The organism is Alkaliphilus peptidifermentans DSM 18978 (assembly GCF_900101495.1).
GTDB classification, from domain to species: Bacteria; Bacillota; Clostridia; order Peptostreptococcales; family Natronincolaceae; genus Alkaliphilus_C; species Alkaliphilus_C peptidifermentans.
Genome location: NZ_FMUS01000025.1, coordinates 1 through 57,671, shown reverse-complemented (window position 1 = coordinate 57,671; position 57,671 = coordinate 1). Strand labels below are relative to the sequence as shown.

At 34.5% G+C, this 57,671-nt stretch carries 42 protein-coding genes, 1 pseudogene and 1 other annotated feature (1 of these 44 running past the window's edge); of the genes and pseudogenes, 9 read left to right on the top strand and 34 right to left on the bottom strand.

The annotated features are described in order from the left end of the window. Both argS and BLP68_RS16155 read right to left on the bottom strand, forming a co-directional pair. Positions 1-1,671, bottom strand: the 5' portion of a protein-coding gene (argS, locus tag BLP68_RS16160; protein ID WP_091545777.1) for an arginine--tRNA ligase. 27 nt of this gene lie to the left of the window's left edge; 1,671 of the gene's 1,698 nt are visible here — the first part of the coding sequence; the start codon lies at positions 1,669-1,671; the stop codon falls past the left edge of the window. 133 nt (positions 1,672-1,804) lie between these two features. Continuing rightward, positions 1,805-2,011, bottom strand: a binding site (T-box leader). Positions 2,012-2,165: 154 nt separating this feature from the next. Next, the gene (locus BLP68_RS16155; protein WP_091545775.1) at positions 2,166-3,134 is read right to left on the bottom strand and encodes a DUF4097 family beta strand repeat-containing protein; all 969 of its coding nucleotides are present in this window, start codon (positions 3,132-3,134) and stop codon (positions 2,166-2,168) included. A 227-nt stretch (positions 3,135-3,361) separates the two neighbouring features. On the opposite strand from BLP68_RS16155, the gene BLP68_RS21855 reads away from it, so the two are divergent. Then, on the top strand, positions 3,362-3,535 hold the full coding sequence (locus BLP68_RS21855) for a hypothetical protein (RefSeq protein ID WP_176759077.1): 174 nt from the start codon (positions 3,362-3,364) through the stop codon (positions 3,533-3,535). A gap of 476 nt (positions 3,536-4,011) precedes the next feature. Here BLP68_RS21855 and BLP68_RS16150 read toward each other — a convergent pair whose 3' ends face one another. Beyond that, positions 4,012-5,352 carry a methyl-accepting chemotaxis protein gene (locus BLP68_RS16150; RefSeq protein ID WP_091545773.1) on the bottom strand — a complete coding sequence of 447 codons (1,341 nt, stop codon included), beginning with the start codon at positions 5,350-5,352 and terminating at the stop codon, positions 4,012-4,014. Between the two features lie 184 nt (positions 5,353-5,536). Between BLP68_RS16150 and BLP68_RS16145 the strand changes: the two genes are divergently transcribed. The 3 genes from BLP68_RS16145 to BLP68_RS16135 are packed head-to-tail and all read left to right on the top strand — an operon-like array spanning position 5,537 to position 9,287. After that, positions 5,537-7,066 carry a spore germination protein gene (locus BLP68_RS16145; protein WP_091545771.1) on the top strand — a complete coding sequence of 510 codons (1,530 nt, stop codon included), beginning with the start codon at positions 5,537-5,539 and terminating at the stop codon, positions 7,064-7,066. A 15-nt stretch (positions 7,067-7,081) separates the two neighbouring features. Further along, positions 7,082-8,188 carry a GerAB/ArcD/ProY family transporter gene (locus BLP68_RS16140; RefSeq protein WP_091545769.1) on the top strand — a complete coding sequence of 369 codons (1,107 nt, stop codon included), beginning with the start codon at positions 7,082-7,084 and terminating at the stop codon, positions 8,186-8,188. Then, on the top strand, positions 8,172-9,287 hold the full coding sequence (locus BLP68_RS16135) for a Ger(x)C family spore germination protein (RefSeq protein WP_091545768.1): 1,116 nt from the start codon (positions 8,172-8,174) through the stop codon (positions 9,285-9,287). Before BLP68_RS16140 ends, BLP68_RS16135 begins: the two co-directional genes overlap by 17 nt. Before the next feature lie 261 nt (positions 9,288-9,548). On the opposite strand, the gene BLP68_RS16130 is transcribed toward BLP68_RS16135, so the two are convergent. The 11 genes from BLP68_RS16130 to BLP68_RS16085 all read right to left on the bottom strand — a co-directional run bounded on the left by BLP68_RS16130 (position 9,549) and on the right by BLP68_RS16085 (position 21,235). Further along, positions 9,549-10,127, bottom strand: a complete 579-nt coding sequence (locus tag BLP68_RS16130) for a GerMN domain-containing protein (RefSeq protein ID WP_091545766.1) — start codon at positions 10,125-10,127, stop codon at positions 9,549-9,551. A gap of 55 nt (positions 10,128-10,182) precedes the next feature. Then, positions 10,183-10,635, bottom strand: coding sequence for a 2-thiouracil desulfurase family protein (locus BLP68_RS16125; protein ID WP_091545764.1), 453 nt, complete (start codon positions 10,633-10,635; stop codon positions 10,183-10,185). Between the two features lie 19 nt (positions 10,636-10,654). Continuing rightward, positions 10,655-13,027, bottom strand: coding sequence for an endonuclease MutS2 (locus BLP68_RS16120; RefSeq protein ID WP_091545763.1), 2,373 nt, complete (start codon positions 13,025-13,027; stop codon positions 10,655-10,657). 426 nt (positions 13,028-13,453) lie between these two features. Continuing rightward, positions 13,454-14,443, bottom strand: coding sequence for an ABC transporter permease (locus tag BLP68_RS16115; RefSeq protein WP_091545761.1), 990 nt, complete (start codon positions 14,441-14,443; stop codon positions 13,454-13,456). Positions 14,444-14,447: 4 nt separating this feature from the next. Continuing rightward, entirely contained in the window at positions 14,448-15,488 is a 1,041-nt protein-coding gene (locus BLP68_RS16110) for an ABC transporter permease (RefSeq protein ID WP_091545759.1), read from the bottom strand. Position 15,489: 1 nt separating this feature from the next. Next, positions 15,490-16,344: an ABC transporter ATP-binding protein gene (locus BLP68_RS16105; protein ID WP_091545757.1), complete on the bottom strand. Its 855-nt coding sequence runs from the start codon at positions 16,342-16,344 to the stop codon at positions 15,490-15,492. 156 nt (positions 16,345-16,500) lie between these two features. Beyond that, on the bottom strand, positions 16,501-18,309 hold the full coding sequence (typA, locus tag BLP68_RS16100) for a translational GTPase TypA (protein ID WP_091545756.1): 1,809 nt from the start codon (positions 18,307-18,309) through the stop codon (positions 16,501-16,503). A gap of 178 nt (positions 18,310-18,487) precedes the next feature. Continuing rightward, positions 18,488-19,420, bottom strand: a complete 933-nt coding sequence (locus BLP68_RS16095) for a permease (protein WP_176759076.1) — start codon at positions 19,418-19,420, stop codon at positions 18,488-18,490. 151 nt (positions 19,421-19,571) lie between these two features. Beyond that, entirely contained in the window at positions 19,572-19,733 is a 162-nt protein-coding gene (locus BLP68_RS21850) for a hypothetical protein (protein WP_176759075.1), read from the bottom strand. 31 nt (positions 19,734-19,764) lie between these two features. Then, a complete protein-coding gene (locus tag BLP68_RS16090; RefSeq protein WP_207647933.1) occupies positions 19,765-20,253 on the bottom strand; it encodes a MarR family winged helix-turn-helix transcriptional regulator in 489 nt (162 codons plus the stop codon). 112 nt (positions 20,254-20,365) lie between these two features. Beyond that, positions 20,366-21,235, bottom strand: coding sequence for a DUF1028 domain-containing protein (locus tag BLP68_RS16085; RefSeq protein ID WP_091545752.1), 870 nt, complete (start codon positions 21,233-21,235; stop codon positions 20,366-20,368). A 203-nt stretch (positions 21,236-21,438) separates the two neighbouring features. On the opposite strand from BLP68_RS16085, the gene BLP68_RS16080 reads away from it, so the two are divergent. Continuing rightward, on the top strand, positions 21,439-21,954 hold the full coding sequence (locus BLP68_RS16080; protein WP_091545750.1) for a sigma-70 family RNA polymerase sigma factor: 516 nt from the start codon (positions 21,439-21,441) through the stop codon (positions 21,952-21,954). A 4-nt stretch (positions 21,955-21,958) separates the two neighbouring features. Further along, on the top strand, positions 21,959-23,365 hold the full coding sequence (locus tag BLP68_RS16075) for a DUF4179 domain-containing protein (protein WP_091545749.1): 1,407 nt from the start codon (positions 21,959-21,961) through the stop codon (positions 23,363-23,365). Positions 23,366-23,457: 92 nt separating this feature from the next. Here the strand turns inward: BLP68_RS16075 and BLP68_RS16070 are convergent, their stop codons facing one another. Next, on the bottom strand, positions 23,458-24,693 hold the full coding sequence (locus tag BLP68_RS16070; RefSeq protein WP_091545748.1) for a hypothetical protein: 1,236 nt from the start codon (positions 24,691-24,693) through the stop codon (positions 23,458-23,460). 308 nt (positions 24,694-25,001) lie between these two features. Next, on the bottom strand, positions 25,002-25,316 hold the full coding sequence (locus BLP68_RS16065; protein ID WP_091545746.1) for a DUF4282 domain-containing protein: 315 nt from the start codon (positions 25,314-25,316) through the stop codon (positions 25,002-25,004). A gap of 197 nt (positions 25,317-25,513) precedes the next feature. Here BLP68_RS16065 and BLP68_RS16060 point away from each other — a divergent pair, with 197 nt between their 5' ends. Next, positions 25,514-25,864 carry a hypothetical protein gene (locus tag BLP68_RS16060; RefSeq protein WP_091545744.1) on the top strand — a complete coding sequence of 117 codons (351 nt, stop codon included), beginning with the start codon at positions 25,514-25,516 and terminating at the stop codon, positions 25,862-25,864. Between the two features lie 164 nt (positions 25,865-26,028). Beyond that, positions 26,029-26,853, top strand: a complete 825-nt coding sequence (locus BLP68_RS16055) for an MBL fold metallo-hydrolase (RefSeq protein WP_091545742.1) — start codon at positions 26,029-26,031, stop codon at positions 26,851-26,853. Between the two features lie 70 nt (positions 26,854-26,923). Here BLP68_RS16055 and BLP68_RS16050 read toward each other — a convergent pair whose 3' ends face one another. The 18 genes from BLP68_RS16050 to BLP68_RS15965 all read right to left on the bottom strand — a co-directional run bounded on the left by BLP68_RS16050 (position 26,924) and on the right by BLP68_RS15965 (position 57,041). After that, positions 26,924-27,577: an undecaprenyl diphosphate synthase family protein gene (locus BLP68_RS16050; RefSeq protein ID WP_456297608.1), complete on the bottom strand. Its 654-nt coding sequence runs from the start codon at positions 27,575-27,577 to the stop codon at positions 26,924-26,926. 109 nt (positions 27,578-27,686) lie between these two features. Beyond that, positions 27,687-27,956, bottom strand: coding sequence for a GIY-YIG nuclease family protein (locus tag BLP68_RS16045; RefSeq protein ID WP_091545739.1), 270 nt, complete (start codon positions 27,954-27,956; stop codon positions 27,687-27,689). 22 nt (positions 27,957-27,978) lie between these two features. Next, complete coding sequence (locus BLP68_RS16040; RefSeq protein WP_091545737.1) at positions 27,979-30,672, bottom strand: AAA family ATPase; 2,694 nt, start codon at positions 30,670-30,672, stop codon at positions 27,979-27,981. Next, positions 30,669-31,904, bottom strand: a complete 1,236-nt coding sequence (locus BLP68_RS16035) for a metallophosphoesterase family protein (protein ID WP_091545736.1) — start codon at positions 31,902-31,904, stop codon at positions 30,669-30,671. The genes BLP68_RS16040 and BLP68_RS16035 overlap by 4 nt, the downstream gene beginning before the upstream one ends. Before the next feature lie 21 nt (positions 31,905-31,925). Continuing rightward, positions 31,926-33,533 carry a gamma-glutamyltransferase gene (gene ggt / locus BLP68_RS16030; protein ID WP_091545734.1) on the bottom strand — a complete coding sequence of 536 codons (1,608 nt, stop codon included), beginning with the start codon at positions 33,531-33,533 and terminating at the stop codon, positions 31,926-31,928. Positions 33,534-33,825: 292 nt separating this feature from the next. After that, complete coding sequence (larA, locus tag BLP68_RS16025) at positions 33,826-35,103, bottom strand: nickel-dependent lactate racemase (RefSeq protein ID WP_091545733.1); 1,278 nt, start codon at positions 35,101-35,103, stop codon at positions 33,826-33,828. A 47-nt stretch (positions 35,104-35,150) separates the two neighbouring features. After that, a complete protein-coding gene (locus BLP68_RS16020) occupies positions 35,151-36,566 on the bottom strand; it encodes an FAD-binding oxidoreductase (RefSeq protein ID WP_091545731.1) in 1,416 nt (471 codons plus the stop codon). Beyond that, the gene (locus BLP68_RS16015) at positions 36,567-37,568 is read right to left on the bottom strand and encodes an electron transfer flavoprotein subunit alpha/FixB family protein (RefSeq protein WP_091545729.1); all 1,002 of its coding nucleotides are present in this window, start codon (positions 37,566-37,568) and stop codon (positions 36,567-36,569) included. It lies immediately after the preceding gene. 12 nt (positions 37,569-37,580) lie between these two features. Further along, positions 37,581-38,384 carry an electron transfer flavoprotein subunit beta/FixA family protein gene (locus tag BLP68_RS16010; RefSeq protein ID WP_242877008.1) on the bottom strand — a complete coding sequence of 268 codons (804 nt, stop codon included), beginning with the start codon at positions 38,382-38,384 and terminating at the stop codon, positions 37,581-37,583. A 247-nt stretch (positions 38,385-38,631) separates the two neighbouring features. After that, on the bottom strand, positions 38,632-40,311 hold the full coding sequence (locus BLP68_RS16005) for an L-lactate permease (protein ID WP_091545726.1): 1,680 nt from the start codon (positions 40,309-40,311) through the stop codon (positions 38,632-38,634). An 802-nt stretch (positions 40,312-41,113) separates the two neighbouring features. Continuing rightward, entirely contained in the window at positions 41,114-41,671 is a 558-nt protein-coding gene (locus tag BLP68_RS16000) for a hypothetical protein (protein WP_091545725.1), read from the bottom strand. A gap of 99 nt (positions 41,672-41,770) precedes the next feature. Then, on the bottom strand, positions 41,771-50,326 hold the full coding sequence (locus tag BLP68_RS15995) for a glycoside hydrolase family 94 protein (protein WP_143003112.1): 8,556 nt from the start codon (positions 50,324-50,326) through the stop codon (positions 41,771-41,773). A 99-nt stretch (positions 50,327-50,425) separates the two neighbouring features. Beyond that, positions 50,426-52,861, bottom strand: a complete 2,436-nt coding sequence (locus tag BLP68_RS15990) for a sugar phosphate nucleotidyltransferase (RefSeq protein ID WP_242877007.1) — start codon at positions 52,859-52,861, stop codon at positions 50,426-50,428. A 513-nt stretch (positions 52,862-53,374) separates the two neighbouring features. Further along, positions 53,375-54,058: a Crp/Fnr family transcriptional regulator gene (locus BLP68_RS15985; RefSeq protein ID WP_176759074.1), complete on the bottom strand. Its 684-nt coding sequence runs from the start codon at positions 54,056-54,058 to the stop codon at positions 53,375-53,377. 198 nt (positions 54,059-54,256) lie between these two features. Next, positions 54,257-54,670 (bottom strand): gamma-glutamylcyclotransferase family protein, encoded by a 414-nt coding sequence (locus tag BLP68_RS15980; protein WP_091545721.1) that lies wholly within the window; start codon positions 54,668-54,670, stop codon positions 54,257-54,259. 12 nt (positions 54,671-54,682) lie between these two features. Beyond that, on the bottom strand, positions 54,683-55,324 hold the full coding sequence (pcp, locus tag BLP68_RS15975) for a pyroglutamyl-peptidase I (protein WP_091545719.1): 642 nt from the start codon (positions 55,322-55,324) through the stop codon (positions 54,683-54,685). Between the two features lie 43 nt (positions 55,325-55,367). Further along, positions 55,368-56,324 carry a DUF979 domain-containing protein gene (locus BLP68_RS15970; RefSeq protein ID WP_091545718.1) on the bottom strand — a complete coding sequence of 319 codons (957 nt, stop codon included), beginning with the start codon at positions 56,322-56,324 and terminating at the stop codon, positions 55,368-55,370. A 12-nt stretch (positions 56,325-56,336) separates the two neighbouring features. Beyond that, positions 56,337-57,041, bottom strand: a complete 705-nt coding sequence (locus BLP68_RS15965) for a DUF969 domain-containing protein (protein WP_091545716.1) — start codon at positions 57,039-57,041, stop codon at positions 56,337-56,339. A 471-nt stretch (positions 57,042-57,512) separates the two neighbouring features. Between BLP68_RS15965 and BLP68_RS21475 the strand changes: the two are divergent. Further along, a pseudogene (locus tag BLP68_RS21475) lies at positions 57,513-57,671 on the top strand (IS5/IS1182 family transposase); the annotation flags it as partial.

Genomic DNA, 57,671 nt, shown 5'->3' with positions numbered 1-57,671 from the left:
TAATAGATATAAGCCTGTTTTAAGAACTTGTTTTACAGCGAATACAACTGCTAGTCTAGCCTTTTTAACCTCTTCATCTTCAACTAAGATAGGATGGTCATGATAGAATCGATTAAAAGACTGGGCTATATCTATAATATGCCTTGTAATAATTGAGGGCTCATTTTTTCTTTGAGCATCTATTATAGCCTCAGGAAACTGTTGTATAAGCTTTAATACTGCTAATGTAACATCATCGGTTAAAGCAGCTCCGTTAATTTCGGCTGTAACATCAATATCTGCCTTTCTCAAAACGCTTGAAGATCTAGCATGGGTGTACTGAACATAGGGCCCTGTTTCACCTTCAAAACTGAAGGCCGTCTCCCAAGAGAAGGAAATATCTTTTATTCGATTATTACTTAAATCATTAAAAATTACTGCACCTATTCCAATATCTTTCGCAACCTCTTCTTTATTTTCTAGATTTGGATTCTTCTCACCAATTATTTCTTTAACTCTTTCAACGGCTCCTGTCATAACCTCTTCTAGAAGAACCACATTTCCTTTTCTAGTTTGTATTCTTCTTCCCTCATGACTGACTCTTCCAAAGGGTACGTGAATTATATCCTCTGCCCATGGATACCCCATTAGATCAATAACCTTAAACCATTGGGCAAAGTGTAAGTTCTGAGAATAGTCTGTAACATAAAGACACTTGTAGAAGTTGAAGGTGTTTTTTCGATATATGGCGGCTGTAATGTCTCTAGTAGCATATAAAGTACTGCCATCCTTCTTTTGAACTAAACATGGAGGCATATTATACTCTTCTAAATCTATTAAAACAGCTCCTTCGCTATCTTTTAAAAGATTTTTACTTTTTAGCTCTTCAAGTATAGCCTCCATTTTATCGTTATAGAAGCTCTCGCCTGAATAGTAATCAAATTCAACATTTAAAAGCCTATAAATCTTTTTTAATTCCTTTATGGTCTCTGAACTAAACCATTCCCATAGTGATAAAGCTTCTTCATCTCCCTTTTCCATTTTAACAAACCAATTTCTGGCTTCATTTTCTAGCTCTGGGTTTAATTCTGCTTCATCGTGGAATTTAACATAAAGATCTAATAACGTTTTGATAGGTTCCTTTTCTATTTCCTCTTTGTTACCCCAATTTTTATAAGCCACTATTACCTTTCCAAATTGTGTGCCCCAATCTCCAAGGTGATTAATGCCAACACAATTATATCCTAAAAATTCATATATTCTATACAAAGAATTCCCTATAACAGTTGAACGAAGGTGTCCAACATGAAAGGGCTTTGCAACGTTAGGTGCAGAAAAATCTATGCATATAACATTTCCAGCACCAATTTCTTGAGATCCATATTTATCTCCTCTATTAATTATTTCTCCTATAATTTCTTGTGCAAAGTACTTTCTATTTACAAAAAAGTTCAAATACCCTCCAGCAACTTCAACTTTATCAAAGGCTTCAGTTAAAGTAATCTTTTCTGCTAGGTCCTGGGCAATCATATTAGGTGCTTTTCTATAGGCCTTAGATAATTTAAAGCAGGGGAAGGCAAAGTCACCCATGTCTGCATTTTTAGGTATTTCGATTGTAAGTAATAGCTCTTCCTTTGTGAGTTCTTGAATCTCCTTCGATAAAATATCACTTAGCATTGCTTTAAAGTCCATTTTATTACCTCCTGTTTTTTATGAATTTATTGTTAGAATATTAATAACACATGCATTAACCTGCATTAAGTAATATTCACATAGTTTAGTATTTCAACTAATTAAACAATAAAAAAACCCTCATCTCTATATAATAAGAGACGAGAGTTTAATCCCGTGTTACCACTCTTGTTGGTATTGCTACCCACTCTATTCCCTTTAACGGAGGAAAACCGTTTTACCCTACTAGTTTCAGGAAAATCCTCAAAGGTGCGCTTCAATGTATAACTACGCTGAACTTCCACCAACTTCAGCTCGCTTAAGCAGCTATTACATCTACTCTCCTCATCACTGTTTTATCAAGATTCTATTGGAAAACAATATATCATATATTTTTACTTAAATCAATATTTTTTATTCAAATAGTTTTAATAAGGATGGTAGCTTCATTTAAAAAGCTAGATTAATTATGCTATAAAAATATAGTGCTTATAATACTAATTACTCTATAGTCATTATTCATTGATTTTTATCAATCGTATGCTTCCAACATCTGTTGTTATATTGATATTGGCTTTACCATCATTGCGACTTCCCCTTAGTCTTCCTTTTTCCATCCTCATATTGTCTAAAGCTATATTATTATCAATGCTCCCTACTCCTGCTTTAGCATCTATATTGAATGAAAAATCCTCATTGATTGCCATTAATATTGATCCTGTTTTACTTGAGAAATAGTAATCTCCTAACTCATTTAATCCACCTGTCATGCTGATAGAGCCAGTTGAGGTTTCGACCCTACTGCTTCCTGAGAGCATTCCTTTTTCAATAGTAATACTTCCTGTAGATGTTTTTATTTTGCCCTTTATTAAAGAATTGTAAAAATTCATCTTTCCTACATTACCAGCTATGTCAACTGATTCTACTGTTGTATTTATGAGAAAAGTATCTCCAACATTGGTTTTAATTGTAATTTCTTCAACATCCATATCATTGAGAGTAACATCCCCTACATTATTTTCTATTCTTATTAGCTTTATATCTGCAGGTAAACTTAGATCAATATCTACAGCTCTACTGCTGAATATATTATTCAAATCCTTAGAAATAACAGCTTTAATAGTAAGAATATCTCCTTTTTCCGATATTGTGACATCTATACTATCCAGACCTCTCTCGATGTCTGACTTATTGCCAAGGCGTGTGTTTACTCTTTTTGTAATTTTCATTTCCCCATTTTCTTTATTACTACCTAAAATATTGATTTTTCCAACGTTATTATCTATTCTTATTTCTGTAATACCACTTTCAATTTCCTTTTCAAAGGAATGGCTGCCATCAAAATCCTGTCCATCTACATAATTTTCTCCTATTTCAATAAATCTATCAATCTGATCTTGTAGCTGATCTACTTCTGTTGTACAGCCTGTTAGCATTACTATTACTGCCAGCAAAAAAATAAATCCTTTAACCCTATTTATCATTATTCTTCCTCCTGCTTACTTTTTTCTATACTTTATCTACGAAAAAAGCTAATTATTGTCTGGAGTGATAATTTTTAAAAAGGGGTTGTGTCAAAATAGAAAATAAATTCTAGGGCTGAGACGCCCTTTTTTTGCAAAAAAATAAAAACACAAACTCCTAAGAATCTGGCTTTTGGGTATAATATAATCACCACAACTATTATATACCTATGAGGGGTATCAATAATATGAGAGAATATCAATTGTTTTTATCTATAAATACAGAAAATTTTATTCCTAAAGAAGATTCAGTTAGATTATTAGAAGAAATTTTGGATCAGCTAGACTACAGTGATTATATAATTCAGTTAGTTACTATTCTTGCTGATGGGGCAAGATTTCCTACGAAAATCTTTTTATAGATGGACAAAAAACAATGCTAATAAATATTCTTTTGTATGGTGGCAGTCTAATGAAAAAAATGAGGCTAAACTCCAAGAAAACCTTAAGAATTCTATTTGTGAGATTAATTAACAATATCAGGTATTTTATGAAATAGACAATAAAATTTCTTTAGATACAATTGAAGAGATAATTCATCTCCTCGAATACCATAAGAATCTAATGGGAATAGAATTTTCATATTGAAAGTGAAAAAGAAAAAATCCAATACTAAAATAAATAGAAAAGCTAATTGAGTTTAATGATAGACAGAAAGCTTAGTCAAATCAAAAAGGGCGCTACCTTTTAATGATTATTAAAATCATTTTAAAGATAGCCCCTTTTTTGTAAATTATTCTTATAATCAAATATAAAGGTTACAATTGGATTTTTTATTTTTTTACTTATATATAGACTCATATTATTCCATTACATTTATATGTTAGATGTATTATACCTAAATATTAAAAGCATCTATTGTTCTTTGTAACTCTTGTGTTAAATCATTGAGTTTTTGAGTGGAACTGTTAACTTCCTCCATTGCGGCACTTTGTTCTTGAGAACTAGCACTAATTTGTTCGGTAGCAAGTGCTGACTGTTGACTAACAGTAGAGATATTTGTAATAGAATTTACTACACTTTGTTTAATGTCATTAATATTATGTAAATCGGATGATAACTGATTCACATCATCTGCAACGGAGATAATACACTCATCTAAACTATTAAAAACTTCTTCAGTATCTTCCAATGTTACCATTGAGTCAGTAAGTAATGTAGTGTTTTCCTTGGTTTTAATACTTGTTAGTTCAATTATTTCTTTAATTTCATTAATGATTGAGTGAATATCATTAGCGGACTCTGCCGATTCTTCAGCAAGCTTTTTTATTTCCTGTGCAACTACCCCAAAGCCTTTTCCAGCTTCTCCCGCACTGGCAGCTTCTATAGCAGCATTAAGTGCTAATAAATTAGTTTGGTTGGAAATATTATTTATGCTATTTAATATATCCTCAATTAATCTAGATTTATCTGAAAGTGTATAAATATTTCTAGCCATGCTGTTGGCTTCATCAGTATATTTAACAAATGATTCTTTAAATGTATGTATTGATTTCCTTCCCAACTGATTATTTTCCTTCATTAGACCAGTTGAATCGATAGTATCCTTTAACTTCAATAATATTCTATCGATTCTTTCTGCCAAACTATAAATCTCTTTCAAACCTTTGCTTGTTTCCTGGGCCTGATTATTTGTACCTGCAGCTATTTCCTCTATTGTCTTTGAAATTTCTTCACTGGACGAACTTGTCTCATCAATGGAGTTACCTATTAGATTAGCTAAATTTTTTAACTGATGAGATACGCTTTGAATAGTTACTATTACAGCTTTAATGCTTTCAACAGTCTTATCAAAATTCTTACCCAGTAAACCAATCTCATCATTTTTTTGTGATTCAATTGCTTGATTTAAATCTCCATCTGATACCTTATTCATTACAGAAATGATGTCCTTTATAGGTTTTAAAATTAGCCTGTTAGTTATTAGTAAAACTAGGGTTGTGATTACACAAATATTGATGGCAGTAGAAATATAGACACCAAAATATTGATTAACATGAATGAATCTGTTTACTAGTGCATTAATAAACCCTGATATAGATCCACTTACCAACAAAGAAAGAATAATAAATATTATAAATTTAAACCTAATACTAGTAGTAAACTTCTGTAATACAGCTTCATTTAAAATATTGCTTCCATCAGTGTTAAGTGATTTTCCTGCTTTGCTATGTAACATTTTAATCCCCCTTCTGTTATTTGGCTACAAAATAGTTGTTAAAAGACCTTAAGTAATTACCCATTATACTTAATAGTACTCATAAAAAAGATAACTTACTTTATTATATAAAAGATACAAATGAATATTTTATTTCTTTTAATTAACAATATATATATACATATATTAGATTGGAGGATAAAACTTGGGTTTTCTAGATGGGATTAGAGCTTCTAAATCACAAAGTAATAACAAGTCGAAACCACCCAATAATCATTTTGTAGCAAAAGATATTGTTTTTAACGTAGATTACCTTGAAAAGAGATTTAGTGATTGCAGCGACATTGTTTTTAGAAAAATAAAATCAAATCACAAAACTAACAAGGATACAATAGTATTGGTATTTACAGATGGATTAGTAGAGGGTATGTCCATTAACGATGGAATTATTAAGCAAATTAACCTTTATAGCCAGATTTATAACTCTAAAAAAATCAATATCGATTTGCTACAAAACCTATTACTGGTTAATGAAATAAATAGATCAAATAATTTTGATGAAATTATTGAAAATATATTATCAGGAAATACTGCTCTATTTTTAGAAGGTAGCGATGAAGCTCTTATATTGAATACAAGGGGATGGGAATCTAGAGCAGTGGAAGAATCTTCAGTGGAATCAGTGATACGGGGTTCGAAGGATGCCTTTGTTGAAAATATTAGAACAAACACTGCACTAATAAGAAGAAAGCTTAAGGACCCCAATTTAAAGGTAAAGGACTTAAAAGTAGGAAGTAGAAGCAATACCAGTATAGCTGTAGTGTACATAGGAGATATTACAAATCAACAGCTCCTCAATTATGTTGTTAATAAATTAGAAGAGATAGAAATTGATGGTATATTTGATAGCGGATATATTGAGCAATTATTGGAGGAGAATACCTATTCACTATTTCCTCAAATGCAAGTAACAGAAAGACCAGATAAAGTATGTGCCAATCTTTTGGAGGGTAGAATGGCCATTCTAGTTGATGGTTCACCAGATGCTTTAATATTACCAATTGGCTTTATTCAATTGTTTCAATCACCGGGTGATTACTATGAGAGGTTAGTTTTTGCTAACTTTGTTAGACTTATTAGATTTTTTGGTTTTATAATAGCCACCACCTTTCCTGCAATATATGTTGCAATAACAACCTTTCACCAGGAAATATTACCCACAGATTTTGTGTTGGATATTGCAAAATCAAGAGTGGAGGTTCCCTTTCCCCCCATTATAGAGGTTTTACTGATGGAGGGAACAATTGAGCTTTTAAGGGAGGCCAGTGATCGTCTTCCAATAAAAATTGGACAAACCATTGGAATAGTTGGGGCAATAGTTATAGGAGATGCAGCAGTAAGGGCAAACATAGTAAGTCCAACAATGGTTGTTGTAATTGCAATTACTGTAATTGGATCATACATCTTTCCCCATTTTAGTACATCATATACCATGAGGTTTATAAGAATACCCATGATTTTAATGGCAGCCACCTTTGGTGCCTTTGGTATTATAATTACTTGGACCTGGTTAATATACCATCTATGTAGTTTGAACTCCTTTGGCTTTGCGTATTTGTCACCCTTTGCTCCCTCTAACCTTGTAGATATGAAGGATGCTGCCATTAGAGCACCCCTCTTTGGACTAAAAACCAGACCAATACCAACTCCTAAAGGAAAGAAAAGCAGAAAATAGAATGGAGGACAGGCAATGATTAGCAAGTTTAAGGATGGAGAGATTACATCTTTTCAAAGCTATATTATGATAATTAGTATTATGGTGGGAACTGGTGTATTGGGTCTTGCTAGATCAGTTGCTGAAATTGCCAAACAAGATGCATGGATATCTGTACTTGTTAATGGGATAGGTATTAGTATTATAATAGCTTTTACTATTTTTGTAATAAGTAAATTCCCCCAATTAACATTCATTCAATACATGTCATTATTACTTACCAAGCCATTGGCATATTTAGTAGTTTTTGCATATGGTATATATGCTATTTTTACGACTTCTTTAATAATAAGATTCCTATGTGAAATGGTGGGTACATGGTTTTTACCTAGAACACCATTAACAGTAATATCCTTTATAATTGTTGCAACACTTGTATATATAACAAAGGACGGTTTAACATTTGTGGGCAGATTTAATGAAATAATTGTTCTTGCTATTATTCCATTTATTTTTTTAATTTTCCCATCCTTGTCTGAGGCTTCTTTGATAAACCTAAAGCCCATAGGAGACTCTGGAATCCATAGCATAATAAAAGGAATACCGCCTTCCTTTTATGCCTTTGGCGGATATGAGGTTATTTTAATAATATATCCCTTTATATCAAATAAAAATAAAATGAATATTAGATATTCAATGTTAGCGATTTTGTTTGTAACTGTTTTATATACCAGCATTGTAGCCAGTCAAATTGCTTTATTTGGGTATCAAGAAATTACAGAAATTCTGTACTCTTTTATAAATTATTTAGATGTAATAGATTTTCCCATCATAGAAAGGATTGAAATTTTCTTTACCTTCTTCTGGACATTTGCTGTTATAGGTACCTTGAGCATACAATTCATAGCTGGATGTATAGCCTTTCAATCTGTTTTTAAAACAAAAAAAACCAATACCTTTGTTTATCTTTTTACACCTATAATATATATACTCTCATTATTACCAGAAAACTCTGTTAAAGTAGCTGAATACAGTGAAATAGTAGGAAAGGCAAATGTTTGCTTTGGCATATTTCTACCTATTATTTTGTTTATTATGTACTTAATATGGGGAAGGAAGAAAGCTTATGATAAAACCATTTAAATTAATTGCAATAGCTGTTATAGTCATGCTACTAACCTCCTGCTGGGATGCAAAGCAGCTGGATGATTTATACCTGGTGTATGGTATTGGCATTGATACCAGTCAGGAAAAACAGCAACATTTTCTTGTTACAATTGTGGCACCTACAATAGACCCAGAGGCTCCAGAGCCAAAAGTGGAAATACACAGTGAAGGAGAATCATTAAGAAATGCGCAAGATAACATACAAAATAAAGCGGCTAGACGTATCACCTTTGCCAATACAAAAGTTTTGTTCATAGGAGAGGACGTAGCTAATAAAGGCATAGGAATACATATTGATTCGATGCTGAGGGACCCAGAGGGTAGGGGTACTATTAAACTGCTGGTGGTGGAAGGTAGAGCAGTAAATCTAATGAATGTAGAACCTCAAACTACAGCATTAGTAAGCTTATATATTTTTGACTTATTAAAACAAAGTCAAGAAACCTCAACAGTTCCAAGGGTTACCCTAAGAAGCTTTAACAATGACCTAAAAACAGACGGAATAGAACCTGTAATTCCCTTCATAAAATACGGAAATAAACCCAGTGAATTTCAGATAAATAGTGTTGGATTATTTAATAAGGATAAAATGGTGGGTATAGTCGAAGGTATAGATAGTATGCTTCTAACCCTATTAAGAAGTGAAGTACAGGATGGATTTATTACATTACCCTATCCGTTGGGAGAAGTTGAAGAAAGTTCAATATTAACTTTAAGAGTAATGAGGGGGAAGAGTAAAATAGAAACCAGCCTAATAAATAATGAATTGACGATAATTCAAGAGGTACGTTTAAATGCCCATATTTCTGAATATACTTCGTCAGCTCCAGTTTTTGATGATAAAACTATCAAAAGCATGGAGCAGGCAGCCAATAGTCAAATAAAAATAATATGTGAGGAACTTCTGAAGAAATTAAGAAACGAGTTTGGCGTTGATAGTATTGGATATGGTAAGTATGTAAAGGTTAATCATCCTGTTTTTTTTGATGCAGAAGAGTGGAATGAGCAGTTCTCTAGAGCCAATATTATTATTAAACCGAATGTTAAAATACAAATGGTTGGCTCAAGGCAATAAACTGTTAAGTTAAAGTGTTGTTGATGAAAATTCTAACATCTTATTAATACAATCAGAAATAATGGCTAAGTCTATTAATATAAATGAACTTAGATGGCGTTTTTTGCTATGCAAAAAAATACCTTTAACGCTACGCGTGATTATTAAACTTTATAATTATGAGTAGTTTTTTTGTAGTCAAATCAAAAACGGCGCTGTCTTTTAATAATTATAGAAAAAATCATTTTAAGACAGCCCCTTTTTCATTTCTCTTTATTGATTTTACTTATCTAGATGAAAATCACTAATAAACTCATAGGTTTTACTGATATTAACACCCTTCAAATTCGTAATTTTTTCTCCCTCAACAAGAATTTCTACAGAATCATTACCGGGTAATGTTGTAAGGGAATTGACAATCACAGCTATTGTAGCTTCTATATCTGTCTTTGTCCCCTCCATGTTGTCTTTAAACTCTTTAGATAGGTCTACAATAACAGTTCGTCCTACTTTTTCAGCTGACAATACCCTTGTTCCACTGGGAATAGGGTTAATTAAGTCATCAATATCTGCTTGAGCAATTAACTCTTCCATTACGAAAAACTCAAAGGTTTTATTTTCTAGTCTACGGTCATTCTCCTTTATACTAAAGCTATCGGCGAAAATAAAAGGATTACTATTATGTTTAAGATATAAAACATAATATAATTCATCTACATCATCTGATGGATCTTCTCCCGTTTCACCTACAACCGGTACCTCTGGCTGCTGATTTTCATCTGCGTTAACCTTTTTTGAGCAAGCAGATATTCCTATTACCATAAAAAGTACTACAAGCAATATTATAATTCTATTCTTCATAGTATCCCCTCCTTACATATTAGACTGCATTTCCTTACAAAATGTTCCTATTTTTTTATATATACCCAGAATCCTCTGTAAAAACAGCTATTCCTTTTTTCTTTAATAAAGCTGTAGTTACACCACACCCTTTTTTTAGTTTTCCAGAAAAGGAGCCATCGTAAATATTTTCTAATCCACAGGAAGGGCTTCTGGCTTTTAAAATGGCTGTTTGTATATTATACATTTCAGCTATTTTCAAAGTTTCCTCCGCACCTTTTATAAAGGCCTCAGTAACATCCTGTCCATCTATATTAATGACTTTACTGTTACCCTCTAAAACATCAAAGCCATCTCCCAACTGTATTTCAGCCGGAGGCCTTGGAGTTGTTAAACCACCAAGCTGTTCTGGACATATGGGAATTAATATATAATCATTCAGCTTTTCAGAAATATTCTCTTGAATGTTATTGCCTCCAGAATATTTACAATTAACTCCAAGTAAGCAAGCACTGATAAGCAGCTTCATATTTTCACCTTCCACCTATTTATTTTAATTGAATAACTGTTACTCCTGCACCGCCTTCTCCATACTGTCCGGCTCTGTAGTCTTTTATATGCCTATTTTTCTTCAACATTTGTTTAATTCCAGAGCTCAGTATTCCGGTTCCTACCCCGTGTATAATAGTAATAGGTGATAAACCAGCTATGTAACAATCGTCAATAAACTTATCCACCTCAAGCATAGCTTCCTCTAAATTTTGTCCCCGAACATCCAGTTCATTTCTAATGTTTTCAGCTTTACTCTTTACTATTTTACCTACACCTGTTTGTTTTGGATTTTTCTGCTCCTTAACCCGCTCTAGATTTGAGATATGCATGGTAACCTTAATTATCCCCACCTGTACTAATACATCACCATTATCATCTGCTGGAGTTATCACATGCCCCTGCTGATTTAACGATAATATGTTTACGGTTTCTCCTGGCTTCAGATTTTTAGGTGATTTTCTATTTGTCTTCTTTTGGAACACATCTTCAAGATTTTCTCCCATTAGATCCATTTTTTCTGTTAGCTTCTTCTTAGAGGCTTCAATTTGACGGTTAATTTCCTTCTCTTCCATTTCCACCTTAATATCCCTTAGGGATTTAATTATTTCTTCTGCCTCGGCCTTAGCTTCCTTCAATAGTTTATGGGCTTCCTTCTTTGCTTCCTTTATTACTTTATCTCGTTGTTCCTCCAGCTGTCGTCTCTTATCCTCGTATTGATCAAATAATTTTTCGGATTCTAGCTTCAGTCGTTTAGCCTCATCTCGGTCTGCCTCTGTTGCCCTTCTATTACTTTCGATATTTTGCAATAGATCTTCAAAATGTATGGCTTCTGTTGAAATAAACTCCTTTGCTGCATCAATTATTTCATCCATTAACCCTAGCTTTCTTGATATTTCGAAGGCATTTGATTTTCCTGGCACCCCAATAAGAAGCTTATAGGTTGGCCTTAAGGTTTCAACATCAAACTCAACCGAAGCATTTTCAATGTCATCATTAGTTAATGCATATTGCTTCAACTCACTATAGTGGGTGGTTGCTATAACACTGGCATTAATAACCTTAAGATGATTTAATATTGCCATAGCTAAGGCGGCTCCCTCTACTGGATCTGTCCCTGCCCCCAACTCATCAAACAAAACTAAAGAATTCTCAGTTACCTCCTGCAGTATGGTTACGATATTTGTCATATGGGAGGAGAAGGTACTTAAGCTTTGCTCAATGCTTTGTTCATCACCAATATCAGCAAATATCTGTTCAAATATAGCAACCTCTGTTCCATAGTCTGCAGGGATATGTAATCCACTTTGAGCCATTAATGTCAGTAGACCTACTGTTTTTAATGTAACGGTTTTTCCTCCAGTATTTGGTCCTGTTATAATAAGAGTTTTAAAGCCATCTCCTGACCATATATTGATGGGGACTACCTCATTATGCTTTAATAAAGGATGTCTTCCTTGCTTTATGTTAATCTTTCCAAGATTATTCAATCCAGGTTCAATACCCTTCATATCTAATGATAGCTTGCCTTTTGCAAACACAAAGTCCAGGTATTGAAGAAGCTTTTGGTTGCTTATGATTTCCTGACCTCTTTCAGCAATAATTGCTGCAATTTCCATTAGTATTCGTTCGATTTCCCTTTTTTCCTTTAGCCGTAATTCTTTTAGCTCGTTATTTAATTCTACAACCACCATTGGTTCAATAAACAAAGTTGCTCCACTGGAAGATTGATCATGAATTAGACCTGGAATATTTCCACGATGCTCTTGTTTAACGGGAACAACGTAGCGGTCTCCCCTCATGGTGATAATTGCATCCTGTAGATATTTTTGATTAGTTGATGAAGAAATAATGCTATTAAGCTTATTTCTTATGGCATCATTTTTAGAAGATATAGAACGACGGATTTGTTTAAGCTCTGAGCTTGCATTATCTGAAATCTCCGTTTCACTTAAAATTGAGTTTCCTATCTTATCTTCAATATCTTTAAAGGCATGTAGGCTATTGATAGTACCTTCTATAAGAGGAAATTTTGCTTCCTCTTTATCTTTTTTAATGAATGCTTTCATTTTTCTTGCAACACCCATTGTATCTTTTACAATTAGCAGCTGTCCTGGATCTAAATATGAGCCTATTTCTGTTCTTCTAATCATATGGGCAATATCATGTATGCCATCAATAGGTACATTACCCCGTTGAACTAGAATTGCCTGCGCTTCACTTGTTTCCTGTTGAAATCCTTTTATTTCACTAAGTATTACACTAGGCTTTAGCTGGCTTGCTAACTCCTTTCCTAAAGAAGATCTGCATTTTTCAACAAGTCTTTCCATAATCTTTTGAAATTCCAATACCCTTAAGCTTCTCTCATTCATTTTTGTCACCTCATATAATTACTACAGTTTTTGATTATTATAATTCATTATCGTTATAGAGTCCCCTAACAGTGTAGATAGGTGCTTCCTGTTATTTTTAAATTGTATCAAACTTCTTAATTAAAGTCTATCTTCCTTAAAAAAGCTAATGAATATCTTAAGAGTTAAGAGTTAAGAGTGAAGGAAAAAAATTATAAGCAAGTGGAAATTTATAGGAAATATTAGACTATAAAAAAAGAGATGATTTTTTATCATCCCTCCTATTATTTGAATTATTCTTTTATTTCATTTAATTTTCTACTCATCTAATTCTTTGTTTTTATTCTTTTCAAGCATCTTCTTCAGCACTTTAATTTTTATTGGTATTACTATAATAGCAACTACTATAAGGATCCATCCCCACGTTGGCATCACATGACCTCCCTTCTATCTTAATCTAAATTTTCTTTTCATAAGAGGAAAGAAAATTAATAAAAGCCCAAAATTCAAAGCAAATGTCATTATAAGATTTATCTTAAAGGAATCATAGCTTCTGAAAATCACATCACTTACCAGTTGGAATGTCCAGTAATTGGGAAGTGGATAATACAACCACTGCCACTTATCAGGTGTGAAGAATGAAGCAATAATTGTAAAGACGATTGGTACCATTGTCACCTTCATAATGGCTATACCACTTACTTGATTATTGGCAAGGAAGCCGAGAAAGAAGCCTACTAGAATTCCTAGCAGGGAGGAAACCAATATAACAACAATTAGCATCAACCAATCAAGATTAAAGCCCATAATAATTATAGATGTCAATAGACCCAGTATTAACGAGAATATTATTCCTATTAGCCCTCTGCCAATAACATAATCCATCATTTTAACAGGAGAAACTGAAATTGCATGTATTGCTCTCGTTTCCTTTTCATCGATTATATTAAAGCCCATTATGACACCTGCTAATAATATACTGGTTAGTATCATTATTATGGCACTATATTCTCGAATACTTGATTCTTGTATCATCATACTGTCAATTTTAATGTTAATTAGTGACTCTCCATGGGCAACTCTATCTACAACCATACCAACTAGTTGAATTAATTCTTCACTTTCATTTCCCTCCAGCAGGATACGATAGCTTGAATCAAAGGTAATACCTGGAACATCATCAGGTAACAATACTCTTTTCTCAAGGTCATTGATGGATGAAAATCTTTCAACTTTACCATATTGCTGTAGTTCAACTGCAAAATCCTCAGATACGGTATTGTCTATAGCAAAGGTTAAACCAGTTCCATCCATTACAGGCATAACCATAATTAATATAAAGGAAAGAATAATAGGAGCAATCATTATATATGTTATTAAATTATCTCTAAAGGCAGACTTCACATCTTTTCTAAATAAAAACATTATTCTTTTCACGACATCACTTCCTATTCTTTAATAATTTTCTATCAACAACCTTATAGCAGAGAATTGAAGCTATGGTGATTTGAATTAATAGAATTATGGAATATTCTAAAATTCCACTCTTCCCAGTTGTAAATAGTATTTCTCTTATTGTAAACATAACAGGATATGATGGTATAAAGCGAAAAAATGGTACCGATAGAGAGGGATACAAGTAAGCAGCTATCGGAAATGACAATACTACAAATATGATCATGGCTACATAGATAAACTCTGAAATATCCTTAAAAAACAAGCTGATTAGCAACCCAAGTATTGATATAAATAGTGCTACTAAAAAAATAATTATTGTATAGTGTAAATAATTAAAGGTGAAGCCCAAAGTAAATACTGCTAAAATCCAACCGAACAACACTGATAATAACGTATTTAGTAATATTTTCGATAGCATGTAGGTAAAGGTACCTCCAGGGCTTACCCTATAGGCTGCAATACTCCCCTCCTTCTTTTCTTGAAACATCATAACTGCCACAAAGAAGAAACCAAGCATGGCTACATCAGTTGCTAAGAAAACAGGAATTAGATATTTATTTAAGGGTATTATTTCGGTTCGATTTCTGAGGAACTCATATTCATAGTAGACAGGTCTCTCGGCTAATCCTATTTCCTTCATTACTTCATCAATTGATGCCACTAATAGATTTATGTTTTCATTATTTTCATATCCCTGCCGAATAACTGTAACCTGATGATCTTCAAATACAATTCCAAGAGAACGACCATTTCCTTCTAGTTGCTCCATTAGCTCTTCCCTAGTGGCTACAAATCTACCTTCCATTTTTTCAACTTCATCTATATCACTAAAGTACTCTACTACTTGATATCCAGTAGTATTATCTAAAATGTATTCTACTGGTGTAAGCTTTAACTCTTCTGGTATCACAAATCGAACCAGTATAACATAGAATAGAGACATTCCCAATACAACCCACAAAAAACCATTCCGCAGCATAATTTTAGCATCTAGCTTTAACATATTTAAAATTTTATTAAGCATCTTAGCTTAACCCCCTGCCAGTTAATTTAATAAATATTTGCTCGAGGGTAGCCTCCTGGGAATGCATGGTGATAATCTCTTTATTATTAATTACTTGCTGTAATTTTTTATTGTCCTCTTCCTTTTCAATAAAGAAGATTTCAGTTTTTACTTGGTTTTCGACTCTATATTCAACTTTGATAGAATGGCTACCGTATTGAAGCTTCAAATTTTTAGGAGTATCAATAGCAATTAGCCTACCTTCATTTATAAATGCTACATTGTCACATATTTCTTCAGCTAAAAACATGTTGTGGGTTGTTAAAAAAATGGTGTTTCCTTCATCCCTTTTAGCTTCTATTATTTCCTTAATCCTTTTCCCTGTAGTTGGGTCTAATCCTGATAATGGTTCATCAAGAAACATAATTTCTGGCTTTGTTACTATTGATCTTGCAAATACAAGCCTATTTTTCATACCCTTTGAATAAGATCCTGCTCTTTTGTGGGCTGCCTCTGCTAAACCAACCATGTCAAGTACCTTTAGAGGGTCCTCTGTTTCCCTTTCATAAAGACCTGCGTAATATTTTAAATTCTCAAAGCCTGTTAGCTTCTCATATAGATTAGGTAGCTCGAAGGATACCCCTAACCTATTATAGAAATTTTTATCTAGATTCTTAATACTTGTTCCTTCATATAGTATTTGACCCTTTTGAAGAGGTAATAAGCCTGTCATTATGTTTTGCACGGTACTCTTACCTGCTCCACTGGGTCCTAAAAAGCCCATAATTTCTCCCTTATTAATTTCAAAGGAAATATCATTAACGGCATATGCTTCCTTGTTAGGATATTTGTGATATAAATTCTTTACTTGTATCATAATATAAACCTCCTTGCGAATTTATGACTCTTTAGTCACTTGGTGGCTAAATTTTTTTTGAAACTCATGTGACTCTATAGTCACATTATATTCCTTCTACCATCATATGTCAACAGTAATTTTCCCATAAAAAAAGATGGCATTATGCCATCTTTTCTACTTCCTTTGAGCCCTCTCACGAGTTGTTTTATCTAAAATTTTCTTTCTAATTCTTATATTTTTAGGTGTAATCTCCACCAGTTCATCATCTGCAATAAACTCTAATGACTGCTCTAGCGAAAATATTGTTGGTGTTATTAATCTAAGTGAATCATCATTTCCTGACGAACGAATATTGGTTAATTGTTTCTTCTTACACACATTTACAGCAATATCCTCTAGCCTAGAGCTTTCTCCAACTACCATTCCTTCATATATCTCAGTACCAGGAGTAATGAACATCTGCCCTCTCTCCTGAGCATTATAGATACCATAAGCTACAGCAGTACCTGTCTCAAATGCAACTAAAGAACCTCTTGTTCTGACTTTTATGTCACCTCTATAAGAATCATAGCCATCAAATAAATGATGGAAGGTTCCATATCCCTTTGTATCTGTTAAAAATTCTGAACGATAGCCAATCAACCCTCTAGCTGGAATTCTAAATTGAAGCTTTACTATACCTGTTCCTGTAGGTGCCATGTCCAGCATTTCACCTTTACGCTGTCCTAATTTATCAATAACAGCACTGGCATTTTCTTCAGGCACTTCAACAAACAAGTGCTCAAAGGGCTCTAAGGTTCCAGCTTCACTTTTTTTCAGTATAACCATTGGTCGAGAAACAGCAAACTCATAGCCTTCTCTACGCATAGTTTCAATTAGGATTGAAAGATGCAGTTCTCCTCTTCCTAATATCTTAAAACAGTCAGCACTAATTTCTTCCATTTTCATGGCAACATTAGAAAGCATTTCTCTTTCAAGTCTATCCTTTAAATGTCTACTAGTAACATAGCTTCCTTCTTTACCTGCAAAAGGACTATCGTTAACCATAAAATGCATAGAGATTGTAGGTTCGTCTATCTTAACAAAAGGAACCGGCTCTACATTGTCAACAGAGCATAGAGTATCTCCTATATTAATATCCGGAATCCCTGAAATAGCTACTATTTCTCCAACCGTAGCACTTTCAATATCTACTCTGCTTAGGCCTTGAAAATTGTATAAGTTACTTACCTTTACATTTGCTACTGTACCTTTAGTTTGAGCCAATACAGCATTTTGATTCTTGTTGATGGTACCTCTAACAATTTTTCCTATCCCTATTCTACCAATATACTTATCATAATCTATATTGGAGATTAATAGTTGTAGGCCCATATCTGAGTCTCCCTTTGGACAAGGGATTTTATCAAGTATAGCTTCAAACAAGGGTCGAAGATTTTCACCCTCTCCCTCAATAGTTACCTTAGCTAGACCATCCTTCGCTGATGCATAAACGGTAGAAAACTCCAACTGCTCATCATCTGCCTCAAGGGTAATAAAAAGATCTAATACTTCATCTTCCACTTCAACTGGCCTTCCATCGGGTCTATCGATTTTATTGATTACAACAATTGGAGTTAAGCCTTCCTTTAATGCCTTTTTTAGTACAAATCTGGTTTGGGGCATCGGCCCTTCTTTGGCATCTACCAAAAGCAACACACCATCTACCATCTTCATAATACGTTCTACTTCTCCACCAAAGTCGGCATGGCCAGGTGTATCAATTATATTAATCTTCACACCCTCATAGCTTACTGATGTATTTTTAGATAGAATAGTAATTCCCCGTTCACGCTCTAAAGCATTTGAATCCATTACTCTTTCCTCTACAAACTCATTGCTTCTAAATGTCCCACTTTGTCTAAGCATTTGATCAACTAGAGTTGTCTTTCCATGATCTACGTGGGCAATAATTGCAATATTACGAATATCTTTTCTTTCCATTATGTTCCACTACTTTCTTTACTTAATTTATTTTTATATTTATTGTTATTTATTTTCTGCCATAAGAGCAATTTTATCACAAAAATCTTATTATCGTCAACGAAGATTTAATATTGTTAGAAAAAAAGAAAAAATGCATCAGACTGACGCATTAGTAATAAAGGTTTTTTCTATTGATTTAAAATAATCTATATATATATCCAGCAACTATTGCGCCCACCATACTGAAGGTTATATAAAGAAGGAAGATTTTCTTTTTTACTATAGAAAATACTGCCACCATAGCAGGTATAGAGGTTGCAGCTCCTCCAATCATAAAGGAAAGAGCTGTTCCTTTATCCATTCCTAAATCCATTAGCCCTCTAATTATTGGTATGGATGAAATACTGTTGGAATATGCAGGTACTCCTATAATTGCAGCCGTTATTGGTCCAAATGGATTATTGCCACCTAAAAGGCCACCAATCCAGTCCATAGGTACATATCTTATAATTATAGCCTCCAATATAAAGGCTACTAAAATATATTTTCCAACAAAGAAGGTCATATCCTTAAAGTTTAGTAAAAACTGAAAGAACCTTACTATTATTATTTGTCTTTTGTCTAAGTTAATTTCTTCAGTTTCCCTTACAGCTGCCACCTGCTGTCTATCCTTACCAAACTCCTTAAGAATCTGATTATCTAAAATTCCTTTGGTGGAAAGATATAGTGTGATATAACCTGCAATTAACCCAATAGATATAGTTGCTGTTAGTCTTGCTATCGCCATTTCCTTTCCAAAAACCCCATATGTTAAAACAAAGGATTCAGGGTCCATCAATGGTGATGTTATCCAGAAGGCCATTATTGGTGACAGCGGAACTCCTGAGGCAAGCAAGGCTGCAATTGCAGGTATTACACCACATGAGCATAGGGGACTAAAGGCGCCTGTAGCAGTTGCTATTGGTATAGCCGCTGCCTTTTTACCTTCAAATGCTTTATTTAAATAAAGGTCTAGTCTCAATGTTTTAATTAATGATGCCAACGAGATCCCTATAACAAAAAATAATGCCAGCCCTTTAGATGCATTTAAAACAAACTCTAGTATGAAAAATAATTCTTCTTTTATCACTATTATACCTCCAATAAATTAAAGTAAGGAAATGCATAATTTCTTTTAATTGATTCATTTTAGTGAGAGGGTTGCTTTAAATAAACCAATAGGATATTAAATTGTATTAATCAATATTTGTATTATACAAGTATTTTGAACAGTAAAATGTTTATTTACAGCAGCTTTGTTTATCTATATCTTTATTGCAGCAATCATTTGTGCTTTCCTTTGGCCTACAACAATCATCTTTAGCTTCTGAGGTTGTACAGCAGCTTTTTTTCCCTCCAGCAATTCTAAATAAATCTCTTAACGATACTTTTTCATTTTTCATAAAAATCCTCCTTTTATTATATACTTCATAGTCAACAGCAATTTGGATTAGCTTTATCAAAGGCTTCGATGAGCAATGATACCGATTTTAACACTTCATCTATTTGACCAGCGGGTAGATTTGCAACTATTTTTCCATAATATTCTATAATAGATGACTCCAACTGGTTAGCAGCTGCTACTCCATTACTTGTTAAACCTACAACAACCACTCTTCTATCTTCTTTGTCTCTTGTGCGTTCGATTAATCCATCCCTTACAAGGTTATTTATTATTCTAGTCATTGTACTGGTGGTAAGGTTCATCTTTTCACTGAGCTCGTTCATTGTAAGGTTATTTTTTTTAAGCTCTACCAATACATAACACTGAGAAGTAGTAAATCCATAGGGCTTGATCTGATCTCTTTCAAAGAGATGTATTATTCTAACCAACCGCTGCACCATAGTGCCAACCTCTTCTACACAGCAATTTTCTGATTGCTGGCAACACTCGTTAGGTATATCTTTACCTCTATTAGTCATTAGCTTCCCCTCCCATCTTTTATTGTATTATACAATTATTGCATAGTCAATATATTCAACAAAAAAGTTTTTGCTTCTAACCAGCAAAAACTTTTTTTAATAGTGTTGAAATCTACTCCTCCGACTTCTCGATTAGAATATTTAAAACATTTTTATCAATATAACTACCTTCACATAATCTTTCTTCAAAATTTTCTACACCACAAAAAGCAAAGTAGGCATTTTGAGTTAATTGGTCAAACAAACCATTTATATCCCCATTATAATATTCTAATCTCTTTAATGCATCTTGAATTCTCTTACCTACTTCAACTGTCACTTCAATAATATCTTCCTTTGTAGGCTTATTAAAATATAATTCATGTAAATATAATAGATGTCTTAATTTTTTAATGGGCTCTGGGTCGTCATCCACCCGTAAATCTATGTATTTATCATTATAGCCACCATAGCTACCATTCTCTTTAACAATGAGTAAGCCTGCCGATTGCCTGCCTCTTTTATCTCCACCTGCTTCTTGAGCTTTATCAAGGGCTTCAACCAACCTGGTTGCTAAGTTTCCCTTTGTATTATTAAAGGCTTCTGCCATAGCCTTAACTGTAGCTTCACTAACCAGAATGTTTCCTTGACAACTGAAATTATCTCCTGTTATATGTCCTGCCCAATCGAAGCAGCTGCCACCTGTATAAGCAACAGAATTTCCATCTGCATCAACAATACCCACCTGTCTATCCTCTCTACCATCATCTAAAGATAAAAGTGCATCTAAGGTCTGTTGAGCTGTATATCCCTTTTCCAATAGCTTAAGACCTAACTCTCCATAATCTAGATTGGCCATTGCCTGAGTAGCTATGGCTCCAGCTCCAGCCTTTGCCCATGATACAACTGCAGCTGCTGCCAAAAACTTTGATTGAACCGCAACACCTAGTTCGCCAGTATGTGGGTCCCTTGCAACAATAGAAAATGTAGAAATGTTTTTCATCATTAATCATTCCTTATCTTTTTGTTTATAATTATATTACAATTAACCATATTATCCAATTGTTTGTATGTTAGCTTATTTATATATTACATCATCAATGTATGATAACCTATAATTGATATCTTGATGACTGACTTTATTTTTTTAAAATACAAAACTATTTTATATACCTTTGCATCTAATACATGAAGGGAGGCGACAGAATGGAGGAAGGACTAATCATAAAAGCACAAAAGGGTGATAAGGACAGCTTTTCAAAGGCCGTATTATCCTTAAAGGATGAGGCCTACAGAATTGCATATTGCTATTTACATAATAAAGAGGATAGCATGGATGCAGTGGCTGATGCAGTGGAAAAGGCTCTTTTAAATATAAGCAAATTAAAGAATGATAAATATTTCAAAACATGGTTTATACGTATTGTCATTAATGAATGCAAAATTCAATTACGTCAAAAACAAAAAATAATTTCAATGGCTGATGATTTATATAAGTATGATGATTTATCAAAAACTAACAGAGAAGAAAAAATAGATTTAGAGAGATCATTAACTATTCTTGACCCGTCAGATAGGATTTTAATTTATATGAAATATTATATGGGCTATACTTTAGAGGAAGTTGCAGAAACCATGAACTTACCTACAGGAACTGTTAAAACAAGAATATATGGAAATTTAAAATTATTGAGAAACAAATTGGAAGTAAGGGAGGGATGAATATATGTACAATAAAGAATTAGAAGAAGAAAAGCTGGATGAATATGTTGAAGGTTTAATAAAGACTGATATAGAGATACCCCCAGAATTAGAAGATAGAATTATTCAGCGGATAAAAACAACCCCAGTAAGAAATAAAAACACAATTAAAATCAGTGTAAATAAAATGCTGGCAGCCGCTGTTATATTGGTAATGCTATTTACTGCGTCCGTAAAATGGATACCTAGCTTTGGAGTGTATGCCTCCAATATACCAGTATTAAAAATTGCTGTAGAATGGATACGGGGAGATAGTGGTACCGAGTATGCACGAAGACATGGGTATGAATCCATAGAAGGTATTGTTGTTGAGAAGGATGGTTATATATTAACCTTTGACGATATAATCTTTGATGAAGATCGCCTCGTTTTTTCAGTAATAGCTGGAGGTGATAAAATAGAAGAACTGCTTGAAGACCTTGTTGATGAAGATGAACGAAAGAAAAATGATTCCCTGCCTACTATATCTATTGAATTTCTTGATTTCGAAGAAGGTGGATCTTCTCAAATAGATTTTAATAGAAAGGAAATTCGGGTTAAAGCAGAAAAAACCTTTAAAGCAGGAGAGGCTGCAGCTTTTTTAGAAAGAAATCCTCAGTACATTCAACTAAGTGGAGAAATTTTTGTTAGATTTCCTTTTGAACATAATATACTAATAGAAGAATTTAAGGATATAAAGATACCTTTTGATAAAGAAAAGGTTTTATTATCAAAAAAATATATGCTAATGGAAGAAATTGAAGTCCCCTATGGAATAGTAAAGATGAAGGAGCTAACCATTAGTCCAACAAGAATGAAGCTGGATGTAGGGTTTGATTTGGAGGATGATTATTTATTTTCTGGATTTGAAAGCCTTTATCTAATGGATAGTAAGGGCAATGCATATCAATCTGAGGGGCTAATTAGTATGATGCATCATGGTGATGAGAACTTCAGCTTTTTCTTTGTACCCTCCATCTATTTTGAGGATAAGCATGAAGAGCTGTATGTAGCATTCGATGGTATATGGATTGGATCAATAAAGGACAATAGTATTACTGTAAATCTGACAGATACCTATCCTAAAACTATAAATTATATGGGTGAGGATATAATTATTGAGGGTGCTAACCATAGTAACACAAATGGAAAAGGAACATTGACTGTTGACCTATTAATGCCTCAAAATATAAAAGTCAGTGGATTAAAAGTTGAAGGTCATGAGGGTTCCTTTTATAGGTTATTTAGAGATACAAATTACCTAAATGGTAAACCCTATGATAATCAATATGGTTTAAATGCTCTTGATTATAGTGAGGAATATAATGTTATCCTTATCAATGCCGGAAGGCTACATAATATAAGCAAGCAATTAAAGTTACTATTAAAATAAACTTAGTAGAGTTATGCCCCCATTAAGAAATGAACTAAATCAAATCTTAATAGGGGCGTTATATTTTTCTATGGGGGAGTTATATTGTCTTTCTAGTTATTAGCTATGCTACGACGACGATAGATTAAGATTACTGCAGCAAAAGCCAATACAATAATAAGAATATGTGGCAGATAACTATTGATTCCTCTATTTTCCATAGCTTTAGCGGTGGTGACCTCACTATATGGGGTGCTACTACGTAGCATCATAGTGTCACTACTATCCATGGTTGTAAATATTCCGTCTTCAAATATCATCGACACCGAAGACAATTCAGCAAGTTCATTAATTTCTTCTACTGTCAGGTCAGCAGCAACAGAGCTTCCGTTATCTTGATAAATAATGCCTTTATTATCAAGGGCTTCCTTTATGCTAATAATTGATGGTGTAATGGCCTGTAGGTGAATCTGTTCTAATTCCTTCCACATTTCATTGTATTCCTGCCAATATTCTTCATCTGGGAATACTGGTAAAATCTCAACATCTGATTTCTCAAGATTAGCTGGTAAATCAACAGCTCTAGTAGCTCCATAGCTTACGGATGCATTTCCTCCTGAAACCCCACTTCCTGTATCAGGAACTGCATATCCAAAGCCATAGAAGAAAATATCAGTAAACTCCATCCCTATGGTATGTTCAGGATACTTTTCCTTCAATGCTTGAAACTGGGCTTTTAACTCATCATTTTCTAAAGCTGCAGGTTGAATCCATACACTAACTTTTTCTGTTGGGGTGAATTTCATTAGCCTAAGGTAAAGTTGACCATCAAGCTTTCCTGCCTCTTTCCTTAATCGTTGCCATTCTATATCAGCTAGTTTCCATTCAGCCGAGAAATATACATCCATTTGGTCTGCCTGCAAAATCTCACCAGTCTTTGTGTGTATATAGATACCTCCGTATATGTGCCCTTCATCCATTGGTGCAATAGGATGAATTTCATCTCTATCAGATGCTGGCATATCAGGTGCAGGTAATGGCATAGCATAAGGCTCACTTCCATTGGCTGGTAAAGTTCTTGGCCCTTCTACATTTTTTTCTCCGGTAGAGAAGTCCAATGCCGATTCCCCATCAGGTAGTATAATGTAACTGGCGTTCCAAAATGACTCAGCAGTATACTCCAGTTCAATAATGCCACCATCATATAGCTGAATTCTTTCTTCCGAAACATCATATTTCTCTATTAAGTAATTCCATGCAGTTTCCCTGTAGCTGGTGCCAAATACAGGTGAAGCCATACTTGTTATCAGTAAAGAAATGAGTAAAAGAGAAACTATTATTTTTCGCATTTTTATAACCTCCATTTTATATGTTATGTATACTAAGACGATGATTTGCGAAAATAGTTCCCTCTCTTTGATTCACTGAGGGCTGTTTTATACCTCCACAATAGGTACACTATAGGCCCTTCGATTTATAAAACGCTTTAATACTTGCTATGGAAATTTACGTAATAAATATAGCATTATCAAACACAAAAAAGACCATGAAGTTACTTAGCATCATAGTGCTAATCTTCATGATCTTGATCTTTTTTGCAATAACCGATAACAGTCTCCTATCGCACTGTCTCACAACACATAGCACTGGAGTTTGCTTATTGCTTATTTCTTATTTCTAATAACGATTCGTGTATCTTAAAAATAACAATCATTAATTCACAATACACTCTAATTAATATAGGTGATATGATTAGTATTATAATTCCCATTAATACTAGTAAGCCCCCACCAAAGTAAGCATTCATTCCACGTATTATAAAAGAAAAACCTATAAATACCGAAAAACCTATACCTAAAAAAAATAAAATCCTAATTAGTGTGGGCGTAATCATTTTATCAAAGCACAATAAATTTTTTACAAGTCCTCCATCTTCATTTAACTTACTTAAATCCTTCTTAAAATCTTCCACTATTTTACCCCCTTCCATTTTATTTTATAACCTATTAACCAATTCTATAAGAATAACTTTTTACCTTCCTATAATAACATTTTTTTACAACTACTTTATATAATGGAAAATATAGTTAAAGTATAAGAAAAAAATTACGATATTATATATAGGGTTAATAACTTAATTAATCAATTAAAATAAAAGGGGTGTCTTGTATGAAAATTGCTGGAATATCTAATTTCTATCTTCCTACAATGAACAATCGCTTAAATTTAAGTGATGTTAAGCGGGCAGAAATAGAAGTAAGGGATATACCCAAACCACTTCAAAAAAATGTTTATACCTATGTAGGCGGATTTGGAACATACTCTAATAAATCAATGAAAGAAAATATTGAAAACTTTCTCTCAATAGTTAGAAATATTGAAGTAAAGGAAGCTGAGTGGCAGTGTGACACAATAGAACTACCTACAGGTGAAGTAACTCAACTTAAGCAATTTAAGTATGATAATTCGGCAAATTTACGCAAGGTTAATGTAGTTAATTTAATAAATATCCAAGAATAATAGATGTCATAGCAAGAAGACAAAGAGACGCTCCATCCCTTTGTCTTCCTTCATTTAGTTCCTAACTTAAATGATTGAAGGATATAATCACATTTTATAGAATATCTACAATATAAAACTGTTTAATAGTGCATGAAAATAAAGCTTATTGGAGGATTTGTATCATGATTCTATATAAAAATAAAAATATAACCATATTTCAGAGTCCAATATATCAAACAAATACATCGATCATCGAGACAGAGGATATGGTACTTGTCATCGACCCCACAACATTACCCCATGAGATAATAGAAATTAGAAATTATGTATCAAGCATTCGTAAAAATCGTCCTACTTATGTTCTTTTTACCCATTCAGATTGGGACCATATTCTAGGATATAATAGTATTGGAGATGTAATGTACATCGGCAGCGAAAAAATAACGACTCGAGATGATAAAAAAAGAATTAGTGAGCAAATAAAATCCTTTGATGATCAGTATTATTTGATAAGAGACTATGAAGTGGGCTATCCCCATATAGACTATTTAGTCAATAAAGATGGTCAACAATTGAAGATTGGAAATACAATCATTACTTTTTATACCTCACCAGGACATACAGAGGATAGTGTATTTACAATTATTGAACCTATTGGTATATTTTTATCAGGAGATTATCTATCTGATATCGAATTTCCCTATATCTATTCCAGTAGTTATGCCTATGAAAATACAATGACCAAAGTTGACAATATTCTTCAGCATCACTCGATTCATTTACTGATACCAGGCCATGGAAACCCCACAGAGGATTGTCAAGAAATCCTTAAGAGGAAGACAGCTTCTTTATATTATATCCATGAGCTTAGAAGTGCTTTAGAAAATGAAGATGATAAAAGAGCAGATAAGCTTTTAGAAGAGTGGCAATTTCCAAAAATAATGGGAGAATACCATAAGGGAAACAAAGACCTTATTAAGAAAGAATTACAAACCACTAAATATTAAAAGCTGGGAAGATGTCAAAGGGACGGTACAGGACCAGTGAAAAACTGGTCCTGTACCGTCCCTTATATTATTACCCTCCAAGGGTGATATCCTGATGTTGATACCAATCCAGGGCATCATAAAAATGCTGGGGCTTAAAATCTGGCCAGTATTCATCTATAACATAGAAGTCTGCATATACAGCTTGGGCAGGCAAAAGTCCACTTAGTCTTCTTCTTCCACCCCATCGTATTACCAAATCGATTCTTGAAATATCACTGGATTTTAATCCTCCATAGTAATTACTTTTAAGGGATTCTTTACTTTCAATTAAATGTCCTAGATCCCAGTGCCATCCGTAATTTACTAGAAAATTTACTTTTATTGTGCCTTTTCCAAACTGTTTTCTTGTTGTATAGGGTAATAGCTCTTTTGGAAACATTGCTGAATCTGTATTACCAAGAACAAGTAGCGCTGCATCCTCTGCTGTAAGCATATTAACTGCATTTATACAAGCCTCTATAAAGGCTTTTGTCTGATTTGCTGGCCTTTTTGTATTATCCATAGTAAAGCCATAATAGGTTATCTCCTCTACACCCTTCTCTTTACAAAGACGATAGAGCTCTAGACCTGGATCCAACCCCTTATCATAGCCCTGTTCCTTTAGGAGTCCTTTATTTTGTGCCCATCTTCTATTTCCATCTGGTATAATTCCTATATGCTTTGGTACTTTCAAATTGCTCACCCCTACTTTTTCTATATAGTAGGAGTGTTGACAATATAATTTTGTGTCATACTCTAATTTTCATCTGGGTTTGATAGTAGTAATAAAATTTCTTTTTACTGGCTTCATATTATTTCTCCTCAAAATCAGTATGCTTTTTAAAAGCAGCAACAAGCTCTTCTTTTTTCCTTCTTGTTAAAGCCTTTAAAGCTGCTTCTCTTTTTTGCGCCTCAATTCTTGTACTAAATTCCTCCCAATATACAAAGTGTACTGGCAGCCTGGCTCTGGTGTACTTAGACGCTTTACCGCTATTATGGGCCTCTAACCGATTTTCGAGGTCAACTGTCCAGCCTCCATAGTAGCTTCCATCCTTACACTGCAAAAGATATGCAAAGGGCATATTAATCACCTCAATTTCTGTTTTAACTAAGACTTATTCTGCTGGTTTTAAAGGTAGCTTCAATTTTACTAGCAAGCCAATCATGGCAGGTAAAGAAAAATATTTGTCTCTCCCTGCTAATTTCTGTTAGTAGCTTAAGATTATTCTCCAGTCTCTCTTCATCCCAGTTTATAAAAAGCTCATCAAAGCATACAGGTAGCTTTTCAGAGTCTTTATCTAGGTGATCCATCAAAGACAGACGTAATGATAAATAAAGCTGATTAAGGGTACCTTTGCTGAAGGACTCCGTTACAGCCTGTGGAGCCAATGAGTCCACTTCTCTAACCATTATAGAGTCTCCTGTATCTGTTTCTTCTAAATATATATTTGCGTATTTCCCGTTGGTAATAAGCTTAAAATACTGACTGGCATTTTTCAATACATTCGGTTGATTTTCTTCACGAAATTCTTCGTCTGCCAGCTTAATTATTTCAGCCAGCAGAATAAGCCGATCTCTTTTGATACAGACTTCTTCATGCTCTAATTCCAGCATTATAAGCTGGCTTTCTATTTCATCAATAGTTATGGTTTTTGATAGCTGCTCCATTGAAAGCTCTATATCCTTTTTCTCATCCCTAAAACTTTGTAATTCTACCTCTATTTCCTCAATTTTTATTTCTGCTTCCTCCAGCTTAGCTTCTAAAAAAATCCATGGATCTTCAGATTCTAATGCTTCTAACTCTGCTTTTAATTCTTCAATATTACTCCATTCCATTAGCTTTTCATCTATCAGTTTAATTCTATCCTCTAGTTTTTGATTATCTTTGAATATTTTTAAGCCTAAAATTATCTCTCCATTACCTAACTGCCGAAGCTTCTCATCAATATCTTTTAATTCCTTAGTGTTTTCCTCAAGCTTTGAAAGGAGAATACTCCTCTCCTTGCGTAACCCCTGCAATTCCTCATTCAATCCATTATTAACTATTACTCTTTTTTCCAAGTCATCAAGCTGATCCTTTATTTGGTTTAATTTGCTTTCTTCATTTCCTTCAATATTTAATGTCCTTAAAAATCTTTGTAGTTCATCTAATTCTATATTTAACAATTTTTCCTTTTCATCTGCATATTTACTCTTTTCTCTTAATTGGTATAGGTCGTCCTTCATTTTGATTATACCCGAAAGCAGTATTTCATCCATATTAAGTATAACTATTTCTGGCAAAGGGATTCCTTTGTATATATTTATCAGGTCATTTTTTTTCTCCGCTAATGCCTGTTGAAGCTGAGTAATCTTCTTTTGAAGTGATCTTTTTTCCTCTTGGCTTACTGCTTGTCTATCCAGTTGTTTCTTTAGCATAAGACTGGTGATATAGCTCCCTCCACCAAAAACAGCCAACAATATACCTGCCAAAGGCAGAAAATTTATATTTAATCCATATCCTGCTAAAGTCATAATTATTCCTGCTACAGCAAAAACCAAGTAAATGACTGGCACTTTAATATTTAAGGATTTGTTACTCATGTACTGGTAATCCTTATTAGCCTCATCCAGCTCTGCTTTTATTTTACGATGGCCTTCAAGTAATAAACGGGCTTCTGATATGTTTAAATCCTTAATATTTTCTAATACTTCTCCCTGTAAGTCTTCATTTAGTAGCTTTCTACTTTCGTAATTAACCCTATCCTTTAGCTGATATATTTCTTCTCTGTACTTTACAACCACATCCTTCAAATATTGAATACTTCCAGTATTTTTTACATGCTTATTAATACTAGCCTTATTTTCTAGAATTCTCTGCTCTTCTTCTGTAAGTCTATAAATCTTATTTTCCTTTAATTCGATCATGCTATTATTATCTTCAATTGAAGTATTCAACTGATTAACTTTTTCCTGAAGTTCATCTCTTTTTTGTGGTGTATTTATGGGTAATTTTTCGTATAATCCTTTGTTAATGAAGCTCTGGTTAGTATTCTTCAAATCATTAATTAACGCTTTAAAAGGAGTTAGCTTTTTAGCTTTACCAACCAGCTGCTTTAGTCTTACCCTTTCAGAATTTTTTTCACCAATAAGTTGATTAATACAAAGTAGCCTCTCTTGTTGCTCTCTTATTTCCTTTTGCCTATTTATTGCATCTAGCCGCTGCTTCTTCAAGGATTTCATTTCATCCTCAAGCTTTTTAATAAGGAAATTTCCTCTACCACTTTCACGATAAAGACCATTTGCCTCATCTTGAAGCTCCTTAATAACATCTCTTGTGCTTCTTATTAGCTGGCTCCCATAATTGGCCAACAGCTTATCTTGTATTTCATCCCATCCTTTACCTTGAAGCTGAACCAAATCCTCCACCCTTAGGGAATATATCTTTTCATATATTTCCGTGGAAATATGATTGACATAAGGTAACGGATTATTCTTTAATTCTAATACATTGCTATCATATATTAATTGGCCCCTTGGTGTGCTTAATAGCCTTCTATTAACCTCTGCCTCTACTCCATTGTCTAAAAGCAATTTTGCAGCAATATCAATCCGATCAATTTCCCATGGATTATAGGGATGTAAATCTCTACTTGCAGGTGAAAATCCATAAAATATACTTCTAATCAAATGAAAAATAGTTGTTTTTCCTGTCTCATTCTTGCCATAAAAGAGAACTAAATTTTTATTTAGGTCCTTCATAGGTGGTTCATCAGTAAATCTTCCGAAGGATTTTATATTTAACTCATGGATTTTCATTCTTCATCACCTACCATTCTAGTGAGAGCCTCTTCTTCCAGTCCGTCTAGTAGCGATAAAATGTATCTAACTTTTGACTCTTCTCCCTTTAGCTTCCTATTGCTAAATTTAAGATTTGTTAACTGTTGAATTAGACCATCATTAGGATGCTCAATTAATTTAAGGGCCCTTGAAAGTACATGGTTTCCTTCAATATATACTTCAGCATTTATTGAGGGCAGTAAATTATTGGTTTTGATTTCTATTGATAGGAGGCCAAAGTGTAGCTTAATATCCTCCTCCAGCTGAGCAACATCTTCGCTATTATCAAAGGCCTTCTTTAAAAAACATCTACCCTCCAGCTGTAGCCTTAAAATTAATTCTTGTGTATGATGTGGATTTGATTCAAAAAAAGCTTCTATTTTATCTATTAAGTAGCTTTTTAAATCCTGGTAGGTTGTTATTCCCTCCATGCCATTAATGGTTATGGTTTGCCAGTTTATATGAGAAAAGCTTATGAAGCTGGCTGTAATGCTGCCTATTGGATCGATGGTTACCAGGTAGCCACCCTTTGCTCCCATCTCTCTAGGATTACGTCCTTGAAGATTGCCACTATAGTAAATAGACTCATTGGCCACCTGCTGAGCCTGGTGAATATGACCTAATGCCCAATAGTCATATTTCTTTTCCTTTAAATCATCTAATGTACATGGTAGATACCGATCATGTCCTTCTATCCCTGATGCAGATGTCACCATTGCATGGACAAGGCCAACAACTGGTATATTCACATCCTTTACTGGAAATTCCTTAATTAAGTTTCTTGCTTCTTTTTTACATTTATGACCTACAGAAACAATTTTAGCAAGTACTTCATTTTCCTTTATAACTTCTATTACCCTTATTGATTCGTCATTAATTAAGTGAACATTTTCAGGCCATTTAATTGAATTGGCCCTATAGTTTATATCACCAGGATCATGATTTCCAGTGGCATAAAAAACTTGAATATCATGCTCCTTTAATTTTGAAAAGCGCTTCAACAAAAACACCTCTGTTTGAAAGGAAAGCTTATCGTTATCAAAGAGGTCTCCTGCAATTAATAGAGCCTGTACCCTTTCTTCAATACATGTATTAATAACCCTATTAAAGGAGTCCCTAAGACTATTTCTTAGCCTTTCACGCAAGTCAGTATCTCGAGAATAAAAATGCGTATCTAAATGCACATCCCCTATATGTATGAATTTAAACATCTTCAACCACCTCACATTTATCTACCAAGTTGCAACTGCTCCATCTGTTCGTCCCTCTGTACCACCGGCCAATATACCATCACTATTTCTCCAAATAATCTGACCACGACCCAATATACCAACATCCTGTGATCTTACTAAGTTATGTCCCTTCTGCTGAAGACTTTTAAAAATATCTTCACTGATCAAATTCTCCATCTCTACACTTTTCTCCTTTGTCCAGCACCATCTCGATGCATCTAATGCTGTTTGCGGATTCATGTTAAAATCTATTGTATTCATTATAATTTGTAAGTGTCCTTGGGGCTGCATGAAACCACCCATCACTCCAAAGGGGCCTACTGCATGTTGATCCTTAGTTAAGAAGCCTGGGATTATAGTATGATAGGTTCGTTTACCTGGCTCAAGGCAATTATGATCAAGTGGATTAAGTGAAAAATTATGACCTCTATTTTGTAAGCTTATTCCCGTTTCAGGTATAACCACTCCAGAACCAAAGCCCATATAGTTACTTTGTATATATGAAACCATATTTCCTTCACCATCAGCAGTTGCTAAATATACAGTACCACCTCTGGCTGGTTCTCCAGCTTCAGGTAGTGCAGCATTTTCCCCAATTAATTTTCTTCTTTCTTCGCCATAGGCATCTGAAAGTAAATCATCAACTCTTACCTTCATTTTCTTAGGGTCTGTTATATACTTTTGTCCATCTGCAAAGGCTAGCTTTATGGCCTCTATTTGCTTATGATAAGTATCTACTGATTCTTTATCTTTAAATTCAAAGCCCTTTAATATATTTAAGGCCATTAGAGCTACAATTCCTTGACCATTGGGAGGTAGCTCCCAAACGTCATACCCTCTATAATTAACCTTTACAGGGTCTACCCATTGAACCTTAAATGCTTCTAGGTCTGATTTTTCTATGTATCCTCCTGTTGACTTTGAGTAATTATGTATTCGTTGGGCTAGGTCACCAGAATAAAAATCTCTTCCGCCTGTCTCTGCAATAGCTTCTAGGGTTTTACCATGTCCATTTGATCGCCATAGCTCACCAATCTTAGGAGCCCTGCCCAAAGGTGCAAATACCTTAAACCATTCAGTAAATTCTTCTCCCTTTAGATTTTTTTCATATATTTCAAATGCCCTACACCAATATTGACCTGTTATTGGAGAAACGGGATAGCCTTCATATGCGTAAGTAATTGCAGGCGTTAATACTTCCTTTAATGGAAGCTTTCCGAAAGCCTCTGATAAAGCCCCCCAAGCTGCCGGTACTCCAGGTACTGTTACGGGAGTCCAGCCAAACTTAGGGATTTCATTAATACCTTTATTTTTTAGGATATCAATGGAAATACCCTGTGGTGCACCTCCACTGGCATTTAATCCATATAGCTTATTATTCATCCAGACTATTGCAAAGGCATCTCCTCCTATTCCATTGGAGGTGGGCTCTACAACAGTAAGGCAGGCAGCAGTGGCAATAGCAGCATCTACAGCATTTCCTCCTCTTTTTAGAATATCAAGGCCTGCCTGGGCTGCTAGAGGTTGCGAAGTAGCAACCATCCCTTTTGTACCGTAAACTACAGTTCTTTGGGATGGATATCTGTAATCAAGTGGATTGTAATTCATATTCTTCCTCCTTACTGGAAAGCTAAAGTGGCAACAATAAATTTCTATATGCTAAATAATTCAATAAATAATGATTGTTTCCTTCCTTAAATATATAGAAAAAACAATGATCAAGGAGTAATTAGTAATGAGTAATTAGTAATGACTAGTGTAAAGATAGGATTGAACAATATCCAGACTGTTCAAAATTCTTCAGATTCGAGACGCAAGAAAACCCAGCGAAGGCAGCGTATACGTAATACGTGAGGGTGCTGGGTTTTTGCAGCAACGAAGAAGATTATGTCTAATCTAGTTATTTTTTTACTATCACAGCCACTCCATCTGGAATCACAGTGATGCTTGCATCTTTCCCCTTCATTTCATATGCCATTTTTAAAGCTTCATCTAGTGTGTAGGCATGTAGCATATGCATATCCGTCACCAGCTTTGGATCACATTCATCTGTCACTAGTATAACTTTATGCTTTATTAAAATTCTAGCTAAAATTTGCGACTCCCATTGATCAGGAATTGTAGATTCCATTGGAATTCCCATGATTTTATCCATAATATCATGCGCTGTTTTATTCTCTAAGAAGGTTTGATAAAAGGCTTCTCCACCATGACCATCATTACAGGCAGCAGCTATGATAATTACAGCATCCTCTTTAGCACTTGCTTCTGCTGCGGTCATTCCCTTAACTGACTGATATATATTTTGATCCAATGGGTATCCACCGTTTGACGTTATTACTATATCTGAATAAACTGCATTTACACTGGCCAGCTCAGTAACAAAGTCGCATCCATCAGCATGGGCTTTAACTGGATGGCCTGCAAATGCATTGATGATTTTTTTATCAGCATCTATTACAACATTTAAGATAAAAGCAAGATTTGCAGCTTCAGCAGCAAAAAGCATATCCTTATGGATAGGATTTCCCTCTAAAATTCCGGTTCTTGAATTGTCATCATGAATAAATTTTGAACAGTGATTGGCTAAAACTGTTGTCTTACCAGCAACCCCTGGTAAAACACTTTTTCTTCCTCCAGAAAAGCCAGCAAAGAAATGGGGCTCAATGAAGCCTTCTGAAACCAACAGATCTGCCCCTATCGCTAGTCTATTTAACCATAGTTCTCCACCTGAGGGAAGTATTCCCACCTTCACTAGTGAGCTATCATTTCCACATACATGGTTAATTAGATTTTCATTATTTACGATTTCTTCTCCGAATTTTTTAGTCATCTCTTCATATGTCGTTGATCGATGGAAGCCAGTGGCAATTAAAATAGTGATTTCTGCATCAGGGCTTCCACATCTTATCTCCTCCAGTAGAATAGGCAACGTAATTTTACTGGGAACAGGTCTGGTATGGTCACTTGTTATAATAACAATATTTTTCTTACCCTTAGCCAGTTCACTAAGTCTAGATGATTCAATAGGATTTTCCAACGCCTTCCTGACAATAGTTACCTCATCATCATTGGCATGAAAATGATGTGCCCTCGATTCTAAAATACCCTTCAAATTCATATCAGGTATTTCTAAATCTATAAATCCTTTCAAGTAAGGTATTTTTATAACAGACACTGGTCTCGCCTCCATTAGTATTTTATTTTATAATAAGGGTATGATATTTACTCTAGATCAAATATTTTACCAGGATTCATGATATAGTTTGGATCCCATGCTGTTTTTATTGCCTTCATTAACTCTAATTCTGCTGGATTTATAATTTCCTCCATATATTTTTTACGCTTTAAGCCAATGCCGTGCTCGCCACTAATCTTACCACCTAATTTTTTAGTAACTTCGTAGAGCTCTCGAAGGGCTTTCGGTACTAGGTCATGCCATTCTTCTAAGGTTGAATCAGGATTCTTTACTAGAGTTGCGTGTAGATTTCCATCTCCCGCATGGCCATAGCAAGGAATTTTAATATTGTATTTTTCAGAAATTCTATCAAGCTCAGGTATAATATCCGGGATGGCTGCTATTGGTACAACTATGTCTTCAAGACTTTGAATGGGACTTACCACCTTAAAGGCCTCTGCGATATTTCTTCTAACACTCCAGATCCTTTCTTGAGTAGTATAGTTGTCTGCAACATAAACCTCAATAGCTCCATTTTCCATACATAAATCTCCAATAGCTTCCGTGTCTCTTTCCACCTGTTCTTGACTAGTACCGTCCATTTCAATTAGTAGCATTGCTCCTGCCTGCTGGTAGGGGAGGCTTTCATTAAGATATTCACAGGAGGTCTGTACCGATAGTTTATCCATAAATTCTATTCCTGTAGGTATCAAACCCTTTGCCATTATTACTGGTACACAATCTATTGCATCCTTGGGATTTTTATATAATACCAGTAGATTGGATTTTGCTGTTGGTAGACCCGTCAGCTTAATGGTGGCCTTGGTGACAATTCCTAGTGTTCCTTCGGAGCCAACAATTAATTGCTTTAAGTCATAGCCAGTCACATCCTTGGATAATTTACCACCTAATTCAACAATTTCCCCCTGTGGAGTTACCAGCTCTAATCCCATTACATATCTTCCGGTTACTCCATATTTAACAGCTTTGCCTCCACCAGCATTTTCTGCAATATTTCCTCCTAAATAACAGGTTTCAAGACTCATTGGATATCCTGCATAAAATAGTCCTTGTTCTTTAATAAGTGCATTCACCTCGTTGGTTACTATTCCAGTCTCAAGCACCATCATCATATTTGGATAATCAATTTCTATTACTTTATTCATCCTCTCTACCGACAGTAATATGCCTCCAAAAACGGGAATTGCTCCACCCGACAAACCACTGCCAGCCCCACGGGGTGTAATGGGGATTAGCTCCCTATTGGCTAATCTAACAACTCTTGCTATTTCTTCAGCAGTTGAGGGTGTAATTACAACTTCCGGCATATGTCCATATTCTTCAACTGACGTCTCATCATGGGAATAAGCTTCCATCTTCTCTACGTCAGTAAAAACATTTTTCGGCCCTAATATTTGAATTAACTCATCTACAATTTTCTTAGTTACCGGATTGTATCTCATCTATTTTCCCTCCCTCTTATAATCTTCCAATCTCTTGTTTAACGCTGGAATAACCTCAAACAAGTTTCCAACAATACCAAAATCAGCAAGTTGGAAAATGCTGGAATCAGGATCTGTATTTATTGCAATAATGTGTTCAGAGGTTTTAATTCCGGCTAAATGTTGTATAGATCCAGAAATGCCAGCACAAATATATAGCTTAGGAGAAATCGTTTTACCACTTAAGCCTATTTGATGAGGATAAGACATCCATCCACGATCAACAGCATCTCTGCTGGCACCAACAACTCCATCAAATCTATTGGCAAGCTCCCTGAGAATTGCAAAGTTCTCTTGTTTCTTCATGCCTTTACCTCCAGCAACAACTACTTCAGCCTCTTCAATATTTACAAACTCCTCATCATCCTTCCTGAAGCCGATCATTTGTACACGATTATCCACCAGCTCATCCTTTAAGGTTAATCTAATTATTTTACCAATCCTAGTAGTATCTATAGGTAAGGGTCTACTTGATTTTGGCCTTACAGTAGCCATTTGTGGACTGTGATCTGGGGTTTTAATAGTGGCCATGATGTTTCCACCTATAGCTGGTCTTGTTTGTAATAAGTGATTTGTTCCATCTTCAATATCTAGTTCAGTGCAGTCGGCAGTTAATCCTGTATTTACCTGAATCGCCACATATGGCATTAAGGATCTACCACTGGATGTGGCTGCAGCCAATATACTATGTGGTTTATATTCTCTAATCAAGTCAGAAAGAACATTACTATGGGTTTCTACTATAAAATTTTCAAGTCTGGGATCATCAACAAAAAAAACGTTATCAGCACCTCTATAGATTAATTCTTGTAAAGAATCGTCAGTAACGTTACTCCCCAATAGTATTGAGGATAGCTTTGTATCCATCTTATCTGCTAGCTTTCTTCCACGGCTTAGCAGCTCAAAGGAAACCGACTTAATTTTACCTTTGCTTTGCTCTGCAATCGTCCAAACATAACTCATCCATGATCCCTCCTATATTAATTCTTTTTCTTCCATAAATTTAATCAGTTCATTCACTGCATCCTTAACTCCATCATCCCCAACTGCCTTAACAAGCTTGCCTCCACGAGTTACCTTTGGAAAATCAATTTTTACAACCTTAGTTGGAGAACCCTTCAAACCTAAAGATTCTATTTTTAAATCCATATTTTCTAAGGAGAACACTGGTATTTCTGTTGCTCTTGCCTTTTTCTTTCCTCTCAATGTTGGTAGTCTAGGATCACTAACTTCCTTTACTACCGTTAATAACGATGGTAAAGGCATTTTCAATATTTGATAGCCCTCCTCAACCAATCGCTCCACTGTAATACTACTTTTGTCAATCTCGCCCACTTTACTAACATAGGTGGCCAATGGAATATCCAGCCATGCAGCAATTCCTGGTCCCACCTGTCCTGTATCTCCATCTGTTGCTCTTTCACCAGCCAGTATCAAATCGTAGTCATTTATTTTTTTAACAGCTTGAGAAAGCGTGTAGGAAGTAGCCCAAGTGTCGGACCCAGCAAACTTTTTGTCAGATATCAGTATCCCGTCATCACAACCCATCGCTATAGCTTCTTTTATTGCCTTCTGTGCCGATGGCGGCCCCATAGAAATCACCGTTACTTTACCACCGTGTTTTTCTTTAAGTTGAATTCCTATTTCAATTGCATATAGATCTAGTGGATTTATAACACTTTCAACTCCATCACGAATCATCGTTCCTGTTTCCTTATCCATTTTAACATTGCTAGTTTCTGGTACTTGCTTAATTGGAATAATAATGTTCAATTTCATTACCTCCTATTTTAATTTTCAATATGAAGCATTGAAGGGAATTATTTAATAGATGGATTAGATACTGGCAGGATAATTACATCCACATTCTTATTCTCTTGATTATCCTGCGCAGTAGCCTAATTTCAATAATCACTTTTTATATCAATATCAACTCGCTACTCCGGCCTATTAGTGATTAATCTATTTTTACTTATTTTGGCTTATATGCTCTACTAGCCTTTTTTATGATAAGTATGGTAACTAACTAGAATAAGCCAGGAGCAAATATATACATTGCCAAATACGCAAAAATACCAACAACTATTGCATAGGTAAAGGCAGGGATAACATTAGTTCTGATTACACGTCCCTCTTTGCCTAATACACCAACAGTGGTACATGCTGCCACTACATTGTGTACACAAATCATATTTCCAGCTGCACCACCGACTACCTGGAGACCAAGAATTATAGTCCTTGACATTCCAATTTGCTCTGCTACTCCATATTGCAAACCAGAGAACAGTACATTTGATGTGGTATTACTACCCGACATAAAAGCTCCTAAAATCCCGACTAATGGTGCAATCATCGGCCATACACCCTGAAATATATTAGCAAGAGCTCTTGCCATTACCACTGTCATGGCTGCTTCTCCAGATGAGTTGTTGGCTGAGTTCAACATTACGTGAGTCATTGCAAGGGCAAAAACTAAAGCTATAGCAGCAGGAATAACCGTTTTAAGCGAACTTATCCAGGTTTGTTTAATTTTTTCACCACTCATTTTATGCATAAAGCCTGTTAAAATAGATACCAGTATAAATGCTACCGTACCTGGCAGATATAGATATTGTAATGAGTAGTTTAGCCCGGTTCCTAATATCCCCCTCCATGCAATAGTAAAGGTTGAGCTAGTTAGTATAGCTTTTAAACCAGTAGTTCTTGTTACTACTAAGATTAATGATACTAATATATAAGGAAGCCAAGCCATTAACGGACTTATTGTTTCTGCCGATTCTTCCGAAGTTGCTGCTGATTCTTCAATCCCAGTCCATGAGCTGTCCCACTTAGATTTATTAGCAAAATTCCATGTTGTTTTCGGTTGTAAAAATCCATTTTTAGCGGCGGTAACCACTACTGCAATGGCTATTAATCCACCACCCAAAGATGGTAGCTCTGGTCCAATAAAAACTGCGATCAACAAGTATGGTATTATAAAGGCTAAACCAGCAAAGATAGCAAAAGGTGCTACTTCAAAGGCATCCTTAAAGGATTTTTTTTCACCAAATAGCTTTGTCATCATCATAACAATGATTAAAGGCATAAATATGCCCATAACAGCATGCGGAAGGGCTGCCCATATTCCTACTTGATTTAGGAATTCAGGGCCTGTATACCCAGCAGCTTCAATATTACCTAAAATTTCTGGATTTCCTAATATAGAAGATACTCCTCCTAGAATCGGTGTTCCTACAGCACCGAAGCTAACAGGTGTGCTATTTCCTACTAAAGCCAGCATAGCTGCTGCCAACGGAGGAAATCCTAACCCTACCAGCAATGGACCAGCCAATGCAGCTGGAGTACCAAAGCCTGCAGCTCCTTCTATAAAAGCACCAAATAAGAAAGCTACAATTATTGCCTGAACTCTTCTGTCTGGACTGATACCATGGAAGGTTTTGTTTATTGATTTAATTGCTCCACTATTTTTTAAAGTATTCATCAATAAAATTGCACCAAATACTATAATTAGTATATTAAATGCATTTAGTCCTCCTGAAATCGTTGCACCAGCCAGCCATTGTGGAGACATTCCCCATACTAAGCCTGCCAAAATAATGGCAAGAGTCCATGCGATAGGCATAACTTTTTTTGCTGGCCAGTTAAAGGCCACCATTAACACTACAGTTAAAACAATTGGCAAAGATGCTAATAATGCTAAAAACATAAAACAAGACCCCCTTTAGTTTTTTCCTGGAAACGTTTTCCCTCGGCGAAAAAAAATCTTTGTCTTATGAGTTTGCCCTTCCCTCCCCTCTGATTATATGGTCATCTGATTGTCGGATGGTACTACCAATGTATAAAATTATATTCACTTTTTATTTTATAATTCCTTCTTTTTTTTGAATATTTTAAATATTTATTTTTTAGTGTTTTTTACTCGTTGAAATTTCAGTATTGCTTGTTTATTTTATAGTTAATGTTGTGCTTTTCATACATAATTTTGAATTTTCAACACTTTTATTATTTTGTTTAACTACTGTTTTGAAATACTCTATAATTAGTTTATTAGTTTTCCACTTTTTTCGAAAGGTCAATTAATCCATCAGGCGATGATTTTATCAGAATAATGAATATTATAGCTAATTTTATGCCAATTATCTGTTAATTCAATCACTACTGTTGCTGATAATATGTTAATTTATACTGATATTTCAAACCAACAAGCCACCGTAATTCATAGCTTAACGGGGTAACTAGAAAAAATCAACATATCAGTAAATGACTTCACTAATTTATTAAAATAATCTAGTAACTGCTCCTTTTGGTCTAAAAATCAAAGTACACTGAGTTTATGCGGTATGCTGTTATACATAAGCAAAAAATTGAATAAAGATATTGCCCTTAGCAACACAAAAAAGGAAAAGATCTTAAATCTTTTCCTCATTATATCTAGAAAAAATGCTTATTAATATATCTTCCTTTACACTGCCAACAGCTTAGTTTTCTACTATTATTAATTTGATTATTTACTGATTCCACTGCTGTCCGCTCATCTGATTGTTGTTTTGTTGGTTTCCCATCTGCTGACCATGACCCTGTTGTCCATACATTTGGTTTTGTTGATTACCCATTTGTTGTTGCCCTTGTTGATTGCTCATTTGTTGTTGTCCTTGTTGCTGATTCATTTGCATTAATTGCTGTTGTGCTTGATCTATCAATTGGTTCATTTGAGTGAGTACCTGATTAGCTTGAACATACTCGTTAGCTTGATTTAGAACCTGCATGGTTTGTTGTATAGATTGTTGAAGCTGCTGTACAGCTTGCTGTTGCTGTTGCTGTGCTTGATTTCTAAATTGTTGCATTTGTTGAAATAGTTGACTTGCAGATTGATTGTTTTGCTGTTGAGATTGACCTTGCACTCCTTGATTTTGGTTTTGTTGGTTTTGGTTTTGAAAATGTCTAACAGATTGACCTAATTGATTTAACTGTCTTTTTAAGTCTAATAATTCCTCAGCTAATTCCTCATCCGCTCTACTTCTAATCATTTCTTCCTTTAAATCACTTAGCCTTTTATCTTTATCCATCGTATTCCTCCTTATATAATATAGTTACATCCTTAATATTTTCTACATTAGTCTATTATATATTCAGCTAGTTTTTTTGAATTTATTTCAGAACCACCCTTATGAACCCATAACTATCTCTACCTCATGCAACAACCCATCATTTTCCATTTGTATTTCCATTACATTATGGCTTTTCCCATCTATTTTTACCTCTTTAACTCCGCCGTTGACACCTTTAGGATTGTTTACAGTAATTATGTAGCTGGTATCCATAAATTGATATCGAATAGTGTAACTGTTCCATTCCTTTGGGATACATGGTTCGATTGACAATATATTCCCTTTTTTCTTTATTCCTAAAATATACTCAATACCAATTCTGTACATCCATCCAGCCACACCTGTATACCATGTCCAGCCGCCCCTACCAACATGGGGTGATACAGCATAGACATCTGCGGCCATGACGTAGGGCTCTACTTTATAGGTAGCACATTCCAATGGTGTTCTGGCATGATTTATTGGATTAATCATATTAAAAAGCTCCCAAGCCTTGTCTCCATTTCCCATAGCTGCATAGGCATTAATAACCCAAGCTGCTGCATGGCTATATTGGCCTCCATTCTCTCTTACTCCCGGAACGTATCCTTTTATATAACCAGGGTTTTGGTCGCTTTTATCAAAGGGTGGAGTAAATAGCAGTATCATGCCTTCTTCCTTCTTAATAAGATAGTTCTCAACTGATTTCATAGCTTCAATTTTTCTTTCTTCATTTCCTCCTCCAGAAATGATTGACCAGGATTGAGCTAAAGAGTCTATAATGCACTCAGTATTTTTCGAAGATCCAAGGGGTGATCCATCATCATAAAATGCTCTAACATACCATTCTCCATCCCAAGCATTCTCCTCGATAGCTTTTGCAATTTTATCAGCCACCTTTAAGTAGTCCTCTGCTCGCTTAGAGTCCTTCATCTTTTCCATCAATGGTGCAAACTTATTAAGAATGGAGTATATAAACCATCCCAGCCATACACTTTCACCCTTACCTTCATTGCCTACTGTGTTCATACCGTCGTTCCAGTCACCAGAGCCCATCAAGGGTATACCATTTTCTCCAAATTTAAGGGATCTTTCAATTGCCCTTATGCAGTGTTCATAGACGCTTGCTTTTTCAGTAGATTTTTGTGGAATACCATAACGTTCATCCTCCCCCTCCTGCAATGGAGCTTCCTCCAAAAAGTATACCTCTTCTTGAAGTAGCTTATAATCCTTCGTCTTCTCTATATACTCAGCTGTTACAAAGGGCAGCCATAATAGGTCATCGGAAAACCTTGTGCGTATTCCCTTTTCACCTGCACCAGGATGCCACCAATGCTGTACATCTCCTTCTAAGAATTGATGCTCGCTATGAAGCAATATTTGTTTCTTTACCAGCTGTGGAAATAAGTGGGTCATACTCATTACATCCTGAAGCTGATCTCTATACCCATATGCTCCTCCCGATTGATAGAAGGCTGATCTAGCCCATAGCCTACATGATACCGTTTGATATAGTAGCCACTGATTTAGCATTAAGTCCATTGATAAATCTGGAGTTTTAACCTTGACTATATCCAATGAGCTTCTCCAAAAATCTTGAACATTCTTCAATTCAGCCCTTATGCTATTGATGTTCATATATTTGGTAATAATTTGCTGGACTTCTGCTTCATTCTTTTCTTGCCCTATGAAAAAGCCTAATTCCTTTTCTTCATTTGCCTCCATTTTAAAAGTAACTTGAAGTGCTATACAGGGATCTAACCCAGCACCAATTCGATTAGCTAAACCTTCCCTCTTAAGTCCAACGGGGTGGGCTAGGCTTCCATTTAAACCGATAAACTCCCTCCTATCGCAGGTAAAGGATGTAACCTCCTCAGTTGTTCCTACAAATGCTATATTTCCACCAAAATCCGAATTGTATGGATTATTGAGGGCTAATGCACCGTTTTCTGTTTTCCAAGTCTTTATAAACCTTTGTGTCAACTCCTCTGCAATTCCTAAAACAGGTCTAACATAATAGGTTAACGTTAGTTTTCTTGTCTTATTGGAGGTGTTTTTTAGTGTAACTATATTAAGCTTAACAGCCTCATTTTTAGGTACGAACATAGTCAGATTTTGATTGATGCCTTGACTATTATGGTCAAAGGTCGTGTAGCCAGCTCCATGATGGATTATATAATTTTCCTTCTCCCTAATTGGAAGTGGTGTTATTGACCAGTAGGAGCCAGTATCATCATCTCTTATATAAACAACCTCCGATGGGGGATCCGAAATAGGGTCATTTGACCATGGTGTCAATTTATTTTCACGACTATTTTCACTCCATATAGCTCCTGCACTTGACTCTGAAACTAGAAAACCAAACTTTTCATTGGCAACAACATTAATCCATGGTGCTGGTGTATTAATGCTTTCCTTTAACTTTATAACATACTCACTTCCATCCCTGCTAAATCCACCGTATCCATTGAAATAATCCAGCTCTAACGGCTCATCCTTACTTTCGTAGTGAGTATATTTTTCTGGAAATTTCTTTTCTCTAGGTAAGTCCCTTTCTTCATCATCAATTATACTCAATTGCTTACCAATAGAGCCTTGTCCTCCCTTTAGAATAATTCTTGCAACAGTATATAGCAGATAAATGTCCTCCTGTGGCATCATACTAGCATTTCTAACAAAAATACCACCCCGTTGATCCATAATATGCCTTCCGTGACTTGCCATTACTAAATCTAAAATTATTCCCTGAAGTGATTGTAGATAATTACTTTCATCCTCATTCAAAATAACTAGGTCTACTGTTAATCCCTTAGTTCTATAGTATTCATGGGCTTTTAGTGCTTCTTTAACTAAATCTATTTCTGATGCATTCCCAATGGTCACCAGTAGTACTGGAAGGTCGCCGGATATACCATAGGCCCACAGACCAGATTGTCCCTTATTGTTGTTTTCTAATGTTTTATTAAATTTCCTTTTTAAAGGACTTAGATATATAAGCTCTGATATCATGTCCTGATAGGTTACAATTTCTCTTGGTAATAAATTTAAGAAGGATGCTTCTACCTGACTTCTTGTATAAGCCAATTGAAAGCCTCTACTAATTGAAGAGAAATCTTTGTATTTTCTCACCAGCTCTAGCATTTCATCTCTACTATCACCAACCCCAGTTATAAATGATACCTCGACTGACCTTCCTCCTTCTATTTTTACCGTTTTTCTTAAACTCAATATAGGATCAATAGCTATACCAACAGTATTTGTTAGAGGCTGAGTAAGGGCTGCTGGATTGGAAATAGTTCTACTTCTTCCAATAAAGCTTCCGCGAGTGGTTTCATACTGAAACACTCCAACACCTCCACTGTTTTCTGTAATGGTATGGAACATCCACCTCTCTTTATCCTTTAATTCTCTTTTCTTTCTAGTTGCCAACAGTGCATTATACTGAGTAAGCACTTCTGTAGTAACAAAAAGGTTACTAAAGGCTGGATGAGCCAAATCTGCAGCTTGTAAATTTAGTACTGCCTCCTGATAGCTGGTTAGCTCCAGTAATATTTCCTCATTTCCATGATTTGTTAAGGTTACTTTTCTAATTTCAGCTTGATCCTCTGGTGAAACAGCAATTTCAGTATGGGTTTCAATAACATCGTTCCTACAGAAGAACTCGGCTCTATCCTCTGACAATATTACTTTATATCCATCAGGCTTTTCATAAATGGGTTCATAGGTGGCAGACCAGATGGAATCATCCTTTACATTTCGAATAAATATAAAGCTACCATACCTATCTTCAATTGCATCCTCTCGCCATCTAGTAATCTGCATATCATTCAGTCTACTATAACCACTACCTGAAGCGGTAATCATAACAGAATATTGACCGTTGGAAAGCAGGTGGCTTTTAGGCGGAAAACCCTCAGGCTCACCAAGGACACGCACAGCCTTTTTATGCTTATATTCCTTTTCTTCTACTGGTTCAATGTACTTAGTATATTCATTTGTTAATATTGCATGAGGTGATTTCTTCTCTTGAAGTAATAGCTCTGCTGTTTTTATAATAGGCTGAGAATGAAATCTTTTCTGCATAACTTTATTATTAAAATAGTTGTCTAAGGAGACAAATATCATCCCTTGGTGATGAGCCATAAAGCTTTTGATGATTTGCTTACTATTACCCTTTAAAACAACAGGCGAATAATCTATCGCCTCATATAGACCATATTCACCTTCAAGACCTTCATCTATTAAGCTTCTCATATTAGATAATACTTCCTTTGGCTTTATTGGTAAGGCCAACAGGGTAGAGTATGGAGAAACAACTGTGTAATCTATTAATCCTCGCTTTAGTCCTAAATCTGGTACTCCAAATGCCTGATATTGATAATTGAATTGCATATCAAATGCATAATAGCCCGATTCAGACACTCCCCATGGTACCTTTTTTAGCTGACCAAATTTCTTTTGAGCCCTTATTACTGTTTCGTAGGTTTCATCCCATACTGTATTTTTATAATTCTTCATTACAAGATAGGGCATAAAATATTCAAACATGGTTCCTGTCCAAGATACTAATCCTCTACATCCATTAACTAAGGTTAGCCTTCTTCCCATTTTAAACCAATGCTTTTTAGGTATTTCCTTTCTGGCAATGGCAATATAGCTGGTTGTTCTTACTTCAGATGCCAGTAAATCGTAGTAGGAATTTGTAAGCCTTTCTTCTTCAACATTGTAGCCTATAGAGAATAAATTTCTTTGGGGATTATAAAGCGGTGCAAATTCTGTTGAATCAATTATAGTCTGAATTTCATCCATAAGCTGGTGAATATCATTAATAAATGCTATTGTATGTTGCTTTAAATCTTCAACTTGCAATTTCAATCCATCTAACTGGTGCTCCGTTTCTTTATCCTTATAATCAGTGTCTCTTATTTCATTTAGAATACCACCATATAGCTGGTCTAAGTCAGTAATCGAGATATTAACATCCAATAATTTTTGCAGCTTATCGTGATCAATAAATATTTCTAAGGTGTCTAGATGTTCCCTTGATGGTAAGAAATATTCTATTTCTTTTTTTAAGGATACTATTTGACTATTTATTTTTTGCTCCCATTTATTATTATCCTTATGGTAGAAGGATATTTTTTCCATTGTAAGATGCCACTGACTTAAAGTCATTCTGCTATTTAATGCTTCCTCAATGACCGTAGCAATCTCTTCGTGTTCTTCAGTTAAATGCAATGTGTCTAAAATTCCCTGTAATAGAGTAGTGTTAATAAGAGAATTATTTAAGTATTCCTCCAGCCCTGCTTTTACTGTTATTAGATAGGTTATAAAATTACCACTGTCTACGGTTGATACATAGCTAGGTCTCAATAGCTTAAGGGTTCTTGTATCATACCAATTGTATAAATGCCCCTTCCATGTTTCCATCCCTTTTATTGTATTAACTGTGTTTTTTAATTCTCCAACCATCTTGGAGGTAGTTAAATAACCTAGATCTCTTGCAGCTAATACTGACATTAAGAAAAAGCCAATGTTGGTGGGGGAAGTCCTATGGGCAACTCCATTTTCAGGGTCCAACTGATAGTTATCTGGGGGAAGATAAAAATTTTCTTCGTTTACAAAATCTTCAAAATAAGCCCAGGTTTTTCTTGCTATTCTTCTTAGCTCCTTTTCTTCCTCTGGCGGCAGCTTTACCTGATCATCTTTTATTTCTTTACTTGTATAATATGCAATGACAGGAGAAGCTGTCCACAAGATGCCAATGGGAAGGATATAGATAAGATTTGTAGGTCTAATAATCAGTACTTTTACCAAAACAGCAATAGAAATATATATGGCTGCCTTCATCTGATTAATAAAGCTATCAATATCGCCCTTTAGGTTTATCTCTACATCTGCAACGGTTACCCATTCTAAAAGATTCTTCTTTGATATTACTACCCTATAAATAGTTCTAAAAATTGCATCCAACATCATGGCAGCCTCATAGGGTAAAAATATAAAGGTTAATATAGAATGATAGATTCTCGAAGTAATTCCATTGTTCACTTTTTTACAATTGATTTTCTTTGTACTGTTGTATGCTTCATCTCTTATGTAATCGATTAGGCCTGTGAAGAAGGGCATTAGGATAGTAACTAATGCCAATAGCAACCAAACCATGAAACTACCTGGCAAAAATGAAGCAGCACCAATAATAAGCACCAAAATACTTATTGCCACTAAGCTTCTTCTTAGGTTATCAATAATTTTCCATTTGGATAAAGCCGTAAGGGGGTTTTCAACAGTTTCTCCATTTCTATCCTTTATCGTTTTTGGCAACCATCGAATTAGCTGCCAGTCACCCCTTACCCATCTATGGAGCCTTTTCATATATGAACTGTATTTTGATGGAAAGCCATCTATTAGCTCCAAATCTGTTGCCAGACCTGTCCTTAAATAACTACCCTCTAGTAAGTCATGACTTAATACAGTATGATCAGGAATTGCCTCCTTAAGCAGTTTATTAAATATTTCTATATCGAATATCCCTTTACCAGTAAAAATGCCCTCATGGAAAAGATCCTGATAAACATCGGAGTATAAGGTTACGTAAGAATCTAAGCCACCTTCCCCACCGTAAATCCTAGTAAAAATTGATTTGCTAACACTTTCTATGTTATTGCTTATTTTAGGTTGAATTAATCCATATCCTTCTTTAACAATCCCTCTTTTTTCATCAATAATTGCTTTATTAAGTGGGTGCATCATCATTCCTATTAGTTTTTTTGCAGTATCAAGAGGCAAGATGGTATCTGCATCTAGGGTTATAACATATTTAACATCAGCTAGGTCTTTTATATTCCCAGACACAGTAGTAAAGCTGGTGGATTCTGAGCCCTTAATGAGCTGATTCATCTCAATTAAAGCACCTCTTTTTCTTTCCCATCCCATCCACCTATTCTGAGATTGGCAGTACTGTCTTCTTCTGTGAAAAAAGTAGAAAAGATCCTTTTCTTTACTATATTTCTGGTTTAGTTTTTTAACTCCATTTAAGGCTGTATTGGTAATCTCATTGTCTTCTGCTAATTCTTCATGGGTATCGTCCTTAAAATCTCCCACTAAGGCAAAATAAAGGTTCTCTTCTCTATTAGCTAAGTAATACACCTCCAGCATTTCTAAAAGCTCTCTAGCTCTTTTTGGGTTAGGAAGCAATGTAGGTATAACAACTAATGTTGTTGCTTCGACTGGTATCTCTTCCTTATATTCGAATCGTGGTATAAAATATGGATCTGATAGCTTAGTGTATATCCAATTTGTCAGCACAACACCTATATCACTGGCTGGAATTAAAACAATCATAATTGTTAATAAATACATCATAAAATCTACGGTACCAGTTGATGCTACATAATACACCATTATTGAAGTAATTATAGCTGTAATTACTAAAATAGGTGATATATAGGAGGCAAAGGTTTTAGAATGTAATTGATCATTAGCCCTATTTACTCCTAGCGCTTCAATTAATGCCTGCTTTCCTCCATCAATAATATAATAGCCAACATGTGCTGTTTTATCATTTCCTTCGATTTTATTGTTCTTTTCAGCTAGGTGAATAGCTTCTTTTGCAACTTGTATTTCAGATAGCTTATATTGGCTGGCTATCTCTATCACATTGCTTCTGTAATAGTCTCTAGACTCAAAGTCCATCAAAGGGTAGACCTTAGATGGATCAGATCTTAATATCTTTTCAACTATACTAAGATTTTCTGATAACTCATTCCAATCAATAGCTGCAATAGCATTAATGCTAGTTATAGAATTCCCAATTGAGATTTTTCTTGCAGCCTGAGATTTATGCTCATCCTCTATTAATCGTGATACTGTCATATTATAGTCACTTAATTTCTTTTCAATAAAATTTGTTATATCCCCAGAATCTATTCCTTCATGTCTAAGCTTTCTTAATAAATGCTCAATATAGGAGGAATTAATTCTATCAATATCACCAACGTTTTCTTTTATAGTATTTATAAGGGCCTCTGGGCTTTGAGTGGCTGCCTCCTCTGCTTTTAACCAGTCCATTTCTGTATTATATATCTTTTCGCATATAATACGTATATTTTCAATCAAGGATATCTGAAGCATCAATGATATAGACCATATTTCTTCTATAGAAAGTACTCTTACTGACTGATAAGCATTAACAAAGTGCTTAATAACCTCTTCATCAATTCTTCCATCAGTATGGGAAACTAATTCCATAGCAATAACATAGACTCTAGGATATCCTTTGAAGAATCCCTTATCGAGAATATTAAATTTTGAATTTCTATCATTGACTAATATTTGTTTAACTTCCTTAACTTGTTCTTCAATTTTATAAAAATTGTCTAATAGCCAGTCAGAAGCCGGCGTTAGTTCGTTTTTTGTTTTATTTTTCTTATTTAATTCTAAATATACGTCTACTATACTTTTAAAGCTGTAATCTACTCGCTTCAATAGCTTGGTGGATTTTTTTCCCTTGACCACTGTATGCAGCTTTGCTATTTCCTGAGCATGCTTTTCAAGCTCCTCATTATTAAGTAAAATATCCTTCATGCTTATTATTTTGTCTTTTTTTTCGTCAAAATTAAGTCTAGATAACATGTCTAATCAACACCTTTCTGAAGGATGAGTCGTAGTATAAAAAAATCAAAGACATTATTGCCTCTGATTTTAACAAAGTCTTCCCATTTAAGCTGACAGTTAAGTTAAAGTTAGTAGATCCATGACCTTTTTACTGAAAGACACTGATAATTCTTGGGCATACTCTTGAGAAAACCCTTCGGTATAGATTTTAAATAATGGTTTCTCATGATCAGGCAAAATCAAAGTCCATCCTCTGTCATCATTGATTTTAACTCCTTCAAATAGTTCTATACTTTGATCTTTGTTTTCCTCAATTAGATCCTTTATAACCCTACCCTTATCCTTCCAGTCACAGGGAATTTCTTCTTTCAGGTAATAATACTCAGGAAACTCATCTACTAAATTGCAAATTCTTGAGTTGCTTGATACTAACAAATCTAATATAAGGCCTATACCCCATATTGCATTGTAGTTTAAGGTATACTGCAAAGGAAATTCTGTATTGGTATTCCAATTTTTTAGCATTTCATGCATAATACTGGAGGGATTAGATTTAGTACGTATTACCTCCACATTATAGGATTTAGCCATTTTTTCAAAAATATTCGGTACAATATATGGTAATACAATCTTTTCTGTTTTTGATTTCATAGCAATTAATGAAGTTAATAATAGATAATCTTCCTTTTCGATCGATCGACCCTTTTCGTCGACTATTATCATATCCTCTCCATTATCACTAATTAATACTCCAAACTCTGCTTTACCAAGCTTAATTTGATTTGATAAATAGCTTAATTGCTTTTTAAGTGGTTTTATTCCCTCATACTTTTCATAATTTATACTACATCCTAACTCATTCAAATAATCTTTTGCTAATTTTAAATGCTTAAGGGAATTTGAAGAAATAGCAATTTTAAAATTTTTTCTCTTTAAAGCATCTTTATGCTCAAGTAGTTTAAGACCTTGTTTAATAAAAATTGACGAAAAGTTTTCAATTGATACCTTTTGCTTTAATTTATCTGCATTACATCTTTCAAAATCGCCACGGTTCATTAAGTTTTCTATTTCCCGTTCTTTATTTCTTGATATATTGGCTCCATTATTATCAATAAATTCTATATAGATTTTATTTTTATCAGCATTATCTGTCCGAATATGAACTCCACCATCAGCCTGATGATATTTAACCGCAAATCGATTCATTGCTAAAATCGAATCAGGTACTTCAATAACTTGTCCTCCAGAAGCATGAATGCCTGTAATTATAGAACTTTTTATTAGGAAGGCGGCATTGCTGGCATCATCACTTACAACAATTGCTCCACCCTTAGATATAGCTGAAAATGAAGATCCTAATCCCATTGCGAATTCTGGTGTGATATCAATATTCATATGACCCGAGATATCTCTATAGCCAAATACAGTTTTGCTGGCCTTTGATCCCCAAATTAGATTCTTGTTAACAACTGTATTTTCATCTACCAGTTTATGGGGCCATATTTTAATGTCTGGCTTTACCATTACTCCATCAAGCAATGTGCTTTCTTCACCTATTGCGGCATTTTCAAAGACATTAACTCTTTTATTAATATGTACTCGATTACATGCTACTGCTCCAGTAAAATGAGTTTCTTCTCCAATATGTGAGTCCTTCCATATAATGCTCCTTTTAACCACTGCATCTCTTTTAATATCACAGTTATCTGAAATTATGGTATGGGGTCCAATCCTACAGGTGTCAACTAATGAATTTTTACCTATATAAACAGGTGGATTTATTACTGTTTTTTCATGTATTTTTGATCCTTCACCTAGCCAAACCCCTTTTGTTATCTCATTTGCATCCAACTCCAAATTTACTTTGCCATCTAATATATCAAATTGAGTTTGCTTATATGAGTTTAGATCCCCTATGTCACACCAATAATCTTCAGTAACATACCCATACATAGGCACTCCATCCTGCAGTAATTTCGGAAACAAATCCTTACTAAAATCAAAACTGTCTCCTTTTTTATAGTATTCCATCACCTCAGGCTCGATAATATATATGCCGGTATTTACAGTATTACTAAATACTTCCCCCCAGCTTGGTTTTTCTAAAAACCTGACTATTTTACCTGCTTCATTTGTTATAACTACCCCATATTCAATAGGTACAGCTTCCTTTTTCAATACAAGAGTTACTTTTGAACCTTTAGTGCGATGATAATCTATGGCATTATCGATATTTAAGTCTGTTAAAGCATCTCCGCTGATAACAAGAAAGGGTTCCTTGATATATTCTTCCGCATTTCTCACGCTTCCTCCAGTTCCTAATGGAACATCCTCCAAATAATAGCTTATATTCATATCCCATCTTTGGCCTTCTTCAAAATACTCCGTTATTAGCTCTGGAAGATAGGCTGTAGTAACAGCTACATCATCAATATTATATTTTTTTAGTAATTGAGCCGTGTATTCCATAACGGGTTTATTTAAAATGGGAACCATTGGTTTTGGCAAACTACATGTAAGCGGTCTTAATCTTGTGCCTTTTCCTCCTGCCATTATGATCGCTTTAATTATACTCACTCCTTATCCAGATTTATAATTAGTTTAAATCCCCGGTAATCAATGGATAATTGGGTCAAGTATATTTTGTGGTAACTAGGTGAGTTATATACATAATTATTCAATAATAAATCTCTTATTATCCAACTTGTTCTATATTAGGAAATATGTTACATTATATTCACACAATAAAGTTGGTTGTTAACTCAACCCCTATATTTTTTGGTTACTCTTTGTTAAAATTATATATGGTAATATGGATAGGTGTGCATTATAATCAATATTCAGTCAATCAACTAACTCAAAATTCTAATAGTGCAAAAAATAATCCCAACAAGGATATCATTACTTTTTCGGATCCTTTTTGGGAGCAAGCAAATTAGAGAAAAAATATCAAAAATAGCAGGTGAAACATATAAAGCGTACTTGAAAAACATTACTGTCACAACTTATGAGGGTGGGATTGTCTACAGCACCAAAAACCTTATGCTTAAAACATAAGGTTTTTGATTATTCACATGAAATGGTATCAATATACTGTTTTAGAATATCTGGTCTGTTTATAACAATATATTTACCTTCATAGCTTATAACTTTCTCATCTAAAAGCTTGTTCAGACAGCGGGTAACTGTTATTCTAGAACAGCCAATATTATTGGCCAGCTCTTGATGAGTAAGTGCCATATTGATGCATGCACGACCTGTCTTATCACGATCAGCACAAGAATATAATCTTAGTAGAGCATCAGAAATTTTTCCTAAAGCATCATTAAATACAGAATTCGTCAGCTGAAGCATGACAATTCTGAATTTTCTAGTTACACTATGCATAAAGTACTTATACACTTCAGGTTGGGTTTTTAATATTTTCTCTAAGACATCTCCAATAATAATAGACATCTGTCCATCTGTTTTTCCCTTTGCAATAATTGAATCTGTTCCTCCACAAAAGAAGCACATTTCTCCGAATATCTCACCTGGTCTTAATACATATAATAATTTTTCATGTCCTTTTTCGCTAATAACACTTTGTGAGATAACGCCTTTTAAAACAATAACTACGTAGTTCTCTGATTTAATATCAATTAGTTCGTTCTTTTTGAAATTTTTTACAGTTCCCAATGTACTTATATCGTTTATAAAAAATTCCCTCATAATCGACTGCCTATTGTCGTCAAAAAAATTACTATACATATATTCACCCCTTATGCAACTTAAGTCCATATCAATTAATAAGTCCTTTATGATGATTATTCTCAATAATCAATCAGTGAAATTTCAGGTCAAAAAACCCATTATTTTTATTCTTTTCTACAATATTAGCAAACATATCCCAAGTTCACAAGTATTAAAAAATAGATAATCCTAAAGCAAATTAGGAATTATCTATTTTTATAATACTTGCATATACCTCCTCCAATCACCATAAGGTATATACAAAGCATTAAATGTATCTTTTATCTGCTTACTGTATTTGTAAGTATAGGCTGATCCTTTATGCTCTCCTTTTATAGTTTCTACCTCTATTAAAACTCGATTATACTCATTATTTATATTTCTTTCTCCATAATAATTTTCTAAAGTATCTAAATCTCTTAGTGTATTTCCCCAATCTTCTACCTCTATTAATTCCCCATAGATAAAATCATTGCCTTCTATCATAGCGGGGTACCCCTTATCAATCAAATGATAAAGAGCCCCCCTTGTTCTCACATGATTTCTTGTCAAGACCTTACCTTTGAGATATCTGTTATAATTATAAAAATTCTCCATTAAAGATCCATAGACAAACAGCTTTTGAATCATATCAATCACCTATTAGCATATAGCTCCACCAACAATTTTTATATCTTCTTTATTCTCAACTGCTGCTTTAATAGAATATTTTAATCCTTTTGTAATTTTATCTATGTCCATATAAGGCATGTTGGGTTTATTAATAATTTGCTCTGTACTAAAGGGGATATGAATAAATCCACCTCGAATTTGCGGATATTTTTTATGTATGAAATATAGAAGTGCATACATAATATGGTTACATACATAAGTGCCAGCCGTATTTGATACAGAAGCAGGAATGTTAGCATTTCTTATTTCTCTTACCATGGCCTTTACAGGAAGATTTGAAAAATAAGCATTTTCTCCATCTTCAAAAATCGGCATGTCTATAGGTTGATTTCCTTCATTATCTTTAATGCGAGCATCATCTATATTTATTGCAATTCTTTCAATGCTTATACCATATCTTCCACCCGCTTGTCCTACACAAATGACTAAATCAGGTTTTTCTTTAACAATCAACGACTCTAATTGGTGAATTGATTTATAAAATACAGTTACTAATTCAGCCTTAATAATTTGTGCACCTGCAATATTCTCCTCTAATTTCTTAATTGCTTCAAATGATGGGTTGATACTTTCTCCTCCGAATGGTTCGAATCCTGTAACTAATACTCTCATTTAGAGCACCTCCAATAATGTAATTAGTACCATTTATATATTGCTAGAAAGCCCAAACATACATTAAAATAATATGAATCATTAACATAGTTATTGCAACAGGAGCTTGATATTTAATAAGACCATACTTTCTATCGTTTATTTCAAGAATAGCCGTTGGAACTATATTGAAATTTGCTGCCATTGGTGTCAACAGTGTTCCACAAAACCCTGCAGTTAGTGCAAGGGTTGATGCTACAGCAGGATTAGCCCCCTGCATAAATACAAAGGGAACACCTATTCCAGCAGTTATAACTGCAAAAGCCGCAAAACCATTTCCCATAATAATTGTAAATAATGCCATGCCTACGCAGTATGTTACAACTCCAAGAAAAATATTTCCTTCAGGAATTACTTTTCCAATTCCACCGGCTATTACATTACCTACTCCTGCCACTGCAAAAACAGATCCAAGGGCTGCCAATAGTTGTGGTAATATACTAACAGGTCCTACTAATTCAAGAAGCCTTCTGCCATCTTCCACCATTTCACTACTTTTTCCTTTAGTAAGGATTAAAGCCAGTATCAACGCAACTGCTGCAGATATCCCTAATGCTACAAGTGATCCTAACTGCTGTGTCCATAGCTGTGCAACAACAAATGCTACAATTGCTAGGGATAGCGCTGGTATAAATATTTTATTCCCAATTTTTTTAGCCATTTTTTCTTTAAATTCTGAGGAAGACTCTTGGAATGTATTATATTTTACTCGCTTTGAAGCAGATAAAACGGCCATAATCAAAACAAGATAACCCACTACTGTATCATTTATAAGAATTTTATCATTTCCCCACAAGGTCCCTATTCTGCTAAAAGTAAAAACGAATCCCAAAATCCCCCAAAATAGTATAGTTGCTACCTTTGAAGAATGCTTTTTATCTTTCCATGTACTGTAAACCGAAACAAAACACACTAGCCCACAAAGAATATATAGTATTTCTGTTAATGAATTTTTTAGCATAACCTTCACCCCTTAATTATCCATTTTGCTTGTTTCTTTAGAGCTTTTTAAGTTATTAATATACTTTTTATCGAATTTCTTATCATAATATAAAAACTGCAAGGTCCCAATAATCATAATAATTAATGCAATAGGTAGCGAAGCTTTGGCAACATCAATTGCTTCAACATTGTAGCCTTGCTCATTCATTACACCAACGATTAATAATACTCCTCCAGCTGCTACAAAGAAATTCTGTCCAAAAAAGTTACCGTAATTTTCAACTGCGCCCTCAAGCCCCTTTATTGTTTGAATATCTTTTTCATCCATCTTACCGTATCTATTGATTGCCGAACCCTCAGCCATTGGAAGAATAAGTGGTCTAATAAATTGAACATGTCCTCCTATTCTTAAACCAAACATAGCTGCTATGGTTCTTATTACTAAGTATAAAGAGGTTAATCTTCCCATCGTGGCAGATTTTATTTTTCCAATTAGATAAGCTGCCCTCTCTCGAAGTCCATACCTTTCAAGTAATCCTATCACTGGTAAAGAGATAATAAAAATTGACATATAGCGATTTGTTACAAATGCTCCTCCCAGTATTGTCATTATTTCATTAAAAGACATTCCAGCTACGAGACCAGTTGTAATTCCTGCAACCACAACAACTGCTATGGTATCCAGTTTTAACATAAAACCTATTACGATAATCAATATTCCTATAAGCTTGATCATCATCTCATCCCCCTTTTAATATTATTAGTGGCATAGAAAGAATTAACTGCAATTAAAAAGAAACCCTTATTATTCACCTTATAGAAGAACATTTCTTTCTAATAAATAGAAGCAATAATAAGAACTATATTGCACTTTTCACAAAGCAAAAGCTAATGATATGATGAAAAATTCTTAATTCTTTCTATTGACAAAGCATATCATAATCTAAAATAGCTTTATGTATCAGGGACTACAATTTGCAAAAAAATAGCTTGGTATAAAAAGGTATAACAGCCAATGCAGCCAAGGGGACGTTTTGGGACCAGTGAAAAAGTCCCCTGTAAACATCCAGTTTAACTTACACATATGTTTATATATTAAGTGCAAAATATTTTTAAGGTCATTGAAAATACTTGATTTTAGACAAAAAAACCCCCGTTTATGGTATAATGTAAGTACGACCAAACAAAACCAAAAGGGGGTTTTTTCATGCTTCAACATAAGCCAAAGCAAATATCTTTTCACTCATCATTATATAATAAAATACCAGAAAATCATATACTAAAAAGAATAGATTCAGCAGTAGATTTTAGCTTTATCAATGGATTACTAGAGAATAGCTATTGCAAGGAATTTGGACGACCTGCT

Excerpts from the sequence above, each read along its gene's own strand:
- BLP68_RS16155 (WP_091545775.1), bottom strand. The coding sequence starts at position 3,134 with ATGATAAATAGGGTTAAAGGATTTATTTTTTTGCTGGCAGTAATAGTA.
- BLP68_RS21855 (WP_176759077.1), top strand. The coding sequence starts at position 3,362 with ATGAGAGAATATCAATTGTTTTTATCTATAAATACAGAAAATTTTATT.
- BLP68_RS16150 (WP_091545773.1), bottom strand. The coding sequence starts at position 5,352 with ATGTTACATAGCAAAGCAGGAAAATCACTTAACACTGATGGAAGCAAT.
- BLP68_RS16140 (WP_091545769.1), top strand. The coding sequence starts at position 7,082 with ATGATTAGCAAGTTTAAGGATGGAGAGATTACATCTTTTCAAAGCTAT.
- BLP68_RS16135 (WP_091545768.1), top strand. The coding sequence starts at position 8,172 with ATGATAAAACCATTTAAATTAATTGCAATAGCTGTTATAGTCATGCTA.
- BLP68_RS16130 (WP_091545766.1), bottom strand. The coding sequence starts at position 10,127 with ATGAAGAATAGAATTATAATATTGCTTGTAGTACTTTTTATGGTAATA.
- BLP68_RS16125 (WP_091545764.1), bottom strand. The coding sequence starts at position 10,635 with ATGAAGCTGCTTATCAGTGCTTGCTTACTTGGAGTTAATTGTAAATAT.
- BLP68_RS16120 (WP_091545763.1), bottom strand. The coding sequence starts at position 13,027 with ATGAATGAGAGAAGCTTAAGGGTATTGGAATTTCAAAAGATTATGGAA.
- BLP68_RS16110 (WP_091545759.1), bottom strand. The coding sequence starts at position 15,488 with ATGCTTAATAAAATTTTAAATATGTTAAAGCTAGATGCTAAAATTATG.
- BLP68_RS16105 (WP_091545757.1), bottom strand. The coding sequence starts at position 16,344 with ATGATACAAGTAAAGAATTTATATCACAAATATCCTAACAAGGAAGCA.
- typA (WP_091545756.1), bottom strand. The coding sequence starts at position 18,309 with ATGGAAAGAAAAGATATTCGTAATATTGCAATTATTGCCCACGTAGAT.
- BLP68_RS21850 (WP_176759075.1), bottom strand. The coding sequence starts at position 19,733 with ATGAAAAATGAAAAAGTATCGTTAAGAGATTTATTTAGAATTGCTGGA.
- BLP68_RS16090 (WP_207647933.1), bottom strand. The coding sequence starts at position 20,253 with ATGACTAATAGAGGTAAAGATATACCTAACGAGTGTTGCCAGCAATCA.
- BLP68_RS16085 (WP_091545752.1), bottom strand. The coding sequence starts at position 21,235 with ATGAAAAACATTTCTACATTTTCTATTGTTGCAAGGGACCCACATACT.
- BLP68_RS16080 (WP_091545750.1), top strand. The coding sequence starts at position 21,439 with ATGGAGGAAGGACTAATCATAAAAGCACAAAAGGGTGATAAGGACAGC.
- BLP68_RS16075 (WP_091545749.1), top strand. The coding sequence starts at position 21,959 with ATGTACAATAAAGAATTAGAAGAAGAAAAGCTGGATGAATATGTTGAA.
- BLP68_RS16070 (WP_091545748.1), bottom strand. The coding sequence starts at position 24,693 with ATGCGAAAAATAATAGTTTCTCTTTTACTCATTTCTTTACTGATAACA.
- BLP68_RS16060 (WP_091545744.1), top strand. The coding sequence starts at position 25,514 with ATGAAAATTGCTGGAATATCTAATTTCTATCTTCCTACAATGAACAAT.
- BLP68_RS16055 (WP_091545742.1), top strand. The coding sequence starts at position 26,029 with ATGATTCTATATAAAAATAAAAATATAACCATATTTCAGAGTCCAATA.
- BLP68_RS16045 (WP_091545739.1), bottom strand. The coding sequence starts at position 27,956 with ATGCCCTTTGCATATCTTTTGCAGTGTAAGGATGGAAGCTACTATGGA.
- BLP68_RS16040 (WP_091545737.1), bottom strand. The coding sequence starts at position 30,672 with ATGAAAATCCATGAGTTAAATATAAAATCCTTCGGAAGATTTACTGAT.
- BLP68_RS16035 (WP_091545736.1), bottom strand. The coding sequence starts at position 31,904 with ATGTTTAAATTCATACATATAGGGGATGTGCATTTAGATACGCATTTT.
- ggt (WP_091545734.1), bottom strand. The coding sequence starts at position 33,533 with ATGAATTACAATCCACTTGATTACAGATATCCATCCCAAAGAACTGTA.
- BLP68_RS16020 (WP_091545731.1), bottom strand. The coding sequence starts at position 36,566 with ATGAGATACAATCCGGTAACTAAGAAAATTGTAGATGAGTTAATTCAA.
- BLP68_RS16015 (WP_091545729.1), bottom strand. The coding sequence starts at position 37,568 with ATGAGTTATGTTTGGACGATTGCAGAGCAAAGCAAAGGTAAAATTAAG.
- BLP68_RS16010 (WP_242877008.1), bottom strand. The coding sequence starts at position 38,384 with ATGAAATTGAACATTATTATTCCAATTAAGCAAGTACCAGAAACTAGC.
- BLP68_RS16005 (WP_091545726.1), bottom strand. The coding sequence starts at position 40,311 with ATGTTTTTAGCATTATTAGCATCTTTGCCAATTGTTTTAACTGTAGTG.
- BLP68_RS16000 (WP_091545725.1), bottom strand. The coding sequence starts at position 41,671 with ATGGATAAAGATAAAAGGCTAAGTGATTTAAAGGAAGAAATGATTAGA.
- BLP68_RS15995 (WP_143003112.1), bottom strand. The coding sequence starts at position 50,326 with ATGTTATCTAGACTTAATTTTGACGAAAAAAAAGACAAAATAATAAGC.
- BLP68_RS15990 (WP_242877007.1), bottom strand. The coding sequence starts at position 52,861 with ATGGCAGGAGGAAAAGGCACAAGATTAAGACCGCTTACATGTAGTTTG.
- BLP68_RS15985 (WP_176759074.1), bottom strand. The coding sequence starts at position 54,058 with ATGTATAGTAATTTTTTTGACGACAATAGGCAGTCGATTATGAGGGAA.
- BLP68_RS15980 (WP_091545721.1), bottom strand. The coding sequence starts at position 54,670 with ATGATTCAAAAGCTGTTTGTCTATGGATCTTTAATGGAGAATTTTTAT.
- pcp (WP_091545719.1), bottom strand. The coding sequence starts at position 55,324 with ATGAGAGTATTAGTTACAGGATTCGAACCATTCGGAGGAGAAAGTATC.
- BLP68_RS15970 (WP_091545718.1), bottom strand. The coding sequence starts at position 56,324 with ATGCTAAAAAATTCATTAACAGAAATACTATATATTCTTTGTGGGCTA.
- BLP68_RS15965 (WP_091545716.1), bottom strand. The coding sequence starts at position 57,041 with ATGATCAAGCTTATAGGAATATTGATTATCGTAATAGGTTTTATGTTA.